This is a genomic window from Staphylococcus sp. HMSC14D10, assembly GCF_001808125.1.
GTDB classification, from domain to species: domain Bacteria; phylum Bacillota; class Bacilli; order Staphylococcales; family Staphylococcaceae; genus Staphylococcus; species Staphylococcus haemolyticus.
Window position 1 is genome coordinate 1 of sequence record NZ_KV792262.1, and the last position, 41,311, is coordinate 41,311.

Sequence of the window (41,311 nt, forward strand, 5' to 3'; positions counted from 1 at the left end):
ATTCAGTTTTCAATGTTCATTTTTATTACCACAAAAATTAATTATACTCGTCATTAACTTTAAAGTCAATAACTTTTTTATTAATTTTTGAAGTGTTTTAATGTTCGTTGATTTGTTTCGCTCAACAAATATATACTATACAGGCTTTCAGTCGTTTTAACAATGGTAAAAATTACACTAACAATAATTAAAAATCTATATAAAACCTTAATAAACGAACTAAATATATATTTAAATAAATTATTGTTCGTATTTAAAAAAGAAATTGGAATGTAATACCCTATATTCAACACTTTATTCACTCAAATAACAAACTTTAAAAAATTTACGATTTTTTAAGATAAATTAAAAAATCGCTATTACAAATCGAAATATAACTTTAATAGCTATATTTACTGACAATTTGTAAATAGCGATCCTATTTTACATTTCTGTTCTTCCAGCTATTGCTTTAGATAAAGTAACTTCATCTGCATATTCTAAATCTCCACCTACTGAAAGTCCTTGAGCTAATCTAGTTACTTTAATTCCAATAGGTTTCACTAATCTAGATATATACATTGCTGTTGATTCACCTTCTAAATTAGGATTCATTGCCAATATTAATTCTTTAACCTCTTCATCTTTTAATCTATCTATTAAAGTTGGGATATTAATATCTTCAGGCCCAATGCCATCCATCGGGGAGATAGATCCATGCAATACATGATAGAGACCTTTGTATTCTCTCATCTTCTCCATTGCAATAACATCTTTATCATCTTCGACCACACATATAACTGAACGGTCACGTTGCTTATCTTCGCAAATATAGCAAGGGTCGTTTTCAGTTATATGTCCACATACACTACAATAGGTAAGCTCACGTTTAACATCTACCAATGCTTTAGCAAATTGGACTACATCGTCTTCTTTCATATCTAAAGTATGAAATGACAGACGTTGAGCCGTCTTGGGACCAATGCCTGGCAGTTTCATGAAACTATCTATTAATTTAGATATCGGTTCTGGATAATGCATCTATAATTACATTCCCGGAATGTTTAAGCCTTGTGTATGCTTACCTAAACGTTCTTGAGTTAATTCGTCAGCTTTGTTCATCGCTTCATTTGTTGCTGCTAAAACTAAATCCTGTAGCATTTCAATATCATCTGGATCTACTGCTTCTTCTTTAATTTCAACATCTACAACTTCTTTATGACCAGTAACTGTAACTGCTACCATGCCACCACCAGCTGTACCTACAATGCGTTCTTCTTTTAATTTTTCTTGTTCTTGAGCCATTTTCTTTTGCATTTTTTGCATTTGTTTCATCATTTGTTGCATATTTCCGCCACCGCGCATAATATCATTTCCTCCTTGAATGTATCGACATTATCTTTTAATTTATATTTTATTATACATACGTTTATATTTATTGTCATGTATCTCTGTTTCATGACCCATTTCGACAATTCACTAACTAAAGTAAGTTCATTCTATTCATAAAATAAATTCTATTCTTCGTCTATTAAATGAACTGTTTCTTCTCCAAATAAATCACGTGCTTTCTGTGCTACATCAGTGTCTTGTTGCTCTTCTCTATCATCAGATGGCGTTTGATGTTCTTCTTTATCATACTGTTTTCTATTATTAATATATTCTGTTCGCACTCTCATCCATTGATCTGAAGGGACCCCAACTACTTCAACATTCTTATTGATGATATTTCTTACTACATTTTCAATGCTAGTTCTTTTCTCATCATCTCTATTCACAATTTCACAGTGAATTTCTTCATCAAATTGAATTAATACTCGTTTTTCACTAGCAGCTACAGGAATTGAGTTTTGTAATAAACTTACTAATGATTTTTTATCATTCTTTTTCGCATAATCTACTACTTCTAGCCAATGTTTCTTCAATAATTGAATATCTTCTTTATTTGCTTCATCTAATACCTTAGCAATATTTGTCATTGAAAATGTGCCTTTATTCTGACGTTTACCACGTGTGTTTGCTTGTGATGATTGTTGTTTAGAACTTGCTTGAGCAATACCTTGTGCTTTAAGTGTTTTCAGTTCATTTTCTAATTGTTCCATACGTTGCAATAACACTTCGTTATTAGGTTGTGATGCAACTTGAGTCGTTGCTACATTAGTAACGGTATCAGGTTGTGATTTCACCATTTCAGCAATTTTCACTAATAGTACTTCAAAGTGAACATTTTGATTCACACTAAATCGTATTGAAACTAATGTATCATTAATAATATCAATCATATGATAGAGCATGTCTAAATCAAAATTCATTAACGCATCAAATTCAGCGTGATTATTTACAGTTTTATTCATAATTGTATCACGAACAAAATAAATCATGTCATTTATAAGACGGTTAACTTCTTTTCCTTCAGAAATAAATTGATGATAGCGTGTAAATGCATTTTTAACATTACCATCAACGACATCTTTAAATAATTCATTTAAAGCCGCTTCATCTACACTACCTGTTACGTCTAATGCGTCTTGTAGCGTAAGGTGCTCATCACCAAATGCGATAGCTTGGTCCATGATACTTAATGCATCTCGCATTCCACCTTCAGATGCTTTCGCAATAAACTCAAGTGCTTCATTATCATAATCTAACTGTTGTTCTTCAGCGACAAAGCGTAAACGATCAGTAATTTGTTCAGTACCAATCGCTTTAAAGTCAAAACGTTGTGCACGTGAAATAATTGTAGGCGGGATTTTGTGTGGTTCAGTTGTAGCAAGGATAAATATGGCATGTGCTGGTGGTTCTTCAAGCGTCTTTAATAGCGCATTAAAAGCCCCAGTTGTTAGCATATGTACCTCGTCAATAATATACACTTTATATTTCGACTCACTAGGTGCATACTTCACTTTATCTCTAATATTTCGAATCTCATCTACACCATTATTACTCGCAGCATCAATTTCGATAACATCACCATTCGTACCTTGTGTAATGCCTTTACATATCGCACATTCATTACATGGTTCACCGTCTTGAGGATTTAAACAGTTTATCGCTTTAGCAAATACTTTAGCAATACTAGTTTTACCAGTCCCACGAGGCCCACTAAAGATATAGGCATGAGACTGTTTACCTTTGGAAATGGCGTTACGTAACGTCTTAGTTACATGTTCTTGACCCACAACATCTTGGAAACTTTGGGGTCTAAACATTCGATACAAAGCTTGATAATTCACATCCGCACCTCCGTTAACAATTACTCTACATTATATCACGCATTATCATCTAAGTTTCAATGAATTTATTAAGTCATATCAGCATCTTGAACAATGCCATGGGGGTATTCATCCAGTTGATCCCATAAGAATTTCACACGCAAAGCGGATGGATTGGTTTCTTTTGAAAAAATATTATGTTTGTCCGCCGGTTCATAACCTACTTCTTCGAAATATGCCGGGCAACATCCCACAACAATAGTCGTATAATGTTGAGATTTAGCACGTTCTTCAACAGCTTGAACTAAAGCTTTACCTAATCCCTCATTACGATATGGTTTATCTACTATAAGAGAAGCTAATTCCAAAGCTTTGTACCGTTGATCATCCGCCTTTAGGTTAATTTCACTGAGCATGATGTGCCCTATAATATCGCCAGCTTCATTTTTTGCAATCACTTCAAGTTCATAATTATAGTTTAATGCTCTGCGTAATCTTGAAATGAGTTCTCTTTGCTTTTGACCAACACCTTGACCTTTGTCATCGTAACTTGATTCAATCTTATTTAATGTTTCAATATAATCCATTTCAGTTAATGTACTTAAGAACAGTCGCATAATGACACCCCTTTGATTAGTCCGAGCGGTCCCCATTTTATATTCGAACAAACCACTTTCCCATTTTATACTCATTCATACATATTCTATACAAAAAACGAGCCTGGGACAAAATCAATGTCTCAGGCTACAATTATATATTGGCAGTAGTTGACTGAATTAAAACTACACTTATAACAAGCATTTTTAATTTTAGTCAATCTTGCCAGGGCAGGACAATGAATTCATAAAAATTCCTGTCCTACTCCTCACTTAAATTTATATTTAAAATTTTATTTGTCTCGGTTAGTTTAAAATATTAAAAAACCGTACACCTTCGAATCGAGTGTGTATCACAAACGTTACCGAAGTCGACAGCTAAATCTCGGCTACCCTACGGCACATATGAGGATCCACTTAATGCTGCTTCCGTCAGGACCTGACATGATTCATGGGTTCATATTGCATAGGACCGAAATCTTCAAACACTACGTGCTTCGGGCAGACTTCACAAAAACACACCCTCAACAAAGGAATTAAGTCTCGCATAAAGCGGATTTCGAGTACAGGGAACCGCTACCTCCCCACCTAGCACGGTAAGTTTTATAATACTATAAACTTTCTTCAGATTGCAAGCGTAAAGTTTCAATTAGTAATTCAATGAATCGAAACCAGTACAATTTCATCTTATAATTTGTGTCGTCTTGAAAATTCTTGGAATTTAAACTCTGTCGCTAAATGCTTCGACACATTGTATTGGAATGGCATCGTATTATTTAAATAAACGACACTTCTCACTGTTGCGGTATATGGCGGTTGTATTTTCCCAAAAACATCATATTCTCTTTCAGTAAAAGGCTCAAAGGTAATCGACTTACTTGAATAACTGATATCTAATCCTAATTGCGTTTCTAAGTAATGATATATAGAATCTTTTGCCACTGAATTCGAAATATCGGATACTATTGAAGTTAAAAAGTAATCTTCATCCAAAATTTTGACCTTTTGATTGACATTTCTCGTGCGTACTACATGGATTAGTACATCATCATTACTAATATTCAATTGCTTTTTAACATGAGGAACTGAGTTTGCTTTAACCAATTCGTTAATGAGCACTTCCGTTTCATGCTTGAGACCAAGTTCCTCTTGCACTTCTTTGAAGCTAATCAATTCTGAGAACGGAAACTCCGTGATACCTTGATCTATTACAATGGACCCCTTACCCCTAATTTTTTGAATCATGCCATCATTTGCTAATAAATCTAATGCTTTTCTAACAGTCTCACGTGACGCTCCGTACAGCGTTAATAATTCATGTTCTGAAGGTAGTTGTTGTCCGTATGTATATTCGCCCTCATGTATTCGTTGTTTAAGTTGTTCATATATTGTTATGAATTTTTGTGTTGCGATTTGTTTCTCCATTACATCAACCTATTTACTTTTTATTGAACATTAATCACTACTGCACCAAATGGAGATATTTCACCATTTTCTATTGTACCGCTTTTAATTATCGTCGTCCCCTCACTATTAAGGTCTTCAGGTAATTTTATTGTTTCTTTTGAAAAGTTAGCAACGACTAGCCACGTTTGGTTGTCATAATTTCGACGATAAATGAATAACTGTGGATGTTCCATATACATCGGCTCGATATCACCATACGTGATGATATCGTGTTCATGACGTAATTTGATAAGTTCGCGATACGTGTGTAGTACAGAGGTAGTATCTTCGATTGCCGCTTCTACATTAATGTGTTCTGTATTGTTAGGAATATCAATCCATGGCGTACCTGAAGTGAAACCTGCTTGTTTCTCCGATGTCCATTGAATAGGTGTTCTAGAATTGTCACGTGATTTTTGACCTAAAATTGTTAGAACTTCACTTTCATCAATACCTTGTTGCACTAGATTATCGTAAGCATTACGCGACTCGACATCGCGATATTGCTGAATAGAATCAAAGTGTGGATCTGTCATGCCAATTTCTTCACCTTGATAGATATAAGGTGTTCCTTGCAACATGTGTAATGCGATTGCCAACATTTTAGCACTTGCTTGACGATTCTCTTCTGTAGAATCATCGCCAAAACGAGAAACAACGCGTGGCTGATCATGATTACACCAGAAAATCGCATTCCATCCTCCACCTTCAAATATTCCAATTTGCCAATCCATCAAAATTTCTTTTAATTTTAAAAAGTCTAATTTAGCGTTCGACCACTTTTCTCCATCGACATAATCTACTTTTAAATGATGGAAATTAAAGACACTACTTAACTCTTGTCGATCTGGTCTTGTATAATTGATACAGTTATCAATTGTTGTAGAGGACATTTCTCCTACCGTCATCATATCTTTATCACCAAACGTATGACGATTAAGTTCATGGAGATATTCATGTACACGTGGACCGTCAGTATAAAATTCTTTACCAATTTGTGGTGAATCTTTAAATTCACCTTTTGAAATAAGATTAATTACATCAAAGCGGAAACCATCTACACCAAATTGAATCCAATGATTAACAACCTCATATAAAGATTGTCTAACCTTTTCATTATCCCAATTTAAATCTGCTTGTGTAACATCAAATAAATGTAAATAATATTCATCCGTCTTCTCATCATATTGCCAAGCATTTCCACCAAACTTAGATTCCCAATTAGTTGGAGGGCCATCTTGAGAAGGCTTGAAGTAATAATAATCACGATAAGGGTTATCTTTAGAACTAATCGCTTCTTTAAACCATTGGTGTTCTGTAGATGTATGATTAATAACTATATCTAACATGACTTTTAAATCACGCTTATGCGCTTCGCTTATTAAAGTTTCAAGATCTTCCAATGTACCAAAGCGTTCATTTATTTTTAAATAATTACTAATATCGTACCCATTATCATTCATTGGGGATTCATAAACAGGAGTTAGCCAAATATAATCGACGCCTAAATATTGAATATAGTCCAACTTCTCAATAATGCCATTTATATCACCCTCACCATTACCTGTAGTGTCGTTAAATGATTTAGGATAAATTTGATAAACTACCGATTGCTTCCAATCTTTATGTGCCATAGATAGTCACCTTCCATTTAATTATAGTTTTATATGCATTAAAGACGCTCAAACACTTAACAAGTGAAATTTGAACGTCTTCATTTGTATTAATTATTTCGCTACAGCTTCGTCTGGCGTTGCCACCATTTTTTTAGCTTTAATTGTTGTAAATCTTGCAAAGATGATTGTCAAAATAGCTGGTATCACCATGGCAAGTAATGTGACTGGTATATAAATGAACCAAAATTCACTGTGGATTGATATGAATGCTGGAACACCACCTACACCAACACTGCCTAACACCTTATTAGCGCCAATAATGGCACCTAAAACGCTTGATGTACAAATAGCAGCGAAGAAAGGTACTTTTAACGGTAAGTTTACACCAAACATTGCAGGCTCTGTAACACCTAAAAATGATGATACACCTGAAGTTAATGCTAAACCTTCTTCTTTTACCATTTTACGTCGTTTATAAATAAACCATGCTCCAAAAGCAGCCGAACCTTGGCAAATATTAGAAATCGCAACGATAGGCCATAAATATGTACCACCTAGTTTACTACCCATTAATTGGAAATCTACTGCTAAGAACATATGGTGTAATCCTGTAATAACAAGTGGTGCATAGAAGAAACCATAAAGTGCACCGCCTAACCAACCAGCGTGCTCAAAGACAAATTGTACTGCTCCAGTTATACCTGTACCTACTGCAAGTGCAATCGGACCAATAATAATAAATGCTAAGAAACCTGTTACGAGTAGCGCTACTGGTCCAACAACCAACATTTTAATAGAATCATGAACAACTTTATTTAATGTTTTTTCAATGAGTGATAAGACATAGGCCGCAATTAAAACAGGCAACACTTGACCTTGATAATTTAATTGCTTAATTTCTAAACCAAAAAGATTCCATGTCGGAATATGTCCTTTAGCAATATCGTATTGTGAGACTAATTGTGGATGCATCAAAATAAGCCCTAGTACCAATCCCAAAATAGGACTGCCACCAAACACTTTCATACTACTCCAACCAATTAAAGCTGGTAAGAAGATAAATGCTGTACTTGCAATTACGTTAATAATATTTGATATATCACCTAACTGCGGAAACTGTTCCACAAGTGGTTTAGGACCAAATAAGTCTTTCATGGTAAGTAAATTATTAATCCCCATTAAAAGACCCGCTGTAACTAATGCCGGTAAAATCGGTATAAAAATATCTCCCAATAATTTTATAAGTCGTTGTAACGGATTACCTTTCTTCGATGCAGCAGCTTTTGCATCATCTTTTGACGATTCTTCTACACCCGTTTCTTGAATAAATTGCTTATATACTTCGTCTACAGTACCAGGCCCAATAACAATTTGGTATTGGTTATCCGCTTTAAATTGGCCTTTGACAAGTGCGTTGTCGTCTAGTGCATCTTTGTCGACTTTATTGTCATCTTTTAAAACTAAACGCAATCGAGTAACACAATGTGTTGCAGTGTCAATATTTTCTTTCCCACCAATTGCTTTAACGATGTCCTGCACGTCTTTTCTTTTTACAGCCACACCCTTCACTCCCTTGTTTATAATAACTCAAGTATAACTTGTCTAGACAGGTTATGTAAAGGTTTTCATTATTGTGTGCTAATTTGTGCATTAAATTTATCACTGACTTCGGAGACAATAAAAAAGACAAGTACTCAATATGTTATAAATTGAGTACTTGTCTTTTTTATATTTATTAGTCTTGGATTTTAATTATAATGGCGGAGGAAGAGGGATTCGAACCCCCGCGGCCCGTTAAGGCCCTGTCGGTTTTCAAGACCGATCCCTTCAGCCGGACTTGGGTATTCCTCCAATGAACACAATAAATATCATATACCACGGTTCATCGGAAGTCAATTACTTTTAAGTTTAAAGTGTAAAAATATCCATTTTATTTTCATTACTATCTTATTTTTAAAGTAACTTACACGAATACCTTTTGTTTCAAGAATTTATCGACAGATTGAGCAACAGCACGTCCTTCTTTAATCGCCCAAACTACAAGACTTTGACCTCTTCTCGCATCCCCAGCGGCAAATATTTTTTCTTTATTAGTGCGATAATCTTTATCGTTGGCGATGATTTTATTTTGTTGTGTAGCAATATCAAAAGATTTGGGTACTGTAGGTTCGGTACCTTCGAAGCCTATCGATAAAAGAACAAGATCTGCTGGCCAATGTCTTTCAGTTCCATCTACGACAACCATTCCTTCTGGTGTTTCCTCTAAGATTTGTGTATATACACCACGCACATTACCAATATGATCAACATCATATCGCATAGTTTGAACACCATAAGCGCGAGGCTCTCTACCGAAACGTGCTTCATATTCTTTATGAGCATAATCCATTTTGAAAACAGGTAATGCAAGTGGCCACGACGTATTACTTTCAAACGCAATTTCTTCAGGTGCTTTCGTATATTTATTAAATTGCACAATTGACTTACAATTTTCACGTAAGGCAGTAGCAACACAATCCGCGCCAGTATCACCAGCACCGATGATGATTACATTTTTTCCTTTAGCCGTAATAGTTGGTTCGTCAATTTCACCATTTAGTAATTGAGTCTGCTCGGTTAAATAATCCATAGCAAAGTGAATACCTTGACCCATACGTCCTTCTAATGGCAAGTCACGTGCTTTTTGAGCTCCTGTACATAAGATAATAGCGTCATATGTCTGTTCTAATTCTTCGCGTGAGATATCCACACCAATGTTGGTATTCGTTTTAAATGTAATACCTGCTTCTGTCATCAGTGTAATACGGCGACGCACAACATCCTTATCTAATTTCATATTGGGAATTCCATACATTAATAAACCACCCGCTTCTGCGGCTCTTTCAAACACCGTCACTTGATAACCCATGTAATTGAGCTCTTCAGCTGCAGAGAGGCCTGCAGGACCACTCCCAACAATCGCTACAGATTGTTCTAACCTTTGCTTAGGATATTTAGGTTTAACCCAACCGTTATCATATGCTTCATCAATAATTGTGCGTTCTATTCCTTTAATTGCGACTGATTCACGATTAATCTTCATAACACAAGATTGTTCGCAAGGTGCAGGACAAACACGTCCTGTAAATTCAGGAAAATTATTTGTTTCACTTAAACGTTGATATGCAGCTTTGAAATCCTGGCGATAAACCAAATCATTCCACTCAGGAATATAATTACCAATAGGACAACCAATGGTTTCTCTACCGAAAGGAAGACCTGTTTGACAGAATGGTGTCCCACAATCCATACATCGCGCGCCTTGAACAGACGCCTCATCACGTGAAAAACGTTGTTGAAACGCATCATGATGTTTTAGGCGTTCAACTAAAGACAGTTCAGATAATGATTGTTTTTCATATTTCATAAATCCTTTAAACTCACCCATTACAGACCTCTCCTTTCTTTAGTAAATAACTGCTGGCTGTAATTCTTGTTCAATTGTCTTACGTTCATCATAGAATGCTGCCAGTTTAGCATCATCAAGTTGTGGCAAACGACGACTTTGTAATTCAATTTTTTGCATCATTAGTTCATAATCTTTTGGAATCACTTTAATAACTTTGTCTGCCACATGTTCAAAATCATTTAAAATCGCCGCTGCTTTTGTACTTTGGGTATAACGATAATGTTCCTCTAACATTGTTTTAAGTAACGCTTTCTCCTCTTTGTGTGTCACTCTCTCAAAAGCTAGGGTTGGTAATTGGTTTTTATGTTTGAATAATTCGAGATTACTTGGAAATACGTAACAAACGCCTCCGCTCATACCTTGACCAAAGTTCTTACCTACATCTCCTAAATTGACTACATGTCCTCCAGTCATATATTCCAAACCATGATCACCGATACCTTCTACTACTACATCAACACCACTGTTTCTAATACAAAAACGTTCGCCAGCACTACCATTAATAAAGGCTTTACCTTTTGAAGCACCATAGAAACATACATTCCCAGCAATAATTTCACGTTCGCGTTGTTTATTTGGTGCCTTAATCACAACAGTACCACCAGATAACCCTTTACCAACGTAATCATTTGCATCACCTGTATGTTGTACTAACAATCCTGATGGTGCGAATGCCGCTAAACTTTGTCCAACATGACCATGTGTTTTAGCTACAATTGTCCCCTCTGGTAACCCTTTAATACCGTGACACTGAGTAATATAACTTCCTGTGATAACACCTACATCTCGTTGTTCATTATTAATCACATAATTCCCTTTAAATAATTTTCCATCCTCAATACTTTGTTTAGCATCTTTATATAGGTAATTTAAATCGAAACCTATATCTAAATGATGATTTTGATTAATTTCTTTTGAGTTAGGGCCATCAACTGAATCCAATAACTTATCAATGTCTAATGTTGCTGCTTTTGATTGTTCATCAATTCGACTTGAGCGTTGTAACAAGTCGGTACGTCCAACCAATTCTTCAACTGTTCGTAGTCCTAACGATGCTAAGACCTCTCTTAACTCTTCAGCAATAAAATGCATAAAGTTAACAACGTGGTCAGCCTTACCTCTAAACAACGCTCTTAAATCTTTGTTCTGAGTCGCGATACCTACTGGACATGTATCATTATGACAAACGCGCATCATGATGCACCCTAAAACAACTAATGGTGCAGTCGCGAATCCAAATTCTTCGGCACCTAGTGCACATGCTAATGCAACATCTCTACCTGTCATCAACTTACCATCTGTTTCTAAACGAACACGACTACGTAATTGATTTAATTTCAATGTTTGATGCGTTTCAGCTAAACCAAGTTCCCAAGGTAAACCGGCGTGTTGAATACTCGTCTTAGGAGATGCACCTGTACCACCATCATATCCACTCACGACGATTTTATCTGCAAATGCTTTAGCGACACCCGATGCAATGGTTCCGATACCTGTTTTCGAAACTAATTTAACTGCTACATCAGCGCTTCTGTTTGCATTCTTTAAGTCATGAATTAATTGTCCTAAGTCTTCAATTGAGTAAATATCGTGATGTGGTGGTGGTGAAATCAATCCTATACCTGGCGTTGAACCCCGTGTCTCAGCAATCCAAGGATATACTTTTGAGCCCGGTAACTGTCCTCCTTCTCCTGGCTTAGCACCTTGAGCAACTTTAATTTGTAACTCTTTTGCATGTTGCAAATAATTACTAGTCACACCAAAACGGCCAGAAGCGACTTGCTTGATAGCGCTTGATAACACACTACCGTCTTCTTGGATTTCATAGCGTTTAGGATTTTCTCCACCTTCACCACTATTACTTTTACCACCTAGTTTATTCATAGCTTGTGCTAATGTTTGATGCGCTTCTTCAGAAATAGAACCATAGCTCATTGCCCCCGTATTAAAACGTTTAACAATGGTCTCTACTGACTCAACCTCACTAATATGAATCGGCTGCTGTGCTTTAAATTCTAATAAATCACGTAGATGATCATTTCTCTGATCATGTACAGCATTAGAAAAAGATTTAAACTGTGTATAATCATTCTCACGACATGCATGTTGTAACAAATGAATTGTTGTAGGATTAAACACATGATGTTGACCTTGTTGTCGCCATTGGAAGACACTTCCTGAATCTAGGTACTCATTATGTCTTTGTTGACACATTTTATTTTCAGTATCAATTTGTTGAATGCTTAGCCCTGATAACTTAGACTGTGTTCCAGTGAAATAGTCATCAATCACTTCTTGAGATAGACCAACCGCTTCAAAGATTTGAGCCCCTTGATAACTTTGAACAGTAGAGATACCCATCTTCGCCATCACTTTAATAACACCCTCTGATAACACACGTGTATAAGTTTCAACGTTGTCGGAAACGGCGCCTTCTAAACGATGTGTTTCAGTTAAATGTGCAATAGTATGCTGAGCTAGATATGGAATAACAGCATTTGCACCATAGCCTAATAAGCATGCTACATGATGAACTTCACGCGTTTCTCCAGATAGTGCCACTAAGCTAGTATCCATACGTAGACCTTCTCTGATTAATAACTGATGAATATGACTGATAGCTAATAGCATTGGCATAGCGTAGCGTTGTTCTTTCACTTTACTTTCATCATCATTATCAATAAGTTCACTATCATCAAGAACTAATATAGTATGACCATCTCGAGTAGCTTGTATCGCCGCTTCACCTAGCCTTTCCAATGCCTCTTTAAGGTTATCTTGATATAGTGTAGATAAGTGTTTCACGTTAAACTTACTCTGTTTAATCTTATCTAATTGCGTTAAAGTTAGGACAGGTTTTGCCAGTTGAATACGGTCTAATACTGTTTCATCAGGATGGAACAAATTACCTTCTCCACCTAAATAAGATAACTCACTTGTTACTATCTTTTCGCGATAAGCATCAATAGGTGGGTTAGTTACCTGTGCAAATAATTGTTTAAAGTAATTAAATAGGGACTCTGGTCTTTCATTTAATACCGCAAGTGGCGCATCGTAACCCATAGCACCAATTGGATCTTTCTTACCTATCACTAATTCAGACATATATTTATAGATATCTTCTTTCGTATATCCAAATTGACGCTGCAACTTAAATAATGTCTTATTGTTTAATAAAGGTTGATGATACGTTTGGGCTTCTAAGTTTAGGTCCACTTTGTGGCTTTCCAACCATTCTTTGTAAGGATATTGATTGGCAATTCGAACTTTTAATTCATTATTTTCAACCACTTTATGAGACTCAAAGTCTACAAGTAATAACTTCCCAGGATTGAGCTGTCCTTTATAAGCAACATTGTCTTCATGTACATCTACTACACCCACCTCTGATGAAAAAACAATAAAATTATCTTTTGTAATTGTGTAACGACCTGGTCGTAATCCATTTCGGTCAGTTAATGCACCAATTTTATCTCCATTACAGAATGAAATCATCGTTGGTCCATCCCATGGTTCCATTAAATAGCTATAAAACTCATAGAACGCACGAACATTGGCATCATTTTCTTTGTTGTATAACCACGGTTCAGGTATAAGCAACATCGCTGCTTCTTCGGGTTCCATCGCTAATGATAAAAATTCTAACGCATTATCTACAATCGCTGAATCACTACCATCTTCATCAACAATGTTTTGTATTTTAGTATGTTCTTCGCCAAATAATGTTTGAATTAATTGTCTTTGTCGTGCTCTCATCCAATTAACATTACCTTTAATCGTATTAATTTCACCATTGTGCATCAATAATCGGTTTGGATGCGCACGCTTCCAACTCGGGAACGTATTTGTACTAAACCTTGAATGAACAAGTCCTAGTTTAGATTGATAGTCTTCGTGATTTAAATCTAGATATAGTTTCTTAATTTGATCTGAGCGTAACCAACCTTTATAAACAATTGTCTTATGCGATAAACTTGTGAAATAAAGCCCTAAACCTTGTCGTTCTGCATATTGCTCTATTTGCTTTCTCGCTATATACAATGGTTTAACCGGTGTTTCAATAGATCTAATATCAATAAACACTTGTTGAATGTGTGGCATCGTAGACGCAACATGAGGTGCCACTGCATTAACATCGACAGGCACATCACGATAGCCAATTACCTTTAAACCTTCACTTTGAAAGTAGTCATTGAATTGCGTTTCATGTTTCGTACCTTGAATCTTTTCATTAGAGAAAAAAAGACCTACCGCATAATCTCCCTCGTTAGGTAAGTCTAAATTGACATGAGCTTTAAAAAATTGAAATGGTATTTCGGTCATAATACCGGCACCATCACCTGTTATACCATCTGCGCCAACACCGCCACGATGATCAAGACGACGCAACATTTCAAGTGATTTTTCGATGATATCGTGTGACCTTAAATTATTCATGTTTGCGTAAAACCCAATACCGCATGCATCATGTTCCTCACGGTAATCGTATAATCCTCTTTTTAATTTTTCATCAAACATGATGCCCACTCCTTTTGAGAATTTTCAGAAAATTTACTGTTAATAATAATTAATATAATGTAAAATATTTATCTGAACAATATATTAATTAGATGACTTTATTCTAATAATTAGAATAATTAATACTAATAGGTAAATTTGAAAAGTTGGAAGGGGCATGTATATGGAAATTAAACAATTAAAATATTTTGTAGAAGTAGCACGTAGAGAACACATCTCTGAAGCAGCACTTGAGTTGAACATAGCCCAATCTGCAATAAGTCGGCAAATTACATTATTAGAACAGGAATTGCAAGTAACGTTATTCAATAGACAAGGGAGAAATATTCATTTAACCTCACATGGTAAAGCTTTACTCAATCAAGCTACGCAAATTTTAGAGCAATTAGATGAAACGGTAGCGTTATTTCAACAAACAAATCATAAAAATGCACGTGTTCTGAATATTGGTTTTGAGGAAAGCTATATTTCTCAAATGATTACTGCGATTATCCAAGCATTTGAACGACAATATGATAGCATCATCGTTCCTCATATTATGTCATCATCTGATATTTCCGAGGCACTTTATACTGGCAAAATAGATATTGGCCTAGTTGAAATTAACGCCGAACTTCATAAGAATACTAATCTATCATTAAAACCATTATTTGAGGAAACATATCATATTTATGTACCTAAAGATGACGTCATTGCTTTATCGATCAATCCTCCGCTAACACAATTTGCCAAAACACAACTATTCACTTTAAAACCTTTGGCATCGACAATTGAAAGTCGTTTACAGCACACTTTAAAGCTGCCAGTTAATATAGTTGGTTCTAAATCTTTAGCGAATTATTTACTTAAACATCAACGTGGTTATGTTATCTTGCCAGATTATTTATCTTTAGAAAATGATAAAGATGAATTATGTGATATTTCGTTAGGCCATACAGAATTAAAGCGATCATTTTGCGCCGTCTTTAAAAAGGATAATAAAAAAGTTGATATACTTAATTTATCGAATTTAATACATCAACTTTTAAGCAAAGTATCTACATACCACTAATGTTATAAAGAGGTATTCGATAATTAAATGGATACTATTTGAATAATAATGCTGAAGAGCGTATAATCACTCTGACTTAATTAAGAATAGAATTTGATTTATAAATGAGGGTTAAATTAGTGAATGCACAAAAACGCAACAATTCTAGTCATCGCGTGATGAATCGCATCATAGTTCTAATTGGTGTACTTATTATCGGTGCTTTTATCTTTACGTTTTTCAATGCTAGTTTCTACAATACACCTATCGGTAAAGTTACTCATGTAGAAACAAGTAACGCTCAAAAGATTGTTGATGAGCAACATAATACAGATTTTAAATACAAACAGCATTTAACAATAAAGATATTAAATGGAAAATTTAAAGGCGAATCAACTACGATAGACAATACATATGTTAAATCTCAAGCAGATTCAGAGCACTTTAGCAAAAATAACAAGGTGCTAATGCATATTCAAAATAGTCCTAAAGATGCAACTATCTTAGAGAAAAAACGCGATAGTTTAACTGTAGCAATCGCAGGTATATTTATTATGTCTCTCTTACTAGTAGGACGTAATGTAGGCTTACAATCTATTCTGTCACTCATCTTTAACACTAGTGCTATCTTGATAGCTATTGCAATTCATGATAAACATCCATCTACTAATCTATTCAATTTGATGAGTGTGGCGATTATTTTCTCCACCATTGTCACGTTATTGCTCGTCACTGGTTGGCACATGCGCACTTGGATTACAACAGTCGGTACTTTATTAGGTACATTTTTATGTATTGGTATCACTCAAATTATTATTCAGTTAACCAATGGTGCTGGTATTAAATATGAAACAATGAGTTTTTTAACGCTGCCACCTAAAGATATATTTTTAGCTTCTGTACTTATAGGATCATTAGGTGCAGTGATGGATGTTGCTATTACAATATCAAGCGGTATGTATGAAATATTACAACGTACACCTAACATTTCTTTATCACGTTGGGCTTTAGCAGGTCGTAATATAGGACAAGATATCATGGGTACAATGACGAACATTTTACTTTTCTCTTACTTATCTGGAAGTCTACCGATTTTCTTAATCTATTTAAAAAATGCTAACACATTTACGTATACGATTTCGATGAACTGGTCTTTAGAAATTGTTCGTGCTTTAACTGGTGGTATTGGTATCGTTCTAACGATTCCAATTACAATTAGTTTGATGGTTATGTGGATGAAATGGAAGGGTGTGACAAGATGAATGCAGTCGTCCTACTAGCACTAATTTTATTAAGTTTAATGCTCATTTTTGGCGGTAAAAAAGGCTTAATCTCATACTTAACATTATTCTTAAATTTTATTATCCTGCTAATTAGTATTGTGTTCATCTTATTTGGAACACCTATATACCTAGTTTCACTAGTTTTTTGCATTGTCATTGCCGCATGTAACTTATTTATTTTAAATAGTTATAACATTAAGACCAAAGCAGCTTTTATTGCTACAATAATTACTACCATTCTCTTAATAGTCGGTATTTATCTATCAATAAGTATCGGTCACTTACAAGGCTTTACAACAGAACAACAAGACGAAACATATATTTTTTCAATGAATATCGGTATTGATATGGTTCAATTCTCAGTATTTACAGTCATTTTAGCAGTAATTGCAGCGGTCATCGACTTAACCATAACTATAAGTTCTCCAATGTATGAACTTAATGAAACCAACCCCACCCTTTCACGTAAGGCATTGTTCCAATCAGGCATGCGTGTAGGTAGAGAAATTCTAGCAACTTCTGCCAATACGATATATTTAGCTTATTTTGGTGGTCAATTGACATTATTCTTTTGGTTTTTCCAATTACATTATTCTTTCGGACATATCATTAACTCAAAAATATTTGCTCAAGAATTTATTTCTATCTTACTAGGTGGAATTGCCGTAGCGCTTAGTATCCCGATTACGGCATGGATTACAGCTTTATTAATTAAACATCCTAAATTTAATCAAAAGCATTCTGAAATTTCTTCGCAATCCACGGATCAAAATTTTAAAAATTAACTTATAAAAATATAATAGGTGGGACACAGTTCTCTCAAAAATAGCCAGTAAATGAGTCTTGATAAATTCATTCACTGGCTTGTTTATTTATAAGCATCTATATTTTAAAATTCATAACGTAAACTGGTCGCCCTTCTAAAATTGCATCTCCAGTAATAGAATATTGGGCTTGTTTATATAATCCGATGGCTTTGTCGTTGTCAGTATTCACAGTTAATATTATTTCATTAATGTAAGGAAATGTTGACTTTATATAGCTTGGTAGTTGTTGAATCACTGCTTTTCCAAGACCTTGACCACGATATCGTGCATCCACACTAAATGAACGGAAAAATATAGCTTTATTATTGTCACTATATGATTTAACACCCTGACCTTCATGTAAAGTAAAGAATCCTACACATTGATTATCCCTCATAACAAGAGTCGGGTGACGCTCGTCGTCTCCTTTAGCTAAATCAATATTATGGATAGGTGTCCGAGTGAATTTTCTATCTTCTGGTAATATTTCAAATACATCTAATAACGGGTAATCTTGAATTGAATATGGTCGAATTTCCATGATGCCCCTACTTTCTCTCTGAAAATGTTTCAATCCACTTTATAACAGCGGGTGCTATTAACATTGTTTCAGATTTATCGAACCAACGTATATCAGTAATTTCATTGTCAATTTCAACGTTATTCCAGTCAATTTCTTGTTGAAGTTTAAATCCATTTAGTTCTGTTAGCATGTTCGTTTGCGGGTATGCATCTCCTATGACCGTTCCAATATATGTGAAATCCTCTTGTGGAAACTCTAATTGTAGTTCCTCTTTTACTTCCCTTTGTATCGCTTCTAATTGCGTTTCACCTTCATCAATTTTACCACCCGGGAAATAATACTTCTCTCTATTTCTTACTTGTACTAATAAGATTTGGTTCTCTGTTTCCTCCACTAAACAAACACACTTTATCATATAATCACACCTTTTTAACGAAATGTTTTGTACTTCAAAAATATATGTTATTTTAGTATGATGTTAACATATAATAATATACTAAATGATTATTTGATGACATTTAGATATTTCGGAGGGTATTATTCATGGCAAAAAAATCAAAATTAACGCGCGTTTCAAATTTAGTTAGTACAGCAGGCTTTATCGTAGATGGTTATAACGGTATTAAATTCGACGCGAAAAATAAAAATCTAGTTTATTTATCTTTAGGCCTAAGCACTGTAGGCACACTCTTAGATTTCGTAGTATCAATGAAATCTCCTTACAAATTCCGTAAGCTAACGTCATTCGTATCATTCATTATTAATGTTACACGTTTAGCTTCAAGCTTTAGAAAAGTTAAAGAAGACTATAATTTCCAATAAGATAAAAAAGCTAATCAAAAGAAGTAAAGTATACTTCATTTTGATTAGCTTTTTTTTGATAAATTAATGAATAAATTTATAATTGCGTACTTGATAAGCAGGGATTGTACGATATGTTAAAATACCTGGACTCGCACTAAAGTTCATTTCTGAAACTAAAATACTACCATTGCTATTAACACGTTCTACAAATGCTACATGACCATAATAACCGGCATCTGATTGTGCAATTGAACCTACTGTTGGGTTACCATCAATACGATACCCATCTCTAGCTGCAGCATTATCCCAGTTATTAGCATTCCACCAATAAGTACTAATACCTTTTCCAATAGCAGCACGACGATTAAACACATGCCATGTACATTGTCCCCAATCATATAAATTTCTATGATTAAATACTGGTGATGAATAATACGTTGATTGTGCTGAACGCGTTGAGTAAGTGTTTGAAGAAGCTGAACCACTAATTCTTAATTTTTGACCAGGATAAATAAAGAAATTATTTAATCCATTTAATCTCATAATATGTTGATATGTTGTACCATATCGGCTAGCAATAGATGATAGTGAATCCCCATAACGTACTGTATAAGTACTTGATGAACCACCACTATTTGAATTATAACTTGAGTGTGAATTTGAACTTACAGACCCAGATACTTTTAATTGTTGACCAGGGAAAATTAAAAAGCTATTTAATCCATTTAAATTCATAATATGACGATATGTTGTACCATATCGACTAGCGATAGATGATAAACTATCCCCTGCTCTAACAGTATATGTACTACTTGAATTACCGTAATTTGAACGACTTGAATAATTAGAAGATCCCGAAACTTTTAATACTTGGTTTGGAAAAATAAGATTTGATGATAAACCATTTAATGATTTTAATTTAGATACAGTGATACCATAATGGTGTGAAATAGACCATAAAGATTCACCACTTCGAACTGTGTGCGTTGTTGATGCTTCAGCTTGATGAGCAAATAATGTACTAAGTGCTCCTGTCCCTAATACTGCTGTTGCTAGAATTTTTTTATTCATACAAAGCGCCTCCTTAATCTTATGCTTGTTCATTGGGTTACTTACCACTTACTTCTAGTTGTACCAGACACTCATCTGTATTAAATCTTTATTACATACTTCTTTCTTTTATCCGTTCAAGTAGTGTACTTATACTAAATTAATACAATTCGACATGATATTCCATTTCAATTTGATTACATATCTATGAATTTTTTGTACACTACTTTTGAATTTTAAATAATATGCATAGAAATATAATTTACTTTTCATAAGTGTATAACACATTCTCAACTATTGAGATTTAACTTTTATTTAAAATTAATAGGGTGGAACAAAATTGATTGTCCCACCCCTATATGGTTGATTCTAACTGAGAAAAGATACCTTCTATCCTCAGTCAGTTAATTCTAACTATAATGTAGAATTAAAATATTATTTTGTCTTAACTCATTTGATTTAGTTCAAAGTATCAATGGCTTGTTTTAAGTCTTCAACTAAATCATCTGTATCTTCAATACCGATTGATAAACGTACGAGTCCATCAGTGATACCTTCTTTAGCACGGACATCAGCAGGGATAGATGCATGTGTCATTAAAGCAGGTACTGAAATTAAACTTTCAACTGCACCTAAACTTTCAGCTAATGTGAAGTAGTTTGTTTTACGAATAAGTTGTTTTGCTGCTTCAGTATCTTTTACTTCAAAAGCAACCACGCCTGTATGACCACTTGCTTGAGCGGCATGAATATCATGGTTTAAATGGTCTTTAATACTTGGATGGAATACTTGTTGAACTGATGGATGATTTTGTAACATTTCAACAATAGCTTCAACATTACGATTAATTTGTTCCATACGTAATCCTAATGTTTTAATACCACGAACTAATAAATAACTATCTTGTGGTCCAAGAACACCACCTGTTGAATTTGAAATAAAGGCTAAACGTTCTCCTAACTCGTCATCTGCAGTTGCAACCAAACCAGCTACAACATCACTATGACCACCAATATATTTAGTAGCTGAATGTAAAACAATATCAATACCGAAGTCTAATGGATTTTGATAGTAAGGTGTCATAAATGTATTATCTACTACTGAAATTAAATTATTTTCTTTTGCAATTTCTGCTGTACGTTTAATATCTGTTACACGTAATAATGGATTTGATGGTGTTTCTACATATAACATTTTAGTTTCTGGTTTAATATAGTCTTTGGCATTTTCAATATGAGTTGTATCTACGAAATCAACATCGATGCCATAACGTGTAAATACTTTAGTTAATGCACGATAAGTTCCACCATACACATCAGAATTTAAAATAAGATGATTACCTTTATCTAACAACATGATGACCGCACTGATAGCCGCCATACCTGAACCAAAAGCAAAACCATGTTTACCATTTTCTAAATTAGCAATAACACTTTCAATCGCTGTACGTGTTGGGTTAGCTGTACGAGAGTACTCGTATCCCTGTCTTAAGTCACCAATCTCGTCTTGTAAATACGTACTTGTTTGGTAAATAGGTGTCGTAACTGCACCTGTAAAGTCATCTGTTGTATGTCCACCATGAATCATTTGTGTTTTTTTCTTCATCATTATTCTCCTTTGTATTCAAATATTTTTTTCGACATATATCGATCGCTTCCATCTGGAAAAATGGTTACAATAACGCCCTTTTCGATTTGATTTTTAATGTCTAAAGCACCTTGTAAAGCAGCGCCTGATGAGCTACCTACTAATAATCCTTCTTGTTGTGCTAAACGTTTAACATTGTCAAAGCCATCTTTATCACTTACTGTAATAATTTGATCTACTAAACTTCGTTCCAAAAAGATGGGCCATTTTTCTGAACCAATACCTTCAATATCATGTGAATGTGCTTCGCCACCATTTAATATTGAGCCTTCTGGTTCAACAATCACATTCTTTACACTATATTGTTTAAGATGTTGTGCAACGCCTGTAAACGTACCTCCTGAACCCACGCCTGCAACAAAGTAGTCTATGTTTGGCAAAGTATCAGTCAGTTGTTTACCTAACGTATGCGTATATGCCGCTGGATTATGTTCCGTTTCAAATTGGTTCATATATATCGCCCCAAATTCTTGGGCGTAGCTTCTTGCTTTAGTTTGTGCACCAATCATGCCTTCATCTTTAGGCGTACGTTTAATATCTGCGCCTAATGCACGCATAATTGATATTTTTTCTTCAGAAAAGCCCTCTGGCGCAAAAATAACACATTTTAAATGATACCGATTGGCAGCAATTACAAGTCCTATTCCAGTATTTCCTGCTGTAGCTTCAACAATCGTAGCCCCCGAAGAAACTCGACCTTCTTTTATGGCTGTTTCAACAAGGTATTTACCTAGTCTATCTTTCACACTACCACCTGGATTGAATTGCTCTAATTTAGCATAAATCTGAACGTTCTCATCGCTAAAACTTTCCAGTAATACGAGTGGTGTTTGTCCTATTAAGTCAAATGCAATCATATTAATTATCTAAAGCGCTCTTACTCGCTTTGACTCAACCTACCTTCTGTTTATAGTATTCATCAACCCCAAATTTTGTTTGTAATCCTTACTCAATCACTATGAATTATACGATAATCTTTAGATTTATGCAAAACTGCAAATTTTAAACTTTTTTATGTAATGATACATGTATCTAAAAACTCAATAACTATCGTTCAACTTAATACTCGTGTTACGATAATATCGATGCAAACGCAATAATTGATTATACGTATTAATAATACTTAAAGGAGAATCGTAATGACATCAAAAGCCGATTTATCTCTATCTGTGTTTACTAATGAACACTATAAAAGCAAAAAATATACCAATAGTACCTTTAGAAACGCTATGTACGACGATTTAGAAATTAATAAGAGTTATTTTAAAAACTGCGACTTTTCTGAGGGCATATTTAAAAATGTTCATACCGTGTCTAACACTAAATTAATTAATTGTGACTTTAGTAGCAGTATTTTTGTAAACATTAATTTCTTTAAAACTCTAATGAGTAAAGTAAACTACAGTGTAACTACATTCGATGATAGTCAATTCAACACACTAACTATAGAACAGACTTTCTTCAAAGACTGTAGCTTACGCAACGTCACTTTCAACGATGTTGTTTTAAAGAAAGTCGTGTTTGAAAATGTCGCATTAGATTTATGTAACCTAGACAATGTTAAAATTAAAGATTGTGTTTTTAAAAATGTTTCAATCAACAATTCAGCAATTTCTGAGAAAGTGATGAAAGAATTACGCAAACAAGACGTTCGTTTTGAAAACATGTAATCCTACTGTTTCCCATTTATATCATTTCTAACTTATCCCTTTTTAATATCAAAACTGATATGTTTTAGATGTAGTGTTAAAAGGAATAAAGTATCAAAGTATCTTAAGGGGGGAATGATTGATGTCTACACATGAAAATGATTACTATGAAGCATTTGAATCGAGTAAACTTAACCGTGAAGATTTAATGGATTTAAGCGAGTTAAGACAACAAGTTGACGCATTTAAAACAAATAATAATGATTCAGAATTAAAAGAACATATTGCTTCAGAATTAATTAAGTGGAAAGAGTATGTACGAGATCAATATAGACCAGAAGATCCAGCTGAACAGTCAAGATTGTCTAATATTGCTGATAAAGTTCAAGGTGATATAGACTCAGCTTTTGAATATAATGATGGCGCAAAAATATTTGCTTTTTTAGAGGCTTCTTATCAAAGAAGTAAGGAAGATTTAGTGTACGGTCGTACGTTAATCCTTTTTTCTGAAAAAGATACAATAAAAAGAGCACTTTCATTCTTTGACTCTGATGAGGAAAACCATAAACTTGCTGACTTTATTGTTTCTAAAAATATTGAAATTGGTAAAGAAATCATGTCTGAAGATTATTTAGAGTTATTAGAAATTGAACGAGATTATATAAATGCTCGTTTCAAGTAGTAAAAAAGGTTAGCCACATATGTGTGACTAACCTTTTTATATTGTATGATCTTTAGAATAATTGAACGATGAACACGAGTATAATAACGACTGGCATGACGAATTTAATTAAAAAATACCATGGCGCAAAGAATTTAAACTTGTCGCGACCGAAACTTTCTTTTAAAGCTTCTTTATCTAATAATTGCCCTACTACTAATGTTGTCCCAAGTGCGCCTAAAGGCATTAAAATATTTGAAACTATGAAATCCATATTATCAAAAATAGTTCCTGCACCAAATTTAACAGCACTTAAACTACTAAATGATAGCGTAGCTGGAATACTAATAATTAATACCAATATACTTGCGATAAATGCTATAGATTTACGCTTAGAATTATCATTTTTAGTGAAATTAGATACGTTTAATTCTAATAGCGAAATAGACGAAGTTAATGCAGCAAATAAGAATAGGATTAAGAATATGAAATAAAACATAACGCCAAAGCCCATTTGACTAAATACTAACGGTAAAACTTTAAATAATAGCCCTGGGCCCTCCTGAGGTTCATATCCAAACGTTTTTAAAGCTGGGAATATGGCTAAACCAGCTAATACAGATACTAAAATATTCATAATTACTATTGAAATTGCTGATGACTTTATTGTCATTTCTTTTGGCGCATAACTTGCATAAGTAATCATCCCAGTTGTTCCCAGTGATAACGTAAAGAATGACTGACCTAACGCAAATAGAATCCCTTCCATTGAAATATCTTCTAGACGTGGCTGTAGAATATAACGCACGCCGTCTATCGCGCCGTCTAAAGTTAAAGATTTGACTACCACGATAATTAAAAAGATAAATAATAGTGGCATCATTACTTTAGATGCTTTTTCTAACCCTTTTTCAACGCCTAACATGACGATAATCATTGTTAAAAAGATAAAAATCCCCTGACCAAGAACCGTTAGCCACGGATTACTAATAATTGCTTCAAAATTAATGTTTGTTAGTGTCGTTTTCTCAATGGATAACATTTGTAAAATGACATTACCGATATATATAATAATCCATCCACCAATAACACTGTAAAATCCAAATAATATAAATACTGCTAAATTACCATTCCATCCAATAATATTTAGCCATTTCTTACCAGTTAACTTACTATATATTTGAGTAGTGTAAGTACGTCCCATCTTACCTACTGTAAATTCCATAATTAATAGCGGTAACCCTACAAATATAGTAAATATTAAGAATAAAAGTAAAAAAGCCCCACCACCATAAATGCCTGCCATATACGGAAACTTCCACATTGCTCCTAGTCCTATTGCCGATCCCGCACTGGCTAAAATAAATCCGGTTGATGTCTTCCATTGTGACTCTTTGCTCAATTCATCCACTCCCTTTAACGCGTTAAAGCGTTTATGCACTTAAGTAATACTTTAACACGTCTTTCTTATAAGTGCAATATACATAGATTTTTTATTTTTTATCTTTATAGTAAAATTTAACTAATATTGATTGCCTAAGGGGGGATATAATGAGTTTACTTCATAAAAGAATTAAAGCTAATTATTGGAAAGGCGTAGAAGCTGTATGGGGCCACATTGTATTTATGGATGATGGATTTAGATTTACTCCTCACTCATTTAACATTCAAGCTGATTCAGTCTTCGTACCTTATCAACATATTCAATAAATTTCGAAAGTTAATACTTTATTCGTTGTCCCAAATGGTGTCAAAATAATTGATAAGGACAAAAATGTTCATAAAATAGTTGTTAATCAACGAGGAAAAATCATTGAATTTCTAAACGAAATGAAGTGATTCGTATTAGGTATAATGATATTCATTGTCTTATACTTAGTTAAACTAAATTATCAATAGGAGCACAATATTTAAATTTATAGATCAAGACGTTATGCATTTTGTAGCATAAAAAAGAGCCTAGGACATAAGTCAATGTTCAGGCTAAAATTACATATTGGCAGTAGTTGACTGAATTAAAAATGCATTCGTAACAAGCTTTTTAATTCTAGTCAACATTGCCTGGCAGGCGAGGCCCCAGCAAAGAGAATCTCTTAAAAAAATTCTCTTTGCTGGGGATACAACGAAATAAATTTTGGAAAATATTATTTCTGTCCTGCTCCTTCTATTTACATTAGTTACGCTAATAATTAAATTAACCATTAAAATCGTACATTACGTTTTGTCCCTCAGTAACTTCTTGAATACTCAAACTTTCAATATGATCAACATTGATATAATGAGATTGTTGGCCATCTTTTAAAAATAAATAAGCAAGTTCATCAAATTCATCAATAAGACGTTGAATACATGCATCTTTATCAGGACCATTTTGAAAAGTTTTAAATTCAGTATAATTTTTTCCAGATGTTGTTATATAAGTTAGTAAAAATGTACGTTTCATCACACATTCGCTCCACTCAATTAGTCATGAAAAATTCTGCAATTTGTGTTTCTACTTTATCACTGCCTTCACCATGCGTCATGAGATGCTTGCATAAAGGATGACTTGTTAAATCTTTATCTTCACTATTAATGTGCTCATAAATATAATGTGCACTATCTTGATAAGATTGTTCATCTTTTTCTCCATAAAGAATTCTCGCTGGTGTCTTGATATCGCCTAAATGAGCAGTAATATTGGAAATGAAATCTTTGAATACACGAACACTTGGGCGATAGTTCTCTATATGATTAAACTGTGCCTGTGAAACATCACTATCTAAATTCATTAACTCATTCATGCGCTGACCATAGCGTTCCATACGCCATACTATACCAGCTTCTTCTTTTTCACTTGGTGCTGACATAACCGCAATTTTCGCTACATCTACCGTTTCAGCTAATTTCAATGTGAATAATCCGCCCAATGATACGCCTGTTGCATAAATGGTTTCATACCCTTCATCTTTCAAGTATTGATAACCATTTAAGACATCATTCCACCAATCGTGAACAGTAAATTGCGTAAACTGATCTAGTGGTAATCCATGTCCTTTATAATTAGGTGCGTAACATGTATAACCCTCTTGATTAAGTTTTTGTGCTAAGGGTTTCACATCACGAATCGTTCCAGTAAATGAATGAAGCAATAAGACCGCTTCTTTACGTGTCCCCTTTAAATTAATTGGGCGTGGTGATTTTACTTTCATTCTTACTCTCTCCTTATTCTAAAATTAGCATATTATAATACTGCGCGTAGCCTTAAAATCTTCAAATCATTCAACCCACTCGCAAAATTCCAGATGAATACGTTGTGCAAGTAACTTTCCTTGCTCATAACCAGCATTGCCAATTTTTAGTATGTTATTGGGATTATAAATGTTATCTCCAATTTCAGCTCTACTCTTACTATCTGGACTAATTACTAAAACATGACTATGCTCGCTTAATAATTTCGCATCATCAAATGCACCTGGCATCATACCTAAACCATCTGCTATCGGCGCTAAAATAATAATACTGTCTGCACCTTTAGCTAACATAGCATTTGTCGGAGAAACCATACCTCCATCAATCCAATCATGATTGTTCAAACGTATATGTGGCCAAATGCCAGGTACTGCACCACTCGCTGTCACGGCTTCCTCAAGTGTTACATTGCTATGTGAATGAAATGTAGCGACTTCTCCTGTCTTAGCATTCATAGCAGTAATTTCTAAATTATCATGCCACCCTACATCACCTAAACGTTGACGAATGGCTTGTTTACGTTTAGTTAAATCAACATGTGAAGGTCGCGTATATACAATATCACCCATCATTTGACCTACTTTAGTCGCATCATCACGTCCTACGATAAATGCATTCTGCCATAACCGATAAATATCTGAAGAAAGCTTCGCATGATCACTATCATCTATTCGTTCATTTAGCTCATAGTAATATGTACGCATATCATAACCGTTAGCTAGTACTGCACCTACAAACGAACCTGCAGATGTGCCTATGATTCTATCTGCCAACTCTAAACCTACACCACTTTCAATCAATCCAGCTAACACGCCAGATTCCCAAGCAATTCCTGTAATTCCGCCTCCGCCAAGAACTAAAGTACGTTCCTTATCTTTTGACATTGCCATCTCCCCTTTGTAAAAAAGATATTGAACTATTTATTATTAGGCTTATTACGTAAATTAAGATAAAACAATGGTAATATCATTAAAAACAATGCTACCCAAATGATACCTAGTGTAACGCCTCCAACTACATCTGTAATATAATGCGCATGAAAATATAGTCGGCAACACAGCACACCTATCCAAATGATAATAGTGATAATACTGGCTATTATCCTTATTGCTTTGAATTTTATTAAAGGAATTAAAATAATTAACAATATTAAAGCAAGTAACGTACTTGCATTAGAATGCCCACTTGGAAATGAATATCCGTGGTCTCGCATCAAATGATTAAATGGACGTTGTCTCTCGATGAGTTGTTTAATTAAATAATTTAATAACGTACCACTCGTTATAGTTAACATCATCCAAATTGAGAATTTATAATGTTTAAACAATAAAACAATTGCTAAAAATAGTGTGATATAGATAACTGACTTTACTTCTCCTATCTCAGCACAAAAAGTCATGAAATTATGCCAAATACCATCGCCGTATTTACGTTGCGGCATACCAAAATAATCTGTCAGCCAATGTAAAGAACCTATATCGATATTTTGAACCAATAATGTATCGTGAATTACATTTATTGCAACAACGACAAAAATAATTAACCCGATCATGAACATAGGCACCGTCATCTTAGGTGAAATTCCACTTATTTGTTTATTCATACGCTCACCAGTCCCTAATTTCATTATTTTCAAAAATAATTAAACATGTATTTTACTTATTAAAAGTCATTTAAATGTTTAATTTGTTGTCCCTCCTGATCAAAATTAGATGGTTTAAGCCAGTGTTCAAATCTTGCTTTTACATCTGGCCACTCACTATCCAACATTGAGAACCAAGCAGTATCACGATTACGACCTTTACAAATATTAGATTGTCTAAATAATCCTTCGTATGTAAATCCAAATCGTTGCGCAGCATGTTTGGAAGGTGCATTTAAGTTATCACATTTCCATTCATATCGTCTGTAGCCTAACGTTTCGAACACGTATTTCGCTAACAAATATTGAGTTTCTGTAGCCACACGTGTCTTCTTTAACGTTTTAGAGTGGATAATATTGCCTACTTCTATAGACCCTTGTTCTGGATTTATACGCATTAATGCTAGAATACCTAAAGGTTTTTGTTGCACATTATCTAAAATCGTAAAGAAATATTTATCTTTACTATCAATAAGTTGTTTAATGTATTGTTCAAATTCAGTCTTAGAATCAAAAGGGCCCTCATAAAGATACGTCCAAATGCGTCTCGATTCAACATCACATAGAACGTCATATAAATTATTTATGTGTTCAATACTCAGCTTTGTTAGCCTTCCATAACTGCCCTCTAGCGTTTGTGCATCAGGAAAAGACGGCGTCACAAAATCATCTAATGCTTCTCCAATTGGTTGCTTAAACTCATTTACGCGCATCACTTTCAACTCCTAGATTCTCTTTGTGTAAATTGTACACTAATCCAATAAAATAATCTCTTAATTAGAAATGTTTAAATATAAATGGATAATTCATTAATTAAAACGCTTATACGTAAAAGCACCCTACAAAGTCAGCATAATAATCTAACTTTTAGGGTGCCTCTTTAAAATTGTATTAACATTAACGACATTGAGTTTAAAGTTGCTTTTCCAAATTAGTATCTAGTTTAAATACAATCACTCGTTCGCCTGTAATCGTACTTAAATCACTATGGAAACTACTCACACTGACGCCAGTAATATCTAAGATTAATTGCATCAAATCATCTTGTCCTGACTCCACAAGTTCCGAACGCGTACGTTTAATGTTAAGTAGGCCTTCTTGTGTCTTGCATACTCGATATTCTGCAGGAGTTAATACGCCTTGTAAGTTGACGATAATCATATCGCGTAGTATATCAGTTTTTACTGAAAGCGAACCACGTCCGAGAAAATCCTTTTCCCATTGTGTAATTGCCTTACTAATCTCTGCCTCATAAGCACCTTTAGATTTAGCCATGATTAATCATTTATCTCCTATTAATTGATTAACCTTATTTTATCACTTTTTCCGAAAAAACCGAACTCTCTACCAGTCTTTCCAACTACCATTCTCATCAATACTTGCCAAACGTACCCATTGATTATCAACTTTCTGTTTGAATTTAATATTATTCTCAAGTAAGTCTTTAATATATTGATCTGGCGCTTGGATAACAACTAACAATCGAATTGGAGAATGATAAATTTTGTTATCTGCAGCCATAACCGATTGCCAAGGTAACCCAGCCAATAAGTCACTTGAATTACCTTGCATAACGCCAACACCAGATGTTACTGATTGGGTAGTCTTATTTCCGCTTCCATAAAAATGTGGTGCAACAGTCGACGCGTAATATTGTAGATTAATCCACTGTGCTACTAAAGCTGGACCCGAAATAATTGTATTTAATAATTGCCCATCAGTGTCTTTCTTCCAATCATAATTATGTAAGAAAGCTCGTCCTTCTAAATTGGTACCTGCAGTAATATTACGCTGACCAATAATAAATTCTGCATTACGAGCTAAGCCCCATTCTGGACGGATTTCACTCCAGTCATTCGCAAAGCGATGCGCTTCTGCAACCGGGTCTTTCAAATTATCTTGATCTAAGCCAGGAAGATTAGCGAGACGTTCCGAATTCGCTTTATAACTTATACGTGGCATAGCTTCATTTAACATATCCAATGCATTTTGAGCTTCCTTAGTTAATTCTGGCATATAAATAAATTCTAATTCATCGATAGAGGTCTTATGCTCTGCAGCAACAAATACGGTTGAGTCAGGAATCACTATACCCTCATTTTTTAAAGCTTTACGTACATGTGGTAAATTACACATCATTGCCAATAGCTTAGCATTGAATCCACTTGACGCGCCTCCGCAAGCGCCACATTCTAACGAAGCATGATAAGGATTGTTATTGGACACACTTCCATGACCACCTAATACAATTAAAGGTGCAAAGTTTGTCGTTAAATCCATCAACTGTAATGCCTGTCTTGTGAAAGCAACTTGTTCTTCTTCAGTAAATCCTATTGGTAAATCACTATAAATTTCATGCTCACGATCTATTGTTAATTTAGCTTCAGGTTTCTTCAACCAATTCTTCGTAAAATTACGAACAAAGTGGCCTGTCTTCTTCGGCATTAATGTACTCGCTATCGTATTTAAGCTTAAAAATGATCCGCTTAATTCTGGTAATAGTAGACTCGGTAAGACATTATGTTTCATCAATTTGAATGTATAAAACATGGATGTAACCGAATGTTGTTGTTGGTTATACGTATTTAAATCATGGCGATCGGCATACTCTTTAATGGCATAGGCTGGTGGTACCATGACAGGTAATGAATTATGCGTAAATTGTTCATCTAACACTTCTTTTCTAATTGGAAGACCAAAGAATCCTGCAATACCTATCGTCTCAAACGGTCCTTCACTCTCTAAATGACGACGAAAAGGCTCTGAACGCACATCAATGCAAAAAGCTAATTGGACTTGAGTTTCTTGCTCTACTGGTTTAACAGATTTATCATAAATCGCTTCTACTAACTCACGTTCATGTGTTTCTTCCCACGCTTCAAGCCATAATTTTTTGAAATAGAGTGGGTTAAAATCGTGAGCAAACCTTAAATGTTCCAGTTGGTCTTCTATAGACATTGAGGCCCAATCATCAATTGACATCTCTCCATAATATAACCATTTACTTACAAGTTCTTTGATTCGTCTTTCAACATTTAAGACTGCCGGACGGCTCATTTTTTCAGTATCTAGTAAAATACACTCCATCGTTAATCTTATAGCAAGATACTGTGTTAACAAATCCGCTTCATGTTCATGTTGTTCAGCACGGTAGTAAATCATACCTGCCCAACCTGGTAATGATAGGAAATGACCTGTTAAATATGATTCACGTTCATCTTCAGCTATATCTAAATGATTTAATGCCATGATTAAAGCCTCTCTATAATCTTGAGGCAATGTCTTAATCATTTTGCGTTGTGTTTTAGTAAGCATTGGATCATGCTGTGCTAAATGTAGCCAAGAAATATAGAATCCTTCTTCTCTTTTAGGCATAGTCCAACTTGATTGGAAATTATCTAAATATAATTTGGACCACTTAATAATATGTGTATTAAGTTCATCCATTAAAGATTCACCTTTAGCATTAAATGCATTCGCACTTTTTGATCGTGCATATTTAAAAGGTTCATTTTCAAATACACGTTTGAGCTTAGATACTTCAATCTTTAAGTATGCTTCTTTAGTAATTAGGTTTGTAGGCAAATCTTTGATGCGCATCGCATTTTCACAATAAATATCTATATGTGATTTTGGCACTGAAGTGTCGTAGTCTTTAATAGCTTGTTGTACTTCTGTTTCTACAAGTTTTTGGTCTATCTCGCCATTTTCTAAAGCAGTCATCACTGACGCGTGACTTGGGTATAAATCTATATCACGAACATGTTTAAACCATTGAGCTACTTGATCAAACGTTTCATGTTCCATTTCTTCCCATGGATTACGTGCTGCAAAGATAGATATAGGAGATAGTGGTGTAATCACACGACGTGCCGATTTAACTGTTTCTTCTATGTTATGTTTAGTTATTGTCATGTTAGATTTCACCTCTTATAAATAATTCTTTAAGTAGTTCGGATGACTTTCAACCGATTTAAATTTTGCTTCTCCAATTTTTACAAGCCATAAATATACTTTAGCGAAAGCTGTTGATGAACGACGACGTGCTACCCAAATGCTAAAGATACTACCTAATACTAGAATGGCCACACAAATGATAACGCTAATTAATGGTGGATGTGGCGTTACCATATATACACTATTTAAAATATTAACAAATACTTCATGTGTCACAACGTAAACGAGTGCCACAATGATAAGCATCGCAATACCAATTACTCTTCCCATCATACCTCTATTTAGTGCAACCATTTGATTCCACGATACAGATAATGACCATGCTAGGATAAAGGCGCTAATTAATGTGTAAGGTGTATGCGAACTTGTTAAAAAGAAGGTAATAGCAATAACAACGGCTAATGTTCTTCCTAATACTGTCCAAGCATAAGAACGCTTAACATTTGGTGGTGTCGGAATATTAAAGCGTTTAACAACTGACCCTGATTGTAAAAATAGCGTTGCTTTAAATACGCCATGTAAAATCAAGTGAATAATCGCAGCAGAATAAACACCCAAAGCACATTGCACAAGCATGAAACCCATTTGACTCATTGTTGAACCAACAAGTTGTCTTTTGTAGTCAACATGCACTAAACTAATTCCTGATCCAATAAGTACTGAAATACTTGAAATAATAAGTAATAACGTTAATGCAATATTATTATCAAATACTGGTGAAAAACGCGTTAAAATAATACCACCAGCATTTACAATACCAGCATGCATAATTGCAGATACGGGTGTTGGTGCTACAACAGACTCAATTAACCAACTTTGAAATGGATATTGTGCTGCTGGGATAATAACAGCAATAACAAGTAATAAATCTACAATTAATTTCAGTCCATAACTCATTGAAACATCGTAATCTTGTGATGGATCGATAACCCAATCGCCAGTACCGATAAAAAATACAACTACAGCTAATAATAAAGCAACCCATCCAATGATAAATGAACGCGCAGATACTTTTGCTGCTTCAGCCGGCACTTTCCAAGAACGGTTTAGTCGTATAAGTTGTGTTAGACAAAATAATGTTAGTCCCCAACAAATAACCATCAAGCGTAAATCATTACTTAACCAGCCAATAGACGCAAATACTGTTGTAAATGTGTATAACGGGAAGTATTTACGATAATTACGATCGCCTAATAAGTAACGTGCAGAAAATTTCTGAATAATAAAACCTAAAGCTAATACAAAGGCACCTACTAACCAAGCTAGTTTATCTAGAGCAAAGATACCTATAACTTCTCTGCCATTAATAGTAATTAATCCAATTACTCCTACAATGACAGGTAATAGAAGTAAAGTTAAATGTAAACGTATGTATTTTACAGGAACCGATGGCACTAAAAAAATCAAGCCACTTAACACTGCAATGACAAGCGTTACGAAAAATAATGTTAGTAAAAAACCAGAACTTAACATTGCCGCTCCTCCATGTCTTCAATCTATTTCAACAAAAAGTTTCCTTATACTATTAACAATATAAGAAAAAACCTACAATAGTCTAGTTTTATCCTTAGGTATCGGATATTTACTAACTATTGTAGGTTTCTATGAGAACTCATTTACTTAATATGTAAAAATGCTTTTTCAAGCTACCTAATATGTATGGTTGAACATATGCCTTATCCTTCAAATGAACAATGGATATTGAAAATCCTTGCACAAATGCTTGATAAACACCTATGTAAAAATCAACGTAATACATACAATATATGAAAATATTGCTGAAAAGTCAATATATTATAGTAATTAGAAGTTCTTTCATACATTTAATAACACGTTACTCTTCAATCTTTCAGATAGGCATGATTTATCGTATTAAGTTGTCTGAAATCTAACGAATACGAAACGCTTTCATTGAGTTAAGAATTATCAAACACATCCTCTCAAAGTCACGATATACTTTATTTAACATTTAATAAGGAGGTACTCAAAATGGGAATCATTTCTGGTATTATTGAACTTGTTAAATTCATCATCGATTTAACTAAAAAATAAGTCTCTCATTACGCACATAAACATTCCATATAAAAAAGAGTGAAATCGGATGATTTCACTCTTTTTTATGCCTATAAACAAAACGCTCAATCCCTAATATAAAGATTGAACGTCAGTGGATAAAATGAATTTATTTGTTTAACTATAAAGTAACATATTTTAACGGTCATGCATGTAACAATTTTGTGAAAACGCTTAAAAATATTTCGAAAATTTTCTCAAAAGCTTAAAATAAGTTAATATTTAGTGAATTTTTCTTATTAAAACTTCTATTTCACACAAATACTACTAAAATTAGGGTAATAATCAAACAAGTAATAGAGACGCACATAAAAATACAATTTATAATTTACAAAAAAGGACTGATTTAAATTCATATACTATCCATAATACTCATTTTACTTGTAGCGATTGAATTTCTATTTATTATGTATTTAGAGACCATAGCAACGACTTCCGATAGAACGAGCAAAGTCTTCGGTATTACTGTCAGTCAACTCAATAATAAAAACATAAATACCCTTCTTAAGAACCAAGGAGTGTATAATGGCTTGATTGGTTTACTTCTAATTTATGGTCTTTTTTTCAGTAGTGCTCCTAAACAACTATGCATTCCAATTCTAATTTACACCATTATAGTAGCTATTTACGGTGGCTTAACGAGTCATATTAGTATTTTCCTTAAACAAGGAACCCTTCCAATTCTAGCTTTAATCTCTTTATTACTTTAGTTATCTACTAAACAAGCAAAGTTGGTGTCTGCTATGATAGAACATTTAAAAAAGAAAAATCGTAAAACTATAAAAGTATTAGGAAACATTTGGCTTAATGCAAATTTAGATACACATACCTTTATTGATAGTTTCTACTGGATAGACAACTATAGTAATGTGCTTGATTCACTTAAAGATGCCGATGTTTATGTGTATAAGGCAAATGAACAAATAGTTGCTTTCTGTGGCTTAAGAGATAATTATATAGCCGGATTGTTTGTGAAAGAAGAATACCGTAATAAAGGTATAGGTCATGCCCTCATCAAACATTTACAATCAGAATACAATCATTTATCTTTAAAAGTATTTGAACAAAATAATAGAGCTGTTCATTTTTATGAAAGTTTAGGATTTATAAAAATGGAGTCCAGTGTTGATAAAACAAACCATACAAACTTACTAATGCAATGGAAGAAATAAAACAGTTTACAATTTAATATGTATGATTGGATAATCCCTACCCTGTCCATCTTTTGCAGATTCATTATATTTTTTGAATCCATTTTTAAGGTAAAATGACAAGGCATTGGGATTATCTTTATTTACATCCACATATTGAACCTTATGCTCTTGAATTAAAATTTGTAGTATTTCCGTGCCACAACCCTGTTTAAAGTATTTAGGATCTAAAAATAGCATTTCCAAATTAGCGTCATTAGTCCCTGAAAATCCAATGACATCATCACCATCAAACCACAAATATGCCTCAACATGCGGGAAGTATATTGGGATTTCCTTTTTAAGTTCTACTCTATCTTTCTCTTTTAAAAAGTCATGTGTAGCAATAACTGAACGCTCCCAAATAGCCAATGTCTTAGGATAATCCTTTTCTTGAAGCCCGATTTTACTTAGTTTCATTTTATAACCTCACATAATAAAAAGGTTAGAAACCCTATCAAAAAGTGTTTCTAACCTATAATTATTTATTGTCCTTTATTCCCACTCAATCGTAATTTTTATTTTATACAACATCATAATCTTTCAAAAGCTCTTTATATCAGTGCTTATAACTATATATTCTGAAAAAATATATTCATACCTTTGCCCTTTGTTTCATAAATATGCCCTTTTTATGCCCTTAAAATTATCACTAAACAAATCATTTCATTTTTGCAAAAAGTATTGTAAGAAAAAGTTTCATTATGATATATTTTTTATAGTTTTTATATAGAATTAAACTTACTAAACAGGAGTGTTTTTTATGAAACTCTCAGCAAAAAAGCAAAAGCAGTTCCATCATTTTTGTAACTACTTTAAAAGTTTAGAAATTAAAACATTTTTGCAAAATGCTATCGGCGCTTTCTTTTTAACTCCTTTTACATTAATAACTTATGCATTTATTTTAGCATACAAGGCTACATTTATGAATAAATCATTAATTGAAGCTTTGTCAAGCGCTGTTTCTTTAATTCTTATATTTTGGGTAGTTGCATTGTATTTAATGATGTTTTATGTAGTTTACCTTGAAGGTAAAAATTCATTATTAAAATTTGTTAAAATAACTACTCTAATAATTATTATTTCTTATCATATATACATATTTGTTAGAAAAGATATAGAAAATCTTACTCATTTTGATATCAATATTATTATTATTACTTCAGTTCTTATTTCTTACTGGCTGATACAAACTTTGAGAAATATAATTACTTCTATTTACAATTGGATATTTAACGATGAAAGTCATCAACGAGATGAATTAATTAAATTTAAGCTTTCTTTCATAAAAAGTTTACTCATAGGCTTTTTTTCTTTTATTGCTACTATTTTAGGTATAGCATTAACAATTAAAAATTTATTCTTTACTTAAGTCGAATTAATTTTTATAGAACGCAATTAATAAAGGATGTTGTATAGCACGACATCCTTTATTATATAACTTACCGTAGTCACACAAACCCAATCCTCACTGCAACACAGGGTGTTTCTCAGCGTCTATTTTATTAACGAAAACAGATTTATAAACATTTAACTGTTTCAAGCACATTAAATATTAAAAATAATTATATAAACGAACTATTATTGAATGTTATTGTATTTTATTAAATCAACATGTTTTGATAACTCTAATTTTAATCCTATATCTTTTTTAATAACATCTATATTAATCGTATTTATTCTATTGTTTATTTTCCTGTTTTCTTTTTCTATTTTATTAACAAATTCTTTTCGAGTAGAATCATTTAAGAAAATTGAAATACAAAATACCAATGAAAACAATCCGTACCTGCATTTTTTCCTTCCTTTTTTTTGATATTTTTTCAATTTAGAATTTCTATTATTTGGATCTCTATAAAATGGCAATGCTTTTCCAAAATCCATAAAATAATCATCTATATTGATTCCATGAGAAGTGCAAATAAATCTATCATTATGTGCACATATATTTCTATATAGAGTTAATATCCCTAGAACTCTATACATATTATATATATCTATTTCATTATTATTATGTGATATACCAAGTATATCCATTGCTCTAAAAGCGACATCATCTGTTAAAACCACAAATAAATGACTGATATTTCCTAATGTTAAAATATTAGTTAATATCCATAAAGGAACATATCCATGTTTTCTTTTATAAGATTTTATCGAATCTTTTTTACTTTGCTGATCAGTTATAGCATTTGTCGCATTCGACTCAAAAGTTTTGTGTTTTTCTTCTCGATTTAGGGGCAAATATTCAGATTCATCAATAAATTGAGTACGTACAGGATTACCATTAGTAAGACTAGTATATGTATATTGATGGTTTATTTTTTTATTTACTCTTGTAATAAAATAAGTTAGTGATGTATTGTAATATTTCGCTTTCAAATACTCAAATTCTTTATGTAGATTTTCATGATTATTTTTTTCGTAAAAAGCTTGAACAATAGCATGCTTAACTTTTTCTTCAATATATAAAAGATACTGCAAAAATATGCTTCTCATATTGTTATCATATTGCATTACATTGTATAATTCACTAGGTTTTGTCCCATCTTTAAATATATCTTCTCTATGGTTACTTTGATTCATTTTATTATAGTCTAAAAACAAATGTTTATATCCATTTATCAAGTTATAATAGTTATTTTCATTTAATATTTTTATTTCCCTAGTTGCATTCCCTCTGATATTCATATTTCTTTTCTTTAAAATTTCAATTCTTTCATTTATAGTTTTGTACACCTTTTCATCCACTATGTCTTCCCCCATAAAAAAAGGGGCCATTTGAGATAAACTCATTGGCCCATTAGATCATTCACTTATTATAATAACATAATGATGTATAATCAACACTAATAACAAACCAACACTACATATTGTGTTTTCTGCTCTAAAACACTAACTTAAACGCTATTAAAACAGTTAGAAACACTATATATTGTGTCAACTATTTTTTTAATTTTATTAGAAGAGTAATTAAAATCTTCTTATATCATCTTTAGAACACACTGTTATCAGTCCTCATCTGGAATATCATTAATAATCATTGTTCTATTAGGGTGTTGTTCATGTATTTCATCTAATGCTTTCCGTTTCTCCTCTTCCTCATCTTCTGGCCATTCACCTATATTAATTAAAATTGGTGTGTCCGTAGCCAACTCTTGCTTATCGGTAAATAGCTTATGATACTTTCCGAGCATATCTCTAGCACGTAAACGGTCACTAGGCTTAATAGGTACTTCCACCATTTCTACATGCTCATTATACACGAGGTTCATTCTGTCAGTGTCTGGGTTGCGTTGAAACTCACCACGTTTAACAACAACCTCACGTATTTCACTCTCATCACCTACTGCTGCATTACTTAGAATATGAAGTAGTTCATTAGCAGATAGTACACCTTCATCAATTACTTTCTTACGTTGCTCATTAATGTACTTAGCCACTTTTTCATTCTTTAGCAACCTACTACCTTGTACAGTTGCAGTATGAGGACTATAACCAGCCTTAATTGCACTTTGTGTTACATTTAGCGTCTTTAGGTACTCAGATATAAACTTTTCTTGTCTAGGGTTTAAATCACTCATATTATCCCTCCTTATTTTCTAATTTATCTAATAGATCTGAATATATTTGGTATACTCGACTAACAGTAACCGTAAATATATCTGCTATCCGTTTCTGTGAATATCCCTCACACAACAACATAAATAGCATGTGTTCTCTACTAGTACACGTTGCGTATATATATTGATCTAACTCATTAAAAAATGCCTGCTGTCCTGCGTCTACTACATTAATACTTTCAACATTTTCATTTAAAGAAAAGAAATCATCTACGCCTATATTTTCATCATATGTAGCGTTATGTTTTTCCATTGCGTAATCACGTATAAACTGCTTAATAGCCTCTCTATTGTACTTCATGCCTTAGCCCTTACTTTCTGCTTACTTTCTTTTCTCAGCTTAAATAAGTCGTATTGTAGGCGTTCTATGAGGTCATATTTGATAGTTGAACCATTAGACTGCATATAATAGATAATTTCTCTTTGTTCATCTTGAGTATATTCCTTTATGACCTGTTTTAAATGATTGAGATTTCTATTTGATTTAGCTTTATACCATTTCAATTTATCTTTTTCTTCTATAATTCTAATTACTAATTTTTCTAACGGATAAGAAACAGATACTATGCCAAATTCATCACTAATAGTAGTATGTGAGATACTCATGTGATACATCATTTCTATTTGTGTAGTGATAGCTTTTATCTTCGCATTAATAAATTTAGGGTTGTACTCAGTTAGTAACTGATACTCCAGTACCTTAGTTTCTTCGTACTCTAACTCTAATGATTGATTGTCATTGTTTAATTCCATTTAAGCACCTCACAAATAAAATGAGCCTATCGCTAAGGATAGGCGTGTATGATATTAACCTTTGATAATGCGATTTTCTCTAGCCATCTGCATAAAACTTACATCTCTTTTTGATTTTTGTGATAATTCTTTTCTACGTTGTTCATTATTATTTTGGTTAATTTGAGCCTCAACGACATCTAATAATTTATCACGATCTTTATCTGACAAATCAGTTTCTAACATGATGTGATTGGATACCTTATCTAAATTGTGTTTTCTAGTCATTATTTATCACCTCTAAATTTAAGTTTATGATTGTATTGATCTGTGAATGGTAATTCTATACCTGTAATGTATGGACTGTACAGAATATCTCTAAAGTGATTTCGCAATTCCCTTTTTACTTCATCATCTTCATCAAAGTTTTCTCTATGATATGGAATAGTGTAACGGTTATACTCTTCTTCGTATTTAGCATTTAAATCATTAATTTCAGTTAATACTGTGTTAAATTCTTCAATAATTGGCTTGAATTTTGCTAATATACGTTCTTTGTCTTTTTTGTACAAATGAGGTAAATCTGCTTGATGTT

General features: G+C 33.4%; 40 protein-coding genes, 1 tRNA gene, 1 other RNA gene and 1 pseudogene. 11 read left to right on the forward strand and 32 right to left on the reverse strand.

Annotation, left to right across the window (positions count from 1 at the left end; all coding sequences use genetic code 11):
• Positions 1-423: 423 nt before the first annotated feature.
• The 11 genes from recR to gltB form a co-directional block, all read right to left on the reverse strand.
• Complete coding sequence (gene recR / locus HMPREF3134_RS08425; RefSeq protein ID WP_070442172.1) at positions 424-1,020, reverse strand: recombination mediator RecR; 597 nt, start codon at positions 1,018-1,020, stop codon at positions 424-426.
• Positions 1,021-1,026: 6 nt separating this feature from the next.
• The gene (locus HMPREF3134_RS08430) at positions 1,027-1,344 is read right to left on the reverse strand and encodes a YbaB/EbfC family nucleoid-associated protein (RefSeq protein ID WP_001213992.1); all 318 of its coding nucleotides are present in this window, start codon (positions 1,342-1,344) and stop codon (positions 1,027-1,029) included.
• Positions 1,345-1,496: 152 nt separating this feature from the next.
• Positions 1,497-3,212, reverse strand: a complete 1,716-nt coding sequence (dnaX, locus tag HMPREF3134_RS08435) for a DNA polymerase III subunit gamma/tau (protein WP_070442174.1) — start codon at positions 3,210-3,212, stop codon at positions 1,497-1,499.
• Between the two features lie 68 nt (positions 3,213-3,280).
• Positions 3,281-3,808 (reverse strand): GNAT family N-acetyltransferase, encoded by a 528-nt coding sequence (locus HMPREF3134_RS08440; protein ID WP_070442177.1) that lies wholly within the window; start codon positions 3,806-3,808, stop codon positions 3,281-3,283.
• Positions 3,809-4,114: 306 nt separating this feature from the next.
• An RNA gene (gene ffs, locus HMPREF3134_RS08445) (signal recognition particle sRNA large type) lies at positions 4,115-4,384 on the reverse strand.
• A gap of 90 nt (positions 4,385-4,474) precedes the next feature.
• Complete coding sequence (treR, locus tag HMPREF3134_RS08450) at positions 4,475-5,212, reverse strand: trehalose operon repressor (RefSeq protein ID WP_070442179.1); 738 nt, start codon at positions 5,210-5,212, stop codon at positions 4,475-4,477.
• 20 nt (positions 5,213-5,232) lie between these two features.
• Entirely contained in the window at positions 5,233-6,867 is a 1,635-nt protein-coding gene (gene treC / locus HMPREF3134_RS08455; RefSeq protein ID WP_070442182.1) for an alpha,alpha-phosphotrehalase, read from the reverse strand.
• Positions 6,868-6,960: 93 nt separating this feature from the next.
• Positions 6,961-8,409, reverse strand: coding sequence for a PTS system trehalose-specific EIIBC component (gene treP / locus HMPREF3134_RS08460; RefSeq protein WP_070442185.1), 1,449 nt, complete (start codon positions 8,407-8,409; stop codon positions 6,961-6,963).
• Between the two features lie 198 nt (positions 8,410-8,607).
• Positions 8,608-8,700, reverse strand: a tRNA-Ser gene (locus tag HMPREF3134_RS08465).
• 112 nt (positions 8,701-8,812) lie between these two features.
• Positions 8,813-10,276: a glutamate synthase subunit beta gene (locus HMPREF3134_RS08470; protein WP_053025615.1), complete on the reverse strand. Its 1,464-nt coding sequence runs from the start codon at positions 10,274-10,276 to the stop codon at positions 8,813-8,815.
• An 18-nt stretch (positions 10,277-10,294) separates the two neighbouring features.
• Entirely contained in the window at positions 10,295-14,815 is a 4,521-nt protein-coding gene (gltB, locus tag HMPREF3134_RS08475) for a glutamate synthase large subunit (RefSeq protein ID WP_070442186.1), read from the reverse strand.
• A gap of 163 nt (positions 14,816-14,978) precedes the next feature.
• Here gltB and gltC point away from each other — a divergent pair, with 163 nt between their 5' ends.
• The 3 genes from gltC to HMPREF3134_RS08490 all read left to right on the forward strand — a co-directional run bounded on the left by gltC (position 14,979) and on the right by HMPREF3134_RS08490 (position 17,913).
• Positions 14,979-15,866 (forward strand): glutamate biosynthesis transcriptional regulator GltC, encoded by an 888-nt coding sequence (gene gltC, locus HMPREF3134_RS08480; RefSeq protein ID WP_070442188.1) that lies wholly within the window; start codon positions 14,979-14,981, stop codon positions 15,864-15,866.
• Positions 15,867-16,024: 158 nt separating this feature from the next.
• Positions 16,025-17,107: a YibE/F family protein gene (locus HMPREF3134_RS08485; RefSeq protein WP_070442239.1), complete on the forward strand. Its 1,083-nt coding sequence runs from the start codon at positions 16,025-16,027 to the stop codon at positions 17,105-17,107.
• Complete coding sequence (locus HMPREF3134_RS08490; RefSeq protein WP_070442191.1) at positions 17,104-17,913, forward strand: YibE/F family protein; 810 nt, start codon at positions 17,104-17,106, stop codon at positions 17,911-17,913. The genes HMPREF3134_RS08485 and HMPREF3134_RS08490 overlap by 4 nt, the downstream gene beginning before the upstream one ends.
• A 97-nt stretch (positions 17,914-18,010) precedes the next feature.
• On the opposite strand, the gene HMPREF3134_RS08495 is transcribed toward HMPREF3134_RS08490, so the two are convergent.
• Positions 18,011-18,475, reverse strand: a complete 465-nt coding sequence (locus tag HMPREF3134_RS08495) for a GNAT family N-acetyltransferase (RefSeq protein ID WP_070442194.1) — start codon at positions 18,473-18,475, stop codon at positions 18,011-18,013.
• Between the two features lie 7 nt (positions 18,476-18,482).
• Positions 18,483-18,872: an NUDIX hydrolase gene (locus tag HMPREF3134_RS08500; RefSeq protein WP_037552586.1), complete on the reverse strand. Its 390-nt coding sequence runs from the start codon at positions 18,870-18,872 to the stop codon at positions 18,483-18,485.
• 128 nt (positions 18,873-19,000) lie between these two features.
• On the opposite strand from HMPREF3134_RS08500, the gene HMPREF3134_RS08505 reads away from it, so the two are divergent.
• Positions 19,001-19,279, forward strand: a complete 279-nt coding sequence (locus tag HMPREF3134_RS08505; protein ID WP_011276795.1) for a hypothetical protein — start codon at positions 19,001-19,003, stop codon at positions 19,277-19,279.
• Positions 19,280-19,342: 63 nt separating this feature from the next.
• Here HMPREF3134_RS08505 and HMPREF3134_RS08510 read toward each other — a convergent pair whose 3' ends face one another.
• The 3 genes from HMPREF3134_RS08510 to HMPREF3134_RS08520 all read right to left on the reverse strand — a co-directional run bounded on the left by HMPREF3134_RS08510 (position 19,343) and on the right by HMPREF3134_RS08520 (position 22,815).
• Positions 19,343-20,332 (reverse strand): LysM peptidoglycan-binding domain-containing protein, encoded by a 990-nt coding sequence (locus HMPREF3134_RS08510; protein WP_070442197.1) that lies wholly within the window; start codon positions 20,330-20,332, stop codon positions 19,343-19,345.
• A 438-nt stretch (positions 20,333-20,770) separates the two neighbouring features.
• Positions 20,771-21,916 (reverse strand): bifunctional cystathionine gamma-lyase/homocysteine desulfhydrase, encoded by a 1,146-nt coding sequence (locus tag HMPREF3134_RS08515; RefSeq protein WP_070442200.1) that lies wholly within the window; start codon positions 21,914-21,916, stop codon positions 20,771-20,773.
• A gap of 2 nt (positions 21,917-21,918) precedes the next feature.
• The gene (locus tag HMPREF3134_RS08520; protein WP_070442204.1) at positions 21,919-22,815 is read right to left on the reverse strand and encodes a PLP-dependent cysteine synthase family protein; all 897 of its coding nucleotides are present in this window, start codon (positions 22,813-22,815) and stop codon (positions 21,919-21,921) included.
• Positions 22,816-23,097: 282 nt separating this feature from the next.
• Here HMPREF3134_RS08520 and HMPREF3134_RS08525 point away from each other — a divergent pair, with 282 nt between their 5' ends.
• On the forward strand, positions 23,098-23,628 hold the full coding sequence (locus HMPREF3134_RS08525) for a pentapeptide repeat-containing protein (protein WP_070442207.1): 531 nt from the start codon (positions 23,098-23,100) through the stop codon (positions 23,626-23,628).
• Between the two features lie 121 nt (positions 23,629-23,749).
• Positions 23,750-24,289, forward strand: coding sequence for a hypothetical protein (locus HMPREF3134_RS08530; RefSeq protein WP_070442209.1), 540 nt, complete (start codon positions 23,750-23,752; stop codon positions 24,287-24,289).
• 52 nt (positions 24,290-24,341) lie between these two features.
• Here HMPREF3134_RS08530 and HMPREF3134_RS08535 read toward each other — a convergent pair whose 3' ends face one another.
• The gene (locus tag HMPREF3134_RS08535) at positions 24,342-25,670 is read right to left on the reverse strand and encodes a sodium-dependent transporter (RefSeq protein WP_053026861.1); all 1,329 of its coding nucleotides are present in this window, start codon (positions 25,668-25,670) and stop codon (positions 24,342-24,344) included.
• Between the two features lie 149 nt (positions 25,671-25,819).
• Here HMPREF3134_RS08535 and HMPREF3134_RS12535 point away from each other — a divergent pair, with 149 nt between their 5' ends.
• A complete protein-coding gene (locus HMPREF3134_RS12535) occupies positions 25,820-25,978 on the forward strand; it encodes a hypothetical protein (RefSeq protein ID WP_240556417.1) in 159 nt (52 codons plus the stop codon).
• Between the two features lie 484 nt (positions 25,979-26,462).
• Here HMPREF3134_RS12535 and HMPREF3134_RS08545 read toward each other — a convergent pair whose 3' ends face one another.
• The 8 genes from HMPREF3134_RS08545 to HMPREF3134_RS08580 form a co-directional block, all read right to left on the reverse strand.
• Positions 26,463-26,711 (reverse strand): hypothetical protein, encoded by a 249-nt coding sequence (locus HMPREF3134_RS08545; RefSeq protein ID WP_070442212.1) that lies wholly within the window; start codon positions 26,709-26,711, stop codon positions 26,463-26,465.
• 16 nt (positions 26,712-26,727) lie between these two features.
• Positions 26,728-27,459 (reverse strand): alpha/beta hydrolase, encoded by a 732-nt coding sequence (locus tag HMPREF3134_RS08550; protein WP_070442215.1) that lies wholly within the window; start codon positions 27,457-27,459, stop codon positions 26,728-26,730.
• A gap of 66 nt (positions 27,460-27,525) precedes the next feature.
• Complete coding sequence (locus HMPREF3134_RS08555; protein WP_070442218.1) at positions 27,526-28,383, reverse strand: patatin-like phospholipase family protein; 858 nt, start codon at positions 28,381-28,383, stop codon at positions 27,526-27,528.
• A gap of 32 nt (positions 28,384-28,415) precedes the next feature.
• Entirely contained in the window at positions 28,416-29,102 is a 687-nt protein-coding gene (locus HMPREF3134_RS08560; protein ID WP_070442221.1) for a phosphatase PAP2 family protein, read from the reverse strand.
• Positions 29,103-29,161: 59 nt separating this feature from the next.
• Positions 29,162-29,854, reverse strand: a complete 693-nt coding sequence (locus HMPREF3134_RS08565) for a GNAT family N-acetyltransferase (RefSeq protein ID WP_070442224.1) — start codon at positions 29,852-29,854, stop codon at positions 29,162-29,164.
• A gap of 199 nt (positions 29,855-30,053) precedes the next feature.
• Positions 30,054-30,416, reverse strand: coding sequence for a Na-translocating system protein MpsC family protein (locus tag HMPREF3134_RS08570; RefSeq protein ID WP_011276808.1), 363 nt, complete (start codon positions 30,414-30,416; stop codon positions 30,054-30,056).
• Between the two features lie 69 nt (positions 30,417-30,485).
• Complete coding sequence (locus tag HMPREF3134_RS08575; RefSeq protein WP_070442227.1) at positions 30,486-33,056, reverse strand: DUF2309 domain-containing protein; 2,571 nt, start codon at positions 33,054-33,056, stop codon at positions 30,486-30,488.
• Between the two features lie 15 nt (positions 33,057-33,071).
• Positions 33,072-34,571, reverse strand: a complete 1,500-nt coding sequence (locus HMPREF3134_RS08580) for an NADH dehydrogenase subunit 5 (protein ID WP_070442230.1) — start codon at positions 34,569-34,571, stop codon at positions 33,072-33,074.
• A 516-nt stretch (positions 34,572-35,087) separates the two neighbouring features.
• Here HMPREF3134_RS08580 and HMPREF3134_RS12675 point away from each other — a divergent pair.
• From HMPREF3134_RS12675 to HMPREF3134_RS08590, 3 genes are all read left to right on the forward strand, one after another.
• Positions 35,088-35,150 (forward strand): alpha family phenol-soluble modulin, encoded by a 63-nt coding sequence (locus HMPREF3134_RS12675; RefSeq protein WP_089046351.1) that lies wholly within the window; start codon positions 35,088-35,090, stop codon positions 35,148-35,150.
• 371 nt (positions 35,151-35,521) lie between these two features.
• Positions 35,522-35,881: a DUF1304 domain-containing protein gene (locus HMPREF3134_RS08585; RefSeq protein WP_037551719.1), complete on the forward strand. Its 360-nt coding sequence runs from the start codon at positions 35,522-35,524 to the stop codon at positions 35,879-35,881.
• Positions 35,882-35,914: 33 nt separating this feature from the next.
• Positions 35,915-36,343: a GNAT family N-acetyltransferase gene (locus HMPREF3134_RS08590; RefSeq protein ID WP_070442233.1), complete on the forward strand. Its 429-nt coding sequence runs from the start codon at positions 35,915-35,917 to the stop codon at positions 36,341-36,343.
• Positions 36,344-36,349: 6 nt separating this feature from the next.
• Here the strand turns inward: HMPREF3134_RS08590 and HMPREF3134_RS08595 are convergent, their stop codons facing one another.
• A complete protein-coding gene (locus HMPREF3134_RS08595) occupies positions 36,350-36,781 on the reverse strand; it encodes a GNAT family N-acetyltransferase (RefSeq protein ID WP_176744139.1) in 432 nt (143 codons plus the stop codon).
• A gap of 343 nt (positions 36,782-37,124) precedes the next feature.
• On the opposite strand from HMPREF3134_RS08595, the gene HMPREF3134_RS08600 reads away from it, so the two are divergent.
• On the forward strand, positions 37,125-37,733 hold the full coding sequence (locus HMPREF3134_RS08600; RefSeq protein ID WP_019235984.1) for a hypothetical protein: 609 nt from the start codon (positions 37,125-37,127) through the stop codon (positions 37,731-37,733).
• A 209-nt stretch (positions 37,734-37,942) separates the two neighbouring features.
• Here the strand turns inward: HMPREF3134_RS08600 and HMPREF3134_RS08605 are convergent, their stop codons facing one another.
• The 6 genes and pseudogenes from HMPREF3134_RS08605 to HMPREF3134_RS12540 form a co-directional block, all read right to left on the reverse strand.
• Entirely contained in the window at positions 37,943-39,112 is a 1,170-nt protein-coding gene (locus HMPREF3134_RS08605; RefSeq protein WP_225973901.1) for an Abi family protein, read from the reverse strand.
• Between the two features lie 260 nt (positions 39,113-39,372).
• Positions 39,373-39,945 carry a terminase small subunit gene (locus HMPREF3134_RS08610; RefSeq protein ID WP_049366226.1) on the reverse strand — a complete coding sequence of 191 codons (573 nt, stop codon included), beginning with the start codon at positions 39,943-39,945 and terminating at the stop codon, positions 39,373-39,375.
• Position 39,946: 1 nt separating this feature from the next.
• Entirely contained in the window at positions 39,947-40,285 is a 339-nt protein-coding gene (locus HMPREF3134_RS08615) for a sigma-70 RNA polymerase sigma factor region 4 domain-containing protein (RefSeq protein ID WP_044466851.1), read from the reverse strand.
• Positions 40,282-40,737, reverse strand: a complete 456-nt coding sequence (locus tag HMPREF3134_RS08620) for a pathogenicity island protein (protein ID WP_070442236.1) — start codon at positions 40,735-40,737, stop codon at positions 40,282-40,284. The genes HMPREF3134_RS08615 and HMPREF3134_RS08620 overlap by 4 nt, the downstream gene beginning before the upstream one ends.
• Positions 40,738-40,791: 54 nt before the next feature.
• Positions 40,792-41,004, reverse strand: a complete 213-nt coding sequence (locus tag HMPREF3134_RS08625) for a hypothetical protein (protein ID WP_002448371.1) — start codon at positions 41,002-41,004, stop codon at positions 40,792-40,794.
• Positions 41,004-41,311 (reverse strand): annotated as a pseudogene (locus HMPREF3134_RS12540) (pathogenicity island protein); the annotation flags it as partial. The pseudogene HMPREF3134_RS12540 and the gene HMPREF3134_RS08625, both read right to left, overlap by 1 nt.

Coding starts and splice junctions, on each gene's coding strand:
- recR (WP_070442172.1), bottom strand. CDS start 1,020: ATGCATTATCCAGAACCGATATCTAAATTAATAGATAGTTTCATGAAA.
- HMPREF3134_RS08430 (WP_001213992.1), bottom strand. CDS start 1,344: ATGCGCGGTGGCGGAAATATGCAACAAATGATGAAACAAATGCAAAAA.
- HMPREF3134_RS08440 (WP_070442177.1), bottom strand. CDS start 3,808: ATGCGACTGTTCTTAAGTACATTAACTGAAATGGATTATATTGAAACA.
- treR (WP_070442179.1), bottom strand. CDS start 5,212: ATGGAGAAACAAATCGCAACACAAAAATTCATAACAATATATGAACAA.
- treC (WP_070442182.1), bottom strand. CDS start 6,867: ATGGCACATAAAGATTGGAAGCAATCGGTAGTTTATCAAATTTATCCT.
- HMPREF3134_RS08470 (WP_053025615.1), bottom strand. CDS start 10,276: ATGGGTGAGTTTAAAGGATTTATGAAATATGAAAAACAATCATTATCT.
- gltB (WP_070442186.1), bottom strand. CDS start 14,815: ATGTTTGATGAAAAATTAAAAAGAGGATTATACGATTACCGTGAGGAA.
- gltC (WP_070442188.1), top strand. CDS start 14,979: ATGGAAATTAAACAATTAAAATATTTTGTAGAAGTAGCACGTAGAGAA.
- HMPREF3134_RS08485 (WP_070442239.1), top strand. CDS start 16,025: ATGAATCGCATCATAGTTCTAATTGGTGTACTTATTATCGGTGCTTTT.
- HMPREF3134_RS08490 (WP_070442191.1), top strand. CDS start 17,104: ATGAATGCAGTCGTCCTACTAGCACTAATTTTATTAAGTTTAATGCTC.
- HMPREF3134_RS08495 (WP_070442194.1), bottom strand. CDS start 18,475: ATGGAAATTCGACCATATTCAATTCAAGATTACCCGTTATTAGATGTA.
- HMPREF3134_RS08500 (WP_037552586.1), bottom strand. CDS start 18,872: ATGATAAAGTGTGTTTGTTTAGTGGAGGAAACAGAGAACCAAATCTTA.
- HMPREF3134_RS08505 (WP_011276795.1), top strand. CDS start 19,001: ATGGCAAAAAAATCAAAATTAACGCGCGTTTCAAATTTAGTTAGTACA.
- HMPREF3134_RS08510 (WP_070442197.1), bottom strand. CDS start 20,332: ATGAATAAAAAAATTCTAGCAACAGCAGTATTAGGGACAGGAGCACTT.
- HMPREF3134_RS08515 (WP_070442200.1), bottom strand. CDS start 21,916: ATGAAGAAAAAAACACAAATGATTCATGGTGGACATACAACAGATGAC.
- HMPREF3134_RS08520 (WP_070442204.1), bottom strand. CDS start 22,815: ATGATTGCATTTGACTTAATAGGACAAACACCACTCGTATTACTGGAA.
- HMPREF3134_RS08525 (WP_070442207.1), top strand. CDS start 23,098: ATGACATCAAAAGCCGATTTATCTCTATCTGTGTTTACTAATGAACAC.
- HMPREF3134_RS08530 (WP_070442209.1), top strand. CDS start 23,750: ATGTCTACACATGAAAATGATTACTATGAAGCATTTGAATCGAGTAAA.
- HMPREF3134_RS12535 (WP_240556417.1), top strand. CDS start 25,820: ATGAGTTTACTTCATAAAAGAATTAAAGCTAATTATTGGAAAGGCGTA.
- HMPREF3134_RS08545 (WP_070442212.1), bottom strand. CDS start 26,711: ATGAAACGTACATTTTTACTAACTTATATAACAACATCTGGAAAAAAT.
- HMPREF3134_RS08550 (WP_070442215.1), bottom strand. CDS start 27,459: ATGAAAGTAAAATCACCACGCCCAATTAATTTAAAGGGGACACGTAAA.
- HMPREF3134_RS08555 (WP_070442218.1), bottom strand. CDS start 28,383: ATGTCAAAAGATAAGGAACGTACTTTAGTTCTTGGCGGAGGCGGAATT.
- HMPREF3134_RS08560 (WP_070442221.1), bottom strand. CDS start 29,102: ATGAATAAACAAATAAGTGGAATTTCACCTAAGATGACGGTGCCTATG.
- HMPREF3134_RS08565 (WP_070442224.1), bottom strand. CDS start 29,854: ATGCGCGTAAATGAGTTTAAGCAACCAATTGGAGAAGCATTAGATGAT.
- HMPREF3134_RS08570 (WP_011276808.1), bottom strand. CDS start 30,416: ATGGCTAAATCTAAAGGTGCTTATGAGGCAGAGATTAGTAAGGCAATT.
- HMPREF3134_RS08575 (WP_070442227.1), bottom strand. CDS start 33,056: ATGACAATAACTAAACATAACATAGAAGAAACAGTTAAATCGGCACGT.
- HMPREF3134_RS08580 (WP_070442230.1), bottom strand. CDS start 34,571: ATGTTAAGTTCTGGTTTTTTACTAACATTATTTTTCGTAACGCTTGTC.
- HMPREF3134_RS08590 (WP_070442233.1), top strand. CDS start 35,915: ATGATAGAACATTTAAAAAAGAAAAATCGTAAAACTATAAAAGTATTA.
- HMPREF3134_RS08595 (WP_176744139.1), bottom strand. CDS start 36,781: ATGAAACTAAGTAAAATCGGGCTTCAAGAAAAGGATTATCCTAAGACA.
- HMPREF3134_RS08600 (WP_019235984.1), top strand. CDS start 37,125: ATGAAACTCTCAGCAAAAAAGCAAAAGCAGTTCCATCATTTTTGTAAC.
- HMPREF3134_RS08610 (WP_049366226.1), bottom strand. CDS start 39,945: ATGAGTGATTTAAACCCTAGACAAGAAAAGTTTATATCTGAGTACCTA.
- HMPREF3134_RS08615 (WP_044466851.1), bottom strand. CDS start 40,285: ATGAAGTACAATAGAGAGGCTATTAAGCAGTTTATACGTGATTACGCA.
- HMPREF3134_RS08620 (WP_070442236.1), bottom strand. CDS start 40,737: ATGGAATTAAACAATGACAATCAATCATTAGAGTTAGAGTACGAAGAA.
- HMPREF3134_RS08625 (WP_002448371.1), bottom strand. CDS start 41,004: ATGACTAGAAAACACAATTTAGATAAGGTATCCAATCACATCATGTTA.